This is a genomic window from Pseudoalteromonas sp. APC 3893 (genome assembly GCF_030408095.1).
In the GTDB taxonomy this organism is placed as follows: Bacteria; Pseudomonadota; Gammaproteobacteria; order Enterobacterales; family Alteromonadaceae; genus Pseudoalteromonas.
In genome coordinates this window covers 57,672-115,342 of record NZ_JASDCD010000014.1, presented here as the reverse complement: position 1 = coordinate 115,342, position 57,671 = coordinate 57,672, and the positions used below count along the sequence as shown (strand labels likewise).

General features: G+C 40.6%; 38 protein-coding genes and 2 pseudogenes (2 of these 40 cut by a window edge). 11 read left to right on the top strand and 29 right to left on the bottom strand.

Annotated elements, in window-relative coordinates; all coding sequences use genetic code 11:
• The 9 genes from QMA12_RS15440 to QMA12_RS15400 all read right to left on the bottom strand — a co-directional run.
• Positions 1-1,671 carry the 5' portion of a tetratricopeptide repeat protein gene (locus tag QMA12_RS15440; RefSeq protein ID WP_290210504.1) on the bottom strand. 585 nt of this gene lie to the left of the window's left edge, so the window shows 1,671 of its 2,256 coding nt (coding positions 1-1,671); the start codon lies at positions 1,669-1,671; its stop codon lies beyond the left edge, outside the window.
• A 244-nt stretch (positions 1,672-1,915) separates the two neighbouring features.
• Entirely contained in the window at positions 1,916-2,704 is a 789-nt protein-coding gene (locus QMA12_RS15435; RefSeq protein WP_087533445.1) for a sterol desaturase family protein, read from the bottom strand.
• Positions 2,697-3,329, bottom strand: coding sequence for a CDP-alcohol phosphatidyltransferase family protein (locus tag QMA12_RS15430; protein ID WP_087533444.1), 633 nt, complete (start codon positions 3,327-3,329; stop codon positions 2,697-2,699). The genes QMA12_RS15435 and QMA12_RS15430 overlap by 8 nt, the downstream gene beginning before the upstream one ends.
• The gene (locus tag QMA12_RS15425; RefSeq protein ID WP_290210505.1) at positions 3,322-3,972 is read right to left on the bottom strand and encodes an ATP-binding cassette domain-containing protein; all 651 of its coding nucleotides are present in this window, start codon (positions 3,970-3,972) and stop codon (positions 3,322-3,324) included. The genes QMA12_RS15430 and QMA12_RS15425 overlap by 8 nt, the downstream gene beginning before the upstream one ends.
• A 1-nt stretch (position 3,973) precedes the next feature.
• Positions 3,974-5,686, bottom strand: a complete 1,713-nt coding sequence (locus tag QMA12_RS15420) for an ABC transporter permease subunit (RefSeq protein ID WP_290210506.1) — start codon at positions 5,684-5,686, stop codon at positions 3,974-3,976.
• A complete protein-coding gene (locus QMA12_RS15415; RefSeq protein WP_290210507.1) occupies positions 5,686-6,885 on the bottom strand; it encodes an ABC transporter substrate-binding protein in 1,200 nt (399 codons plus the stop codon). Before QMA12_RS15415 ends, QMA12_RS15420 begins: the two co-directional genes overlap by 1 nt.
• 49 nt (positions 6,886-6,934) lie before the next feature.
• Complete coding sequence (locus QMA12_RS15410; protein WP_290210555.1) at positions 6,935-7,720, bottom strand: DUF547 domain-containing protein; 786 nt, start codon at positions 7,718-7,720, stop codon at positions 6,935-6,937.
• A gap of 31 nt (positions 7,721-7,751) precedes the next feature.
• Complete coding sequence (locus tag QMA12_RS15405) at positions 7,752-9,905, bottom strand: FAD-dependent oxidoreductase (RefSeq protein ID WP_087533439.1); 2,154 nt, start codon at positions 9,903-9,905, stop codon at positions 7,752-7,754.
• Between the two features lie 12 nt (positions 9,906-9,917).
• Positions 9,918-12,248 (bottom strand): TonB-dependent receptor, encoded by a 2,331-nt coding sequence (locus QMA12_RS15400; protein ID WP_290210508.1) that lies wholly within the window; start codon positions 12,246-12,248, stop codon positions 9,918-9,920.
• 163 nt (positions 12,249-12,411) lie between these two features.
• Here QMA12_RS15400 and QMA12_RS15395 point away from each other — a divergent pair, with 163 nt between their 5' ends.
• The gene (locus tag QMA12_RS15395; protein WP_290210509.1) at positions 12,412-12,825 is read left to right on the top strand and encodes a hypothetical protein; all 414 of its coding nucleotides are present in this window, start codon (positions 12,412-12,414) and stop codon (positions 12,823-12,825) included.
• Positions 12,826-12,871: 46 nt separating this feature from the next.
• Here the strand turns inward: QMA12_RS15395 and QMA12_RS15390 are convergent, their stop codons facing one another.
• The 3 genes from QMA12_RS15390 to QMA12_RS15380 form a co-directional block, all read right to left on the bottom strand.
• Positions 12,872-13,297 (bottom strand): hemerythrin domain-containing protein, encoded by a 426-nt coding sequence (locus QMA12_RS15390; RefSeq protein WP_290210510.1) that lies wholly within the window; start codon positions 13,295-13,297, stop codon positions 12,872-12,874.
• Positions 13,298-13,486: 189 nt separating this feature from the next.
• Positions 13,487-15,535: a S9 family peptidase gene (locus QMA12_RS15385; RefSeq protein ID WP_290210511.1), complete on the bottom strand. Its 2,049-nt coding sequence runs from the start codon at positions 15,533-15,535 to the stop codon at positions 13,487-13,489.
• A 94-nt stretch (positions 15,536-15,629) separates the two neighbouring features.
• Positions 15,630-18,251, bottom strand: coding sequence for a TonB-dependent receptor (locus tag QMA12_RS15380; RefSeq protein ID WP_290210512.1), 2,622 nt, complete (start codon positions 18,249-18,251; stop codon positions 15,630-15,632).
• 157 nt (positions 18,252-18,408) lie between these two features.
• Here QMA12_RS15380 and QMA12_RS15375 point away from each other — a divergent pair, with 157 nt between their 5' ends.
• Positions 18,409-20,544: a winged helix-turn-helix domain-containing protein gene (locus tag QMA12_RS15375; RefSeq protein ID WP_290210513.1), complete on the top strand. Its 2,136-nt coding sequence runs from the start codon at positions 18,409-18,411 to the stop codon at positions 20,542-20,544.
• Here the strand turns inward: QMA12_RS15375 and QMA12_RS15370 are convergent.
• From QMA12_RS15370 to QMA12_RS15350, 5 genes are all read right to left on the bottom strand, one after another.
• A complete protein-coding gene (locus QMA12_RS15370; RefSeq protein ID WP_290210514.1) occupies positions 20,525-21,862 on the bottom strand; it encodes a TonB family protein in 1,338 nt (445 codons plus the stop codon). The genes QMA12_RS15375 and QMA12_RS15370 overlap by 20 nt on opposite strands.
• Positions 21,863-22,151: 289 nt before the next feature.
• Complete coding sequence (locus QMA12_RS15365) at positions 22,152-24,710, bottom strand: TonB-dependent receptor (RefSeq protein ID WP_290210515.1); 2,559 nt, start codon at positions 24,708-24,710, stop codon at positions 22,152-22,154.
• Between the two features lie 538 nt (positions 24,711-25,248).
• Positions 25,249-26,481: a threonine/serine exporter family protein gene (locus tag QMA12_RS15360; protein WP_087533431.1), complete on the bottom strand. Its 1,233-nt coding sequence runs from the start codon at positions 26,479-26,481 to the stop codon at positions 25,249-25,251.
• A gap of 116 nt (positions 26,482-26,597) precedes the next feature.
• Positions 26,598-27,818, bottom strand: a complete 1,221-nt coding sequence (locus QMA12_RS15355) for a glycosyltransferase family 4 protein (RefSeq protein ID WP_087533430.1) — start codon at positions 27,816-27,818, stop codon at positions 26,598-26,600.
• Positions 27,815-28,819: a LacI family DNA-binding transcriptional regulator gene (locus QMA12_RS15350; protein WP_256827785.1), complete on the bottom strand. Its 1,005-nt coding sequence runs from the start codon at positions 28,817-28,819 to the stop codon at positions 27,815-27,817. The genes QMA12_RS15355 and QMA12_RS15350 overlap by 4 nt, the downstream gene beginning before the upstream one ends.
• A gap of 176 nt (positions 28,820-28,995) precedes the next feature.
• On the opposite strand from QMA12_RS15350, the gene QMA12_RS15345 reads away from it, so the two are divergent.
• A complete protein-coding gene (locus QMA12_RS15345) occupies positions 28,996-31,440 on the top strand; it encodes a prolyl oligopeptidase family serine peptidase (protein WP_290210556.1) in 2,445 nt (814 codons plus the stop codon).
• A 188-nt stretch (positions 31,441-31,628) separates the two neighbouring features.
• Complete coding sequence (locus QMA12_RS15340) at positions 31,629-34,352, top strand: choice-of-anchor I family protein (RefSeq protein WP_290210516.1); 2,724 nt, start codon at positions 31,629-31,631, stop codon at positions 34,350-34,352.
• On the opposite strand, the gene QMA12_RS15335 is transcribed toward QMA12_RS15340, so the two are convergent.
• Complete coding sequence (locus tag QMA12_RS15335; protein ID WP_087533426.1) at positions 34,349-35,257, bottom strand: LysR family transcriptional regulator; 909 nt, start codon at positions 35,255-35,257, stop codon at positions 34,349-34,351. The two genes, QMA12_RS15340 and QMA12_RS15335, sit on opposite strands and share 4 nt — an antisense overlap.
• Positions 35,258-35,378: 121 nt before the next feature.
• On the opposite strand from QMA12_RS15335, the gene QMA12_RS15330 reads away from it, so the two are divergent.
• The gene (locus QMA12_RS15330) at positions 35,379-37,358 is read left to right on the top strand and encodes a ligand-gated channel protein (protein ID WP_087533425.1); all 1,980 of its coding nucleotides are present in this window, start codon (positions 35,379-35,381) and stop codon (positions 37,356-37,358) included.
• A gap of 55 nt (positions 37,359-37,413) precedes the next feature.
• Here the strand turns inward: QMA12_RS15330 and QMA12_RS15325 are convergent.
• The 8 genes and pseudogenes from QMA12_RS15325 to QMA12_RS15290 all read right to left on the bottom strand — a co-directional run.
• Positions 37,414-37,863, bottom strand: a pseudogene (locus tag QMA12_RS15325) (efflux RND transporter permease subunit); the annotation flags it as partial.
• Between the two features lie 121 nt (positions 37,864-37,984).
• Entirely contained in the window at positions 37,985-38,674 is a 690-nt protein-coding gene (locus QMA12_RS15320) for a VC0807 family protein (protein ID WP_087533424.1), read from the bottom strand.
• A gap of 78 nt (positions 38,675-38,752) precedes the next feature.
• Positions 38,753-39,649: pseudogene (locus tag QMA12_RS15315) on the bottom strand (LysR family transcriptional regulator).
• A gap of 184 nt (positions 39,650-39,833) precedes the next feature.
• The gene (locus QMA12_RS15310) at positions 39,834-41,858 is read right to left on the bottom strand and encodes a TonB-dependent siderophore receptor (protein WP_290210557.1); all 2,025 of its coding nucleotides are present in this window, start codon (positions 41,856-41,858) and stop codon (positions 39,834-39,836) included.
• Between the two features lie 244 nt (positions 41,859-42,102).
• Entirely contained in the window at positions 42,103-42,333 is a 231-nt protein-coding gene (locus QMA12_RS15305; RefSeq protein WP_087533421.1) for a hypothetical protein, read from the bottom strand.
• The gene (locus QMA12_RS15300; RefSeq protein WP_290210517.1) at positions 42,330-43,940 is read right to left on the bottom strand and encodes a PepSY-associated TM helix domain-containing protein; all 1,611 of its coding nucleotides are present in this window, start codon (positions 43,938-43,940) and stop codon (positions 42,330-42,332) included. Before QMA12_RS15300 ends, QMA12_RS15305 begins: the two co-directional genes overlap by 4 nt.
• Positions 43,937-44,224: a hypothetical protein gene (locus QMA12_RS15295; RefSeq protein ID WP_087533419.1), complete on the bottom strand. Its 288-nt coding sequence runs from the start codon at positions 44,222-44,224 to the stop codon at positions 43,937-43,939. The genes QMA12_RS15300 and QMA12_RS15295 overlap by 4 nt, the downstream gene beginning before the upstream one ends.
• 54 nt (positions 44,225-44,278) lie before the next feature.
• A complete protein-coding gene (locus QMA12_RS15290) occupies positions 44,279-46,579 on the bottom strand; it encodes a TonB-dependent receptor (protein WP_290210518.1) in 2,301 nt (766 codons plus the stop codon).
• A 272-nt stretch (positions 46,580-46,851) separates the two neighbouring features.
• Here QMA12_RS15290 and QMA12_RS15285 point away from each other — a divergent pair, with 272 nt between their 5' ends.
• The 3 genes from QMA12_RS15285 (at position 46,852) to QMA12_RS15275 (ending at position 50,070) form a co-directional block, all read left to right on the top strand.
• Positions 46,852-48,873 carry an ATP-binding protein gene (locus tag QMA12_RS15285; RefSeq protein ID WP_290210519.1) on the top strand — a complete coding sequence of 674 codons (2,022 nt, stop codon included), beginning with the start codon at positions 46,852-46,854 and terminating at the stop codon, positions 48,871-48,873.
• 32 nt (positions 48,874-48,905) lie between these two features.
• On the top strand, positions 48,906-49,775 hold the full coding sequence (locus QMA12_RS15280; RefSeq protein ID WP_290210520.1) for a sensor domain-containing diguanylate cyclase: 870 nt from the start codon (positions 48,906-48,908) through the stop codon (positions 49,773-49,775).
• A 166-nt stretch (positions 49,776-49,941) separates the two neighbouring features.
• A complete protein-coding gene (locus tag QMA12_RS15275) occupies positions 49,942-50,070 on the top strand; it encodes a hypothetical protein (protein ID WP_254911224.1) in 129 nt (42 codons plus the stop codon).
• A gap of 67 nt (positions 50,071-50,137) precedes the next feature.
• Here QMA12_RS15275 and QMA12_RS15270 read toward each other — a convergent pair whose 3' ends face one another.
• Positions 50,138-51,001 (bottom strand): DMT family transporter, encoded by an 864-nt coding sequence (locus QMA12_RS15270; RefSeq protein WP_087533452.1) that lies wholly within the window; start codon positions 50,999-51,001, stop codon positions 50,138-50,140.
• Between the two features lie 173 nt (positions 51,002-51,174).
• Positions 51,175-51,474 carry a hypothetical protein gene (locus QMA12_RS15265; protein WP_290210521.1) on the bottom strand — a complete coding sequence of 100 codons (300 nt, stop codon included), beginning with the start codon at positions 51,472-51,474 and terminating at the stop codon, positions 51,175-51,177.
• A gap of 222 nt (positions 51,475-51,696) precedes the next feature.
• Here QMA12_RS15265 and QMA12_RS15260 point away from each other — a divergent pair, with 222 nt between their 5' ends.
• Positions 51,697-52,884, top strand: coding sequence for an iron-containing alcohol dehydrogenase (locus QMA12_RS15260; protein WP_290210522.1), 1,188 nt, complete (start codon positions 51,697-51,699; stop codon positions 52,882-52,884).
• Positions 52,885-53,053: 169 nt separating this feature from the next.
• Here the strand turns inward: QMA12_RS15260 and QMA12_RS15255 are convergent, their stop codons facing one another.
• Positions 53,054-53,794 (bottom strand): FadR/GntR family transcriptional regulator, encoded by a 741-nt coding sequence (locus QMA12_RS15255; RefSeq protein WP_087533414.1) that lies wholly within the window; start codon positions 53,792-53,794, stop codon positions 53,054-53,056.
• A 488-nt stretch (positions 53,795-54,282) separates the two neighbouring features.
• Between QMA12_RS15255 and QMA12_RS15250 the strand changes: the two genes are divergently transcribed.
• Positions 54,283-56,553, top strand: a complete 2,271-nt coding sequence (locus QMA12_RS15250) for a polysaccharide lyase 6 family protein (RefSeq protein ID WP_290210523.1) — start codon at positions 54,283-54,285, stop codon at positions 56,551-56,553.
• Positions 56,554-56,555: 2 nt separating this feature from the next.
• Positions 56,556-57,671: the 5' portion of an alginate lyase family protein gene (locus QMA12_RS15245; protein WP_290210524.1), read on the top strand. The gene runs 1,077 nt beyond the window's last position; 1,116 of the gene's 2,193 nt are visible here — the first part of the coding sequence; its start codon is at positions 56,556-56,558; its stop codon lies off the right edge, out of view.

The following is a 57,671-nucleotide window of genomic DNA, read 5'->3' as shown; positions in this document are numbered from 1 at the left end:
CTGAGCTTGCTTGTATTCGTTTAATGCATTTGTGAGTCGTTTAGTATCAGTTTCATTCAAGCCACCAGGGAATGGTTCAATCAGCATCGCAGCAAGTGCACGGGCGGCTGCACTGCGTATTGGTAAACGCGAGTCATCTAATAAGCTGTTTAGCATGCGCCAGCGCTGTGATATTTCATACGGCATCGCAGCGACTATAGCGGCTTGGCGTTTCAATGGTTCATCTTCTTTTATCGCTCTAGTAATTGCCATAACGGCATTGTTATCGGGTGTATTTGCCATACGAGTGAGTGCCGATGCACGAATAATATCAGGGAAGTCTTTATTTTGAGCAACCTTTGTTAGCATGGATGAACTATTAGGTAACTGGTTATCAGCTGCGTGAAAGGCCTGTGAAAAATGATCACTTCCCATGTGTTTTGAACTTGGGTGCCACAGCTTAATATTTTTCACCGCCCACTGAGGCGTTTTGTCTTCATGGCAACTATTACATGCATTAGGTGCTTGGGTTTTCAATGTTAAATCCGGACGCGGTACTCTAAAGCTGTGATCGCGTCTAGCATCTACTTGCATGTAGGTTGTCGCAGGCATATGGCAATTAACGCATTGACTGCCCGCATTATAGATCTTATGACCATGATGATCCGGTGTATCAAATACCTCACTTGTGTGGCATTGAGTACAGGTTTGGTTACCTGGCAGCTTTAACTTACCAGAATGAGGGTTATGGCAATTGCTACACGTGACACCTGCTGCAAACATTTTACTTTGCTCAAACGAACCCCATACATAATCTTCATCCCATACTTGGCCATCGACATGGTATAGCTCAGGAGTGATGAGTGATGGTTGAAACTGTTTTAAAAACTCATGAGGCTCCACTCTGTCGGTAGTTTGGCTGCGCCTAGAATGACACGTTGCACAAACCGGTATTTGCGCTGAGCTTTTTAGCGGCTGAACACTTTTCATACCGCCATCAGCTTGGCGAGTAAACAATGGTGTTTTTTTACTAATATTGACCGAGAAGCCTTTGTCTTTAATATCAGTATCACCATTGGCCCAGATGAGGTGTTGCTGAGTATCACCATGACAGGCTTGGCAGCCAACATTTATTTGCGTAAACGTAGACTTAAAGCTGTTACTTTGTAGGTCAAATTGTTTTTTAAAATCTGTAGAGTGGCAATCTGCACACATGTGGTTCCAATTTTGTCCCATTTGCGACCAGTGAAATATATCATGTTTTTTTTGCTCAGGATGCAGCACAAACCAGCGTTGCCCACCTTGCTCTTTCGTGCGAGAGTCCCATGCAAAAGGAAATAATTGGATTTTCCCTTGCCCCATATCAAACATATATTGCTGTAAGGGTTGATAGCCAAAGGTAAAAAGTACGGGGTAATTCGTTAATGTACCTTCGAGATCTGGCATGCTAATAACTAGCTTTTCATTCTCAGTGAAAAAACGAGCTTGCTGTCCTTGGTAGTCGAGTGTTTGGTTATCAAAGTTACCCAATACGGTCTTTAATGTAGCTGGCTCCATGGCATGAAAGTGGTCTGAGCGTTGCCAATCAAGTACTTCGGCTTTGTGGCAAGAAATACACGTTTGCTCGTTTGCTTGAGCATCGTGAAAAAAAGACAAGGAACTCATCCAAGCCACAAAGTATAGAAATCGCATTTACAAATATCCTTGTGCGAACAGCATTATTAAGTAACTTAATCCACTTCTATCAGCACAGCAATGCCAGAGTGAAGTTTATAACTAATTAGATTATAACAATATTGTAATTAAGAAAATAATACCAGCTTGTATCTCTTCAATCTTAAAATTGACACGGCATATGATAAACATCCATTGCAATAAGCTTGGCATGGTATAACGATAAATTAGGGTGTGTTGACCTTTCAGGCTTAAAATTTGTTCAAACTTTAAAAGGCATTAGTAATAAGGTTATTATTGATGCATTTTTTTTGTTCGCAGGGTACTGCCTTAAACCAATTTTCAAGTTTGTATCATCTTCAGTTGCGCAGGTTTTATAACTTCCAAACAACTTGTCCCACCAGATCACACTAAAGCCATAATTACTGTTGGTTTCATCTGGTCGCTGACTGTGATGAATACGGTGTAGCTGCTGAGTGATAACTATAAACCGCAAAACTTGTTCTAGCTTTTTGGGTAACCGAATATTAGCATGATTAAACAAAGCAAAACCATTCAGTGCAATTTCGAATATGAGTATAGCGATAGCTGGTGCGCCTAACGCTGTAACGGCAATAAGTTTGATTAAAATACTGAGTACAATTTCAAGTGGGTGAAAGCGTAGCCCTGTACTTGCATCTATGTGGTTGTCAGCATGATGTACTTTGTGCAAACGCCAGAGTAATGGTACTCGATGGAATAGCCTGTGTTGCCAATATATAAGCATATCGAGTATTAATACACTCAGCAGAATAGTTAACCAAAGTGGTAGTTGGATCAAGTTAAAAAGACCAAAACCTTGCTCGGTATTGTAAATTGCTAATGCAGTTAACCCGATGGGCACAGTTAAACGAGCAGTCACGGATGATATAAACACTAAGCTAAAGTTTGCAAACCAACGGTGTTTAGCCGCAACAAGGGATTTACGAGCAGGTTTTAACCTCTCAAGCAACATCATGATTGCTAAGATACTGATGAAAAAGCCGAGTCGCCAATAAAGCTCATTATTCATGTAGAGCAGACTCTTGTTGTTTAAGCGTGAGGTAGCCGCCATAAATACGAGTAACAATAGTAATCGCACATGCAAACGCAAATATACAGGCCAGAATGGCAAAGTGCTGAGGCCAAATACAAAAAGCAATAAACAGGGCAATGGTTTCTGTGCCTTCAGTCAGCCCATTTAAATAATAAAAGCTTTTATATTTAAACTGTGGTTTTTCAAGCTTAAATTTTTCAGCGGCAATAGCAAAGGCTAAAAAGCTTGAGCCAGTGCCAATAAAAGTGGCTAATAAAATGGCCCCTGCAATGGCATTTTGCTCAGGGTTCGCCAATATAAAACCAAGGGGGATCGCAGCATAAAATAAAAAGTCTAAGGTGATATCTAAAAAGCCCCCCGCACTTGAGCTTTGTTGACTGTAACGAGCTAGTGCGCCATCAAGGCCATCAAAAATACGGTTAATAGCGATGGCGATAAGCGCACCGTACCATAATTCAAATGCTAATAATGGCACTGCGAGTAGACCAATAATAAAGCCAATCACTGTCAATTGATCTGGTGTTATTTTTTGTTTGTCTAGAAACATAACCACAGGCAGTAACAGTGGTTTGATTACTGGGGTGATATATTTATCAAGCATAGGTGTTTTCCTGTGAGCTTAAATTAATAACTTTACCATTGGCGGCATCAGTATCACTCTGATCGTGGGTTACCATTATTGCGGGCAATTGGTGCTCTCGTATTTGATTAAACACCAGTTGGCGCGTTTCTTGGCGTAGTTGACTGTCGAGCTTACTAAAGGGCTCATCCAGTAAGATAGCTTTAGGCTCACTTAATAAAACACGCAATAATGCTACTCGAGCTTGTTGCCCGCCAGATAAATTGGCTGGGTTACGCTGCTCTAGGCCACCTAAACCAACTTGCTCAAGGGCGTGAGATATTTTATCAGTACGGTGTTTTTTAACACCATTTGGCATTGCAAAAGCAATATTGCCAGCAACCGATAAATGCGGAAATAACAAAGGGTCTTGGTATAACAAGCCAATATGGCGTTGGTGGCTTGGGATCTGAGTGATGTCTTGTTGATTTAAAAACAAGCTACCTTGAGCGCGAAACTGATGAGGCAACATGCCAGTAAGCCAATTCAATAGCGTTGATTTTCCACTGCCTGACGGGCCCATAATGCTGAGAATTTCTCCTCCTTGTATAGACTCATCAATACTGATCAGTTGGGTTTGCTGACGCCAGATAGTAAGTTGCTTAATAGCTAATAAAGAGTTCATCTTACGCCTTATGTTGATATTTATTTAGGAGTTTAGGGATAAACCAGGCCAGTGCAAAAGCAAGTGCAGGCAACAGCATTTGCATTAATGCATAAACTGAACTGACTCGTCTGCTGGCACCGCTTGCCAATGTAACTGCTTCAGTAGTAATGGTGTCTATTCGCCCGCCGCCATTCAATAAAGTGGGTAAATATTGACTAAAACTAATGGCCAATCCAAGAGCAAAAGCAATACAAATTGGGCTCATCAGCATCGGTAGTTTTACTCGCCAAAATACATTAGCTGGGGTGGCGCCTAAACTTGCTGCCAAATTAGCAAAGCGTGGGTCTAGTCGTCGATAGCTACTGGCTAGTGATAAAAAAACATAGGGAACAACGAATAACAAATGACTAAAAATAACATTGAATAATGCATGCTGACTATTAACTTGTTCTTGTAACCACACTAAGCCAAATAAAAACGCAATGCTTGGAATAAGCATCGGCAAATAAATAACTAAGCTTGCAAAGCGAGACAAACTTTGTGCCCGTTGTTGTTCTGCTTCTAGGGTGAATAAAGCAAATATAATTGCAATAAATGTGGCTGCAAAGCCTATTAAAAGAGTATTTATTAATGATGTGTGCATTTGCATTAGTGCATTATGCCAATGCATAGTCACAAATTGGTCTGGCAAACTTGCTGGAAAACGCCAATACCCTGCAAAAGACCAAAGTACAAGGCCAGCTAACGAAAGTACAACACAGCTGATCAAAATGAACGTTGTCGCATGAGTAAAACGCATAACAAGATGGCCTGCGTAATCACGTTTGCCATTGATTATGCTTGTTTGGCTGACACGCTTGGTTAACTTTTCAAGTAACCACCAAGAAACTAATAAAATAACGGTCAATACCAGTTGAATTATAGCGCCTGCAGAGGCTTTGATTCGTAACGTTAAATCTACATCGTTAAACCAGTGCATTATTGCCACTGCGAGAGTAGGAGGCGCATTAGGCCCTAAGATGAGTGGTATCTCAACATTGGCACTGGCATAAGCCAGAACAGCGAGTAAGGGTAACCGTAAAAAAGGATACAAGTTAGGTAGTACAACTTTAAAAAAAGCCGTCATTGGGCAATAACCTAAGCTCAGGGCTATTTTATGCTGGGCACGTAATTTAGCGCCTAAATCAGCTTGTGATAACGCACCAAGTGCCATCAATAATAAAAAAGGTAACTCTTTTAATGTCAGGCCTAAAATCATACTAATCCCCCATGAGTCATGCGGCAATAGCCAATCTGGTGGGGTTTGCCAAGCAGTGAGCCAAGGTGAAAATAGCCGTGATATCATTCCTGAGGGAGTGATTAAAAAACTAATAGCAATAGCTGCTGCTGCATGTGGTATGACTAAAATAGGCCCTAATAAGCGCTGAATTCGATAAAGCCAAGGGCTATTAAAATAACAAGCAAGTATCAATGTAGTGATTACAAAGGCAAGTAAGGTACTAGCCAGTGCACTAGATATGCTCAGCAGCACCATCTGACAAAACCCGGGGGTGTTAAAAAGTGCAGTAAAGCCTTCTAGTGAAAAGCTCATTTTATTGAGTGCTGGGATATAACCGAACGCGGGTAATAACACGCCAACAAGGCCACCTAAAACAGGTAGAATCAGTAAAGCCATGAGTAATTTTGGAGATAGCAGTACAGCTTGAGTAAAAAAATCACGGGATTTGATCATTAATTTACCTTCTGCATGTTACTTTTTGCCCCATATCGCATCAACCATTGTTGGTTTATTAATGCCACCCAACTTGGATGAGGCTCGGCTAGAGAAGGGCTTTTAGAGCTTACTGTTAAGCTGCTTGGGTGTGCGGTTGTTTGATTGAATAGCGCCGCTTGTTCCGTACTGAGTGTGGAAAGGTCAAGTACGGTTTGATCACCCCATACAGAGGGTTGTTGCTTTTTAGCTTGCGCCGGTACACTTAACATAAAGTTAGCCACAATCTGTGCGCTATTACTCTGAGTCGCATTATAGGGGATAGCCACAAAGTGAATATTACTGAGGCTACCGTCGTGCATGGCATAGCTGCGAATACTCGTGGGTAAATCGTAACGTTCAACGGCTGCTGGTACTTCTGCTGCAGAAAACGTTAATGCTAAGCTTAACTCAGTGTCACCCATTAAGCGCCGAAGTGCTGTGCTATTAGAGACAAAAAAGTGGCCTTTGCGCCATAGGTTTGGGTGTAAAGCATCTAAATAGTGCCATAGTTTGGGCAATATTATAGCGGCTGTTTCTTTAGTGGCTGCTTGATAGAGTAAGTGCTGTTTATCTTTCGGCGTTAAGCTAATCAAGGCATATTTTAGAAAACTCACCCCGATAAAATCAGGCGGTTTTGGATAAGTAAAGCGGCCGCTGTTTTTTGCGCTCCAAGAAAGTAAATCTTGTAATGTATACGGAGGACTTTGAGTAGCTTGGCTATCATAATAAAATGTCAGGGCCGCTTGCCCCCATGGAGATTCCATACCATGAGTAGGTACGCCAAAGTCTAAGGTAACGGCTGGGTTTTTTATTGGGTTTGTTAACGCAAAGTTTGGTAGCTGCTCTGCCCAGTTCGGTGTTAATAAACCATGTTGAGCCATGGCAGCAAAATTAGCCCCATTGATCCAAATAAGATCTACTTTACCGTTATGATGATTTCCCGCAGATTTTTCTGCAAGTACACGACTGACTGCTTCGCTGGTGTCAGTGAGTTTTATGTGGTGTAAGTCAATGTTGTGTTTTTGCTTTACTTGATCAGCCAGCCACTCAATGTATTTATTAATTTGTGGGTCGCCACCCCAAGCATGAAAATACACAGTGCTATTTTCACCTTTTTTAACAACTTCTTGCCAGTCTGAAGCTGATCCAGTCGGTATCCATGAAATGGCTAATAGCATTAAAATAATAGCCCGAAAACAACTCTTTTGACAGTTAAAGGGGTAACATTTACTGAATATCATTCAGTGCCCAATCGTAATCTAAAAACTCTATTTTCATGGCATTACTTTTTAATAGCTGTTGTTGCTCTGCATTTAAGTTTATCGCATCTGAATATAATAAAATAAAGCTGGCTAAAGAATGTGAATCAGCAAAGCCTTTTTCAAAGTCATCTTGATACCATTTAAAGATTGATGAAAGATACAAAGTATCCCCATCAGCGTAGTTGCGTGTTTTATCAGCCAAAAAGAGCGTTGTTTGTTGCTCAAGTTGTTTGTTTAACTCAGGCGCAATATAAGCTTGGGCTCGCAAAGCAGGGCAACCGATGCTTGCACAGTTAACTGCAAAGTGAATACGCGGTTCGTTATACTTATTCTCACCTCTGATCAAAGTATGTTCAATATTATCTAAGCTGTGAACCTCACCTAATAACGGTATAAACTCTTTGCTCCAAGGTGAACTAAAAAAGCTGCCCAGCTCTTTAATAGAGTCTATATTTGGGTATTCACTTAGTATAAATTCAATGGTCCAAGCATTGTATGCATTAATCAAAAAGGCTAATTGGGTCGCATTACTCCAACTGTCAAAGTCGCTCTTTTCTACCTGAGATAATGTCTTTAAGTAGGCCTGCAATTTTGCTTGCTCAGTTTTAAACCCGGTATAATCAGCTTGAGTACCTACGCCTTCATTAATGATTTTGACGTGTTTGTTGAGCAATTCATTCCAAGGTTGATGAATTGCATTTGATTTTTGCTCAGCTTGCACTGTGGTGCTGGCTATAAAAGCCAACACCATAACTAACAACAAGTGGTAAGCTAATTTCATATCAGCCTCTGCGCCAAGTGTGGTATTTTTCAAGCCAATTAAGCACGGTTTGTGGCGCATGCGCACGTTTCCATTCACCTGCTGCGTACTTGTTACCCTCAGCCCATGTTGGGTAGCTATGAATAGTGCCAAGTATTTTGTTAAGGCCTAAGCCGTGTTTCATTGCTAACACAAATTCAGCTATTAGGTCGCCAGCATGCTCCGAAACCACAGTAACACCGAGTATTTTATCTTTTCCTTTAGGGGTAATCACCTTGATGAAACCTTGGGTTGCACTTTCAGTGATTGCTCGGTCAAGTTCTTCAAATTCAAAACGGGTTATTTCGTAATCTATACCTTGATCAATCGCATCTTGTTCATTTAGACCGACTCGTGCAACTTCTGGGTCAATAAATGTCGTCCATGGGATCACACGGTAATCAACTTTGAATTTTTTCAGGTTGCCAAATAAACCGTTAACAGCAGCGTACCAGCCTTGATGTGCTGCAACATGAGTAAACTGGTAAGGCCCTACAATGTCACCTGCGGCAAAAATGTTCGGGTAAAGGGTTTCTAAGTATTCGTTAGTAACAATGGTACGGTTAGTTTCTATCCCTAACTCTTCAAGCCCATAGCCTTTTAAGCGAGCACTACGACCTACGGCGCATAGCAGTTCGTCGTATTCAATTTCAAGCTCTTGATCTTGGTGTTTAACAACAATGTACTTTTTACCATCACGAGCTTCACAACGCAGCGCTTGATGATTAGTTAATACATTTACGCCACTGGCTTTGAGTGCACGAGTAGCAAATTCAGAGACCTCTAGATCTTCTTTAATCATAATACGATCGGCCATTTCGATTTGTGTAACCGATGAGCCTAATCTAGAAAAACTTTGCGCAAGCTCTGAGCCAATTGGGCCACCGCCCAGTACGACTAATTTTTTAGGAGCGTGATCTAGTTCAGCAAATTTGCTCCACAATGTATCGCTAGTGACATAGCCAGTTTCTTCTATACCAGGAAGTGGTGGTACGAATGGACGTGCACCGGTTGCAATGACAAGGGTTTTAGCAGTAAGCGTTTGGCTGCTACCGTCGTTTAATTTAATTTCCACTGTCCATGGATCAACTATTTTGGCGTAGCCTTTAAGTACTTCAACACCTAATTTTGTATAGCGCTCAACACTGTCGTGCGGGGCGATATCAGCAATTACCTGATGTACACGGGCCATCACTTTTTTAAATGAAAACTCTGCAGTGTTACTTTCTAAGCCATACTTGTCTGCATGTTTAAATTGTTCAGCGACTTTAGCGCTTTTAATAATCGCTTTACTTGGCACACAACCATAGTTTAAACAGTCACCACCCATTTCACCGGCTTCAATTAAGGTAACCTTTGCTTTAACGGCTGCGGCAATGTAACTGGTCACTAAGCCACCCGCACCTCCGCCGATGACTATCATGTTGCGGTCGAACTGTTTTGGCTTATTATAGTTTTTATAAACTTTACGTTTTTTTAGAGAGTTAATAATTGCTTTAGCGATAAATGGAAAGATACCCAATAATGCAAAAGATAAAATAAGATTCAGAGACAAAATGCCCGACAAGCTGTCTATCTGGGCTAGTTGTGTACCCGCATTAACATATACAAAAGTACCTGCCAACATGCCTAGTTGGCTTACCCAGTAGAATGTCCATGCTTTGATGGCTGTAACACCCATTAATAAATTGATTAAAAAGAATGGGAATACCGGAACTAAACGCAAAGTAAATAAGTAAAAGCCACCTTCTCTTTCAACGCCTTTATCAATGGCATCTAGACGCTCAGGGAAGCGTTTTTTTACTGTGTCTCGTAATAAGTAACGAGAAACTAAAAAGGCTAATGTAGCCCCTAATGTTGAAGCAAATGAAGCAACGAGTAGGCCTTCAACTAAGCCAAATAAAGCGCCCGCAGCTAAAGTTAAAATTGCAGCGCCTGGTAACGATAGGGCAGTGACCGCGACATATAACAAGAAAAATCCGCCGATAACGAGCAAAGGAGATTGCTCTCGCCATTGACTAAATTGCTCCATTGAACCTTTTAGACCATCTAAGGTAAGTAATTGGTGTAAATCAAAATGAAAAAATAACCCTACAGTAAGCAAGGCTATAATAAGTAGTAATAATTTCTTTAACATGTGCACTCGCTTTTAAAAGTTATGTTGAAATGTAAGTTTTGCATGAATAGGTAACTCGGGATAAACCAAGGTTGAACCAAAATAACCGCCTTCAAATACCGGACGCCAATTATCTTGATTGGTTACATTAGAAATATCTAAACGTAATGATGTTTGCTCATTAAATGAATAACGGCTGTTTACGTTTAATGTATATTGATCGCGTATATAAACTGTTGCTAAATAATCCAATGGGTAGCTCTTTGTGTATATGCCTCCAAGGCCGATATCCCAATCATCGGTAATCGAAACCCCACCATTAAAACTCACAGACTGCTCTGGAATGCCCTGTACGCGCTGTGTTGAAGGCGCAAAAGATGCAAAGTTAGGCGCACCTACTGATGTACCATTTATAATATCAGGGCGCGAATTATCAAATGCATCGGCCACTTGGCTAGAATCTTGGCTACTGGCTGAATTATCGTAACGTGCATCAATATAACTATAGCCTATGCTAAACCAATAAGCAGCTGTATCGTAAAAAGCTTGTGCTTCAAACCCTTGAGTCCGAATACCGGTATTACTACCGTCACGGTTTCGTAAGCTACGGCGTTGATTAAATAGTGCGCCATCAATATACCAAGCGCTATCATTAGGAGAGTACTTTAAACCGACTTCAGCAAGGGTGTTGTCGGTGGCAAAATTTTGTTCACTAATTTTGTTATCGCTGCCAAGTACCGTGCCTCCAGCCATACTATTAGAGGTAGCTTGGTTATAGCTTGCTGTAATATAACTGGTCAGTTCTGGGGTAAGCTTATAATTAATACTTGCTTGAGCAGAATGTAAAATTTCATCAATCGTGTCGCTTGCGGCTATTTGCCCTTTTGGTGCAATGGGGTCACTTGCTTTAACATCATAATAATCAAGACGGTAACCTATACTGGTGCTTAGAGTGTTAGTCCATCGGCTATCATGCTGTATGGCAATGCCTGTTTGCCAGCTGGTGGAGTTTGTTGTATCTGATAATGAAAAGTCACCACTGCCATCGTTATTTAAATCATACTGACCGCCCGGGGAGACAAACACACCTGGTCGAAGCTCAACTAAACGCGCTTGTTGTTCCTCAGTTAAAGGGATACGACGGTTTTCAATTGGGCCTGTTAAATCAATGGGTAAGTCTGCCTCGGTGGTAAATTGACTATAGCCTTTGACTTTGTTGTAGCGAACATCAAATGCAAAAATAGTGTTTTGATCTTGATCCCACTGATAATTTAACTCGGTCCTGCTCTGCGCCGTGTCTGCACCATCTATAATTTCGACAAAACTGTTTTGCGCAATACCTTCTCTTTGCAGATGCTGAAAATAAGTTATGTTTTTAATAGCCGTTTTACCATTTAACTGATGCTTATAAATGCTGTGTAATAAATAAGTGGTGGCATTGTTTATGTTTTCAGGGTCGGTTAGCACTTGGCTTCGTGGGATCACCACTTGCCCCGTTGGCGATACAATAGCGCCAGCACCAGGCACTGTACTGCCGTTTGCTTGTTCGCCTTGTCCGGTAATGTACAGGCCGTCATCGATGAGTGCTTGAGTTGGGCGGTTTATTCCTGCGTTATCGGTATAATCAACTTGGTAAAGCTCAAAATTCATATCCCAACTGGTTTTATCATCAGGTAAAAAGCGTAAAGCAGCAAATAAGCTGTCACTTTCATACCCAGCATAATCATAGAAGCTGTTATTATCTATGTGCTCAGCGCTGACTCTAAAGCCACTTTCACCTTCTATAATCGGGGCTGAATAATCAAGCTGGGCACTGTAATTATCCCATCGTCCTGCTGAGAGTACTATTTTACCTTGAGAGGCATGAGTACTCGCAGTCTTTGAATGTAAATTAACAAACCCACCATTACGCTGACTGCTACCGAGCAAAACCGGTGGCGCACCTTTGACTACATCGATTTGCTCAATGGCATTAAACGAAACCGGGATACCAAAGCCATTATTACCAGCTTGGCGACGCATACCATCTTGATATAACTCACCTAATTGACCCCGCAAAGTGGGTAAACTGGAGGCACCAAAGCCACTAGCCGCATAACTATTAGGAGTAACAGCGAGAATATCTTGCAGTGTAGTGATATTAAGCTGTTCAATCATATCACTTGAAATAGGTGTGATGGCACGGGCTATATCTGTAAGTGCCAAGTCGTCACCAAACGAACCGCTGATTGTTGCATCTTTAGGCGATAATTGCTGTGCTGATAGTTTATCTGCCAATACATGTATGACTTCAATATCTTTGTTTGCATTTGCTAACGATGTAAAGCTGGCGCAAATGCTTAGGGCTAAAAATGCATATTTCAAAATGATCTCACTACTGTTTCTTATATGTACGTTTAATGAGACCTTTATGGGGTAAAAATACTTTCACAAATTTTTCAATTATTTATATTTAAATTTTTTTGTAATAAATTAATAGTTAGTCGGTCTTGTTGTTTTTAGTAGTAAAAACCCGAAAGGAAAACCAATGACTCAGACAATAACAGCTGATACCCAAAACCGCCTGCAATGGTCGCTATTTTCATTACGTTTAGGTGTATTTATAGTAATGCTTATGTGGACCTTAGATAAGTTTGTAAATCCTGGGCACAGCGCCCGTATTTTTGAACACTTTTATGGCATCAGTGGCTCAACAGATATCGTTGCGTATGTTTTAGGTGCGCTACAATTAATATTGGTTTTAGCATTTATGGCTGGCGTTAAAAAACGCGTTACGTATGGCTTAATCTTTTTAATGCATGGTGCGTCGACACTTTCATCATACGCACAATATATTGATGGCTTTAATAACTTGTTATTCTTTACCGCATGGCCGATGTGGGCAGCGTGTTTTGCATTGTATCTATTACGTGATCAAGATGTGAAATTCACAGTAAAATAAAAACAGCAAAAGCCGCGTTATACGCGGCTTTGTTTAAAAAGGTTAACTAATGCATAGCATTATTGTATTTTTCAGCCAACACTTGTTTCTGGTGTTGCGTTAACGCCTTACCTGCCAATTGAAATACTTCTTGCTCTTCTTCATCAAGATGATGATGCACAATATGATGCAATTTTTTAGCGGTTACTAGCCAGCCAGGAGAGCTCATTTCAGTTTGTTCAAGCTCTTCAACCAATTCATCAATATCATGATGCTCAGCTACACTGTGACGTGCTTTGTCTTGTGTTAAGTCATCACACATCAGCGGATTATAGAAAAACCGTTCTTCAAATTTAGCGTGCTCTTCTAACTCGGTTTTTAAATCGTTCATTAACTTTTGACGTTTTGCTGAGTCACCATGTGTTTCAATTAGTGCATCGACAAGTGAACGTTGCTTATCGTGATCGTGACGTAATGCTTCAAAAATATTCATGATGTTTCCTTGCTTTGCTCATTTGTAGGTTTAAATTGCAAGGCTCAAGCCAAATTATAAAGTCATGTTTTTAATAAGGTTTAATTGTTTTATGTGTTGGGTAGGGCAAAACAGTGTAAAAGTTACCGATTAAAATGAAAAAGGCCAACACTGTGGTTGGCCTGATAATCTAAGCTTTGTCGCTAAGAATTACTTATTTGCGTCTTTAACCGTTTTAAGTTTAGCTGCATGATCAATTTCAAATGCAGGCATGTCTTTATTGCCGTCGATTAAGTAGTTATCCATCCAGCGCATTAAACGTAAGCTGTAATCGTATTGCGCAGCGACTTTACGGTTGCCATGCCCTTCGCCAGGGTAATATACAAGGCGTACATCTTTACCTTGCACTTTCATGTAACGGTACATTTCCATTGATTGCGCAGGGTGAACACGTGGGTCATCTTTACCATGCATAATTAATAACGGGGTTTCAGATTGACCCGCCCAGTATATTGGGCTGCGCTCTAAGTACCATTGCCATTTATCCCATGGATATGAACGCGCATGTACTAGGTTCATTTCATTTGAAATATCAGTAGTACCAAATTTAGATAACTGATTTGTAACGCCTACAAACATTACACTTGCAGCGAAATGTTTAGTCAGTTTAGTCGCTGCCCACGCAGATGCATAACCGCCATAAGAGCCACCAGTGATACCTACACGTTTAGTATCTACTAAGCCCATGTCAACAAGGTGGTTTTTAAAATCAACCAAGTCATCAAACTCTTTACCAGCATAGTCGTTTTGACCAAGCTTAGAGTATTCAACCCCTTTACCGGTTGAACCACGGTAGTTAGGATAAAATACTGCATAACCACGTGCTGCCCCCATTTGACCTGGGCGCGAGTAATTCGTTATCCAACCATTCTTATCATGACTTTCAGGACCACCATGAACAGACATAATTAACGGGTAGCGAGTGCCTTCACTGTAATCAAGTGGGTATACAAGTACACCATCAATCTCAACGCCATCACGGGCTTTTAATGAAATGGTTTCTTGCTTAGCAAAACGTTTGTTGTTTAACCATTGGTTGGAATTAGTTAAGCGCTCAGCTTTTTTACCGCGAACAATAAAGACTTCATTAGGGTGCTTAGCTGTATTACCACGAAGTGCAATGGTTTTATCTGAATCAGAAATACTCAGATTAGATGCAATAAACTTACCTTCTTTAACCAGCTTTTTATATTTATTTGAACCGGTTTTTATACTTGCAACGAAGCTTTCGGTGCCTACGTTGGCGATAAAGTTAAGGGTGTTACGTTTATTCGACCATTCAATATCAGCAACATGACCCATAAAATTAGGTAACCACTCAGTAATTTTGGCTGTTTTAGTATCGGCAATATATAAACGCCCAGTTGCCGGGTCGTGTTTATCCTCGGCACCTAAAATGGCAATGTATTTACCATCATGTGAGAGTTCTGCATCGCCGAGTTTACCTTCTGTTTTAAACGATAGAGTCACTTGGTTACTGGCAATATCAAATAAATGCCACATTGATTTTGTGTATTTATCATCAATTAAAGCAGTCGGTTGTGTTTTAACTAAGAGCTTTTCACCATTTGCAGCCCAGTTAACATCACTCACGTAGTTCTCTACGTTAAGTGCAGTTGGGGTGAGTGGTTTGTCGGCTTTTGCCAAATCAACAATAAAAAGCTGCTTGTTTTTTAAACCAAGCTCATAGACTTCAGCTTTAAAGCCCAGTTTTTTTAGTTCTTTATCAGACTTATTGGCAGCAGGCATAGCTAAAATGGCTAACTGATTATTGTCAGGGCTGAGCTGATAGCTTGAAATAGACGTGCCTTTTAATGACAACACTTTTTGTGCTTGTCCACCATCAACCGGAATTTGGTAAAGAGCAGTGAACTTATCGCCTTTTAATTTAGCTAAAAAATAGATGGTTTTGCTGTCGTTTGACCATTGAATGCTTTTAATGCTGACAGAGCCTGTAATGAAAGGGCGCTCAACACCTTCATCATCGACAACATAAAGTTCACTGTAATTACTGCCATTTTCATCAACATAAAGCTCACGAGGTACAGAACGAGTAAATGCAACGCTGTCGCCATCAGGACTAACGCTTGTTTGTATTACTGATTGAATCTTTGGAATGTCTTCAACTGTAAGAGGCGTTGCTGCAATCGCAAGAGAGCTTGAAAGCCCAATTGCCAATGCTAAACTAGTTTTTAACATGAAAATTTCCTTCGCTTGTTTTTAATTATCAATGCAGTATATCAGGATGTACCTGTAAAACTAAAATATGCGTTTAATAGGCAATCTGAAAAGATTAATGGCTATATCGTATGCCAAAGTAGAAGCGTCGGCCATTTTCGTAAATACCCGTTGGCGCGTATTGGTTACGTTCATAAACATAGGTGATTGAGTTAGTTAAGTTGATTGCTTCAAGTACAACATCGAGGCTATTTGTCACTTTAAATGTGAGATTACCGTCAAGCTGACCAAAATCGTCCATCATAGCTTCACCTACACCGGTGGCAAACTGAGTCCGATAGTTATAGGCAAGGCGAGCACTGAGCCAATCATTATCGTAGTAACTGGTTAAGTTTATGGTGTGTTTTGAGGTGCCAGGTACATAGTTTTTTCGTCCTGTTAAGCTATCAGTACGATCGCCGTCGACAAAGGTATAATTGGCAATTAAGCCTACACCATAAAATAATTCCTGCTGATAACTGAGCTCTAAACCTCGAATTGTACCACCACTACCATTTATCGGCCGATCAATGGCCATGTCGATGCCCTCATGTTGTTCAATAGCTCGCTTAAATTCGACAAAGGATTCAACGTCTTTATTAAATAACGCCATTGAAAGTAAAGCAGCATCATCAAAATACCATTCAAGGCTAAAATCAAACTGATTAGCGCGATAGGGGTCTAAATCAGGGTTACCGCCTTGGCCTTGTGCTTGCGTGACATTGTAGTTTGTAGAGGGCATTAAATGATTGTATTGTGGTCGTGACATGACTCTAGCAGCACTAATACGGGTGATTAAATTTTCAGAAAGGTCTATGTTGATATTTACGCTGGGTAAAATATCAAGGTAATTTTTATCGTGCTGTTGCCAGATAAACTGCTCTTGTTGTGGTGTGGTTGCAATACGCTTGTATGCGCCTGAGTTTTGTTGTGTATTAACCACTCTTATTCCGAGGTTGGCGCGGTAGTCTTGGCCTTCGAGCATTAATTTAACATAACCTGATAAAGTACGTTCTTGAATATCAAAACGGCTGGCTTTTTCTTCTTGTTGCTCAAAATTAATGTTATTGAAGTCGTCCGATAATCTGCTGATATCTACATAGCTATACTTTTTCAGCGTGTCTGGACTGCCAATATTTGTCAAAAAGCCGCTAGGGAAAGTGCCTTGATAATCAGCTAAAGTCCAATCTAGTTGTTTTACTAACCCATCATAAGCGCCATTTACTGAGCGATATCTGATAAAGTCACGCTGATGATCACGGTATTTAGTACCGAACTTAACGGCACTAATAATTGAATGGTCAACAGCTCGTTCAAAATCGCCTTGTAAATAAAACTCTTGATCGTTTGAATCCTGACTGTCGTTGCGCGCCTCTGTGAGCTGCCATTGTGTGGCATCTAGTGGAGAGGTGTCGTATTTAGCTATAATATTTTTATTTTCGCGGGTATCTACAGTAAAGGCTGTATTTGCTGAAAACTGCGACGTATAGTCTTGTTTTGAGCCACCACCGCCTTTGGTAAAGCCGATTTGATACTGATTTTGCCACAGATTTGCTTGTTGAGTAGCAATTAGATGCACGTTGCTGGTATCAATTTGCGAATCACGCCAAATAGCTTCCATCGCGGTACTAAAGGGTAAACTTTGTGTGTTTTGCTCTGGCACCTGTGAATAGCGTGCGTATGCTAACGTGTTATCAATAATTCCGTGCTCGCTAATATGGCCGCCACGAGCAAAAATGCTGCTGGGTTGCCACAAGAAGTTTTGGTTACTATTATCGGCATCAAGTACTGAATACAAAGTATTAAGCTGTATATTCCAATCAAGGTTTGGCTGGTATTCAATACTTGCCGTAGCGCTGGTTAATTCTCGTCGCTGTTGAAAGATGGCTGAACCACCCCCTCCTGGTGTCCAAATATTTTTAACATCAGCATATTCGCTATGGGTTGGAGTAAGAGTGCCATCGTCGCTTTGATCATAATTTTGTTCGTGCCAACCCCATGACTCTAAGCCATCGCGGCGTAATGAGCGCTGATTACGAGTAACAGTAATCAGCACACCTAGATCTTTTGCGGTGTTTTTCCAATTATAAAAAGCACTAAATTGTGGATCGAATTCACCGGATAAATCGTTATATTGCATCTGAGCATTAACCACAAATTGATTAGTATCAATGTGCAGCGGACGTTGAGTTTTTATATTAACCGTGCCCCCTAAAGAGCCTTCGTTATGATCAGCTTGGGGTGTTTTATAAACGTCTAATGAGGCAACAAGTTCAGCAGGTAATAGCGTGTAATTAAAGCCTCGATTAGGTTGAGTTGAAATCCACCAGTCTGCAGACGCGATAGATTGACCATTTAGATAGGTGCGATTCTGTTCTGGTGTTGTACCACGTACACCCACTCGTTCCCCTTCACCTTGGGCTCTTGATAAAGAAATTCCGGTCACCCTTTGGAGTGCCTCTGCAACATTTTTATCGGGAAACTTCCCGATATCTTGTGCACTGATAGTATCTATAATAGATTGACTGTCACGTTTATCTAGTAAAGACTTGACAGCGCTGTCATGATAACCCCTAATTTGTATTGTTTCTAACTGGTTTAGCTCGGTTTGTGGGGTATTATTAGCCGCTCCATGTAGCGCATAAAATGCACTATAAATCAGTATTATGTTAACAAATTTTGTAATATTTATTGTCATAGATGACCCAACGCCAACAACATGAGAAAAATGAGCAGTGATAACTACTTATAAAATAAGAACACAGGAAACGGCTGTGCTAATATGTACCGCATTTTTATATAATACGCTTTATTCGCATATTTAACCATAGATTAACTTGTGTAAAAACCAAACGATGTCCGAAGCTAAGCCAAAACAGTTACTACTCAATGATGTGCTTATTGATTTTTCCGCGTTAAAAATCAAGGTGGCGGGTAAGTGGTGCGTTATTGAAGCTAAACAGTTAATGTTGCTCAAGCTATTAGTAAGTCATCAAGGCCAAGCCGTTACACGAGATACTATTATGGATACTGTGTGGCCTGATGTGGTTGTGAGTGATAATTCGGTTAGTCAGCTCGTAACGCAATTACGTAAAAGTTTGCATGATGATCAGAAAACCGCCTATTTTATTCGCACAGTTCCCAGAGTTGGCTATCAGTTAATTGCTAAAGTTAGTGAAGCCCCAACTATTTTAGAAAAAGTGATTCCAGCAAGTCCGCGTACTTCTGCACTATTCATTGTGATTGGTTTATTTATAGGTTGCTTAGTTACTTTATTTAGCCAATATTTACTTATGCCCAGCAAGCCCACATTAGCGTATGAATATCAATCACGTATTACTTCAGCACCAGGGGCTGAGGTGTTCTTACGTTATTCCCCAAATGGCCGATATTTAGCTTTTAGTCAATCTAATCATCAACAAAGCCAATTTGATTTAGCCGTTTTTGATCACCAAAGTAAAACCGTACACAGTATTAAAAGCTCTGGTTATTCTGAAGAGGCACCGGTTTGGTCGCCAGATGGCAAATGGTTGGCGTATTTTAGATACGACCCAATTAGTTGTGATATCAGGGTGATGTCTGTGGCTAATGCAATTGAAACGTGGCGTCTGAGTCCTGAGTTTAGGTTAGCAAAGTGCCAGCAGCGTCACGGGCCAACAAAATTACATTGGGTAGATGCGCAAACAATTTACACTACTCACTGGCAAGATGAGCAACCACGGCTAATTAAATACACTCTTTCATTGGCACCAAGCCCGAAAATCATTGAGCAGCAAGTGGTTGGTGATTTTAAACCGCTCGCATTTGATATTAATAGCCGCAATAGAATGCTTATTTTAGAAAAACAAGCTGGGTGGTTTAATCTCAGTGAAGTTGATTTAAATAAAGGGGTTATGCGTGAAAATGTAACGCAAAGTCGCCACTTTCGTGCACCACTATTAATGGACAGCGACCCCGGTTTTTATTGGCTAGGAGATGATGCCCTAAGGCGCTATGCTTACGATGGGGCTGAGCAGATGATCCACCAACCATTAGGCTTTATCGCTGATTTAGCGATTAATCCTCACACTGGCGATATTGCTCATGCCGAAGGCCAAGCACGGATAAATTTATATCAGATTGAGTTAGCGCTTACTAAAGATCAACCTATCGTCAGTTCAAGCCAATTATCTTCGTCATCACGTATGGATATACTCCCGGCAGTGTCGATGGATGGTCAGCAAAGTGCGTTTATTTCATTGCAGCGCCGTGGGATCACTGGGTTTACAAATATAGAAGTGTGGCTAAAGCATAAGCAGCGAAAAAGTGCTAATTTAATTGCTACATTGCCCAGTGATATTACTCCTAAATACTTGTTGTTTTCTCCTAATGGAGACAATATTTTATTGGCAGATCAATTGCATAATATATATTTGATCAATACCTTTTCTCGGCGGTTAGTGCCTATCATATCTGGGTTTGAGCAACTTAACGCCGTTCATTGGTCTAAAGATAGCCATAGTATTTATTATCAAGCCAAAAACAGTCAAGGGCGGTGGCAAGATTGGCGATATGATATTCAGCTAATGAGTAACGCGCTTGTAAGTGATAATGTGACGCTAGAAAGTTTAGATTTAGAGCACCCGCTTTGGCAACTCAATAGTTCTTATCTTGAATATGAGGAACATGTTGCTCGGTATTTAGCTGGTGAGCTTGAACAGCAATTACCGCTGTCACAATTATTACCATCTCTTGCCTTATTTAAACCTGCAGTGTTTAAAGAGGGGATTTATTATGTATTACGCCAAGGGCACCAATTGTTGTTGTATTGTTATTTGACGCAACAAAAGCGCAATGTATTTATTAAAGAGCTGGGTATGTATGGTTTTGATTTAGATATAAATTTAAATATCAGTAGCTCTTTAGATGGTAAACAAGTGGTGTTTAGCCAAGTTGATGGCATAGAAACGGATATTCTTTTACATCGGGCTACTAAAGTTGAGCAGCAATAAACCGAGTAATATGGCCTACGTACCAGTTACGGCTTTTTGCCTCATTGAGTGCGTGCTGGGCAATCTTTATTGCTGTAGCACTGTTATTTTTAGCAGCGATTTTCGCTTTGAGCAATAACAGCTGAGGATGATTAGGATCATCTTTTAGCGCGCTATTTAGTGCTTGAGTTACTGTTGCGGTATCCACCTTGTGCAATGAATATAATAGTTTCGCTAAATCACGTTTTGCGACAAAAAGATCTTGCTCAGCAGCTGTCTGCAGCCATTTAACAGCTTTATTTGGTGCATAGTTTAAGTGCTTTTTATCAAGTAACTCACGGCCTAATCGGTATTGCGCTTGGGCAAAACCATTTTGTGCTGCAAGTAAGATCCAGTTAAGGCCTTTTTCTCGTTCGATTTTCCCATATGCCCCGCGCAGTAGATTAGCACCGATGCGATATTGTGCATTGGCATAGCCATTACTCGCCGCTTGTAATAAAAGCTCGTCAGAGGCATTACTCTGTTGCCAGTGGTATTTTAGTAATCGTGTAGCGTTATATTCGTCAGAGCTGAGCCAGTTAGCAATGTAGTATTGTACTAAGCCATTGCCTTGTTCTGCAGCGTCAATCAGTTCTGTAATTTCTTCATTATACTGGCGCTGTTGGCTCTGAAAGCTTTGCGCATATTGCTTACCTTTAAAAGTAGTGAAATGGTAAAGCAAAGAGCGATTATAGTAGGGCAACTGATCTTTATCGGCTTGATACTGCCAGCGTTTAACAGCATTTACAATTGCTTTATCGAAGGTTTTCTCGGGGTTTGAGTCGATCAGTGTGATGTCGGTGACAGCACCACTTTCATCAATATCAAATTCTAGCCACACCCAACCTTCAATACCATTTTTATAAGCGTGCTCTGGGTATTTAGGCTCTACGGTATAACCGCGAGTTAAGCTGGTGTCATTGTTAGGTTGATTGTTTAGTTCGGGGCGTAATTGCTCGTTATACCATTGAAAACTCAGATGCTTTAACAGCGCATTATAGGCATCATCAAGGGGTTGTTTATTTTTCGTTTGTTGCGCAATCAGCATAGCTGTATCGCGTGCATCAGCTAAGCCAAAATCTGCAGCTAAACTAAACCAAGCATACGCCTGCGCATTATTTTTATCCATGCCCTGACCATGTAGATGCATCACTGCGATATTATAAATAGCATCCGGATTGCCCAACTGAGCAAGCTGGGTAAATTCTTGTTTAGCTTTGGCAAAATTACCTTGGTGGTAGTGTAGTGTTGCACTGAGCAAATCTGCTTTTGCAAAAGGTAAAAATAGTAACGCAGACACAACTAGACTTACTTTTAAGATTAAAAGCTTGGCTTTGAATTTGTGTAGATACTTAAATAAATGTGTTGGCACGAATTTAAACTTTAGCTACTGCTAACATTAACCTAGTGGCGTTTTTAACTACTGATTGTACTTGTTTTGTTTATTATTACTAGCGCGAACTTGCCCGCTCGTTAATAAAAAAGCAGGTAACCAAAAGGTTACCTGCTTTAAACCCCTGGGCATAGGGGCAGCCTTCCTTGGCAAAAGTCGAATACCTGTGTTAGTTAAGTAAGTCGACTAAACCTGTTTAAAAGTTAAAGCGTATCCCCGCTACAAAACGACGACCATCAGCATAAACGCCTGTTAGCGCTTGTTCTACACCTTCTTCTTGGTAGCTGAATGTGTGCTCGTCTGTTAAGTTAATTGCTTCAAACACTAACGACACATTCTCATTTACGTTATAAGTAAAATTGGCGTCTACTTGAGCGTAGTCATCAACATAGCCATGGCCTTGACCTGAGTTGTAACCCGTTCGGAAGTTATAAGAGATACGGGTACTAAATGTGTCTGTTTCATAGTAAGTACTTAAGTTAACCGTATGCTCAGAGTTACCAGGGATTATTGTATCATTACCATCTTTATCTTTTGCTTCACCATCAACGAAGGTGTAGTTTGCATTTAAACCAAAGCCTTCTAAGATTTCTTGCTGATAACCAAGCTCTAAACCTTGAATACGACCAGAGCGACCATTGGTAGGGCGGTTTACCAGTATTTCGACACCTTCGTGCATTTCAAGTGTAGGTGTTACATCTAAGAAAGATTGAATATCTTTATAAAATACCACCGCAGAGAATAAACCAGCTTCGCTAAAGTACCATTCAATACCTGTATCAAACTGTGTTGCACGGTATGGGTCAATTTCAGGGTTACCACCACTGCCAGTTTGTGTTTCAAGGTTATATGAGGTTGATGGTGTCATTGCGGCATAGTCTGGGCGCGACATTACCCGTGCTGCACTAAAGCGTAGTAATAAGTCTTCTTCTAAATCAATGGCAAGGTTAATGCTTGGCAGAATATCAAAGTAATCACGGTCATCATTGGTCCACACTTCAGAGCCACTTTCACCCACATAGGCAGCGGAGGATTGCTGAGTTTGTACTAAACGAACCCCTAAATTACCGCGCATACCTTCAACATCAATATCCGCCTTTACGTAACCTGCAGTGATTTTTTCTTCAACCTCAAAGGTGCTGGCTTTGAGTACGCGGTAGTTCCAATCAAGTGCATCACCATCTTGGCGAATTTTACTTGAATCAGTGATTGCGTAATCCCTTAATGTGCCGTCTGAGCCTAGACCTGACAAGTAATCAGATGGCATAGAGAGTGAATAATCGGCTAAGCTCCAACCTAAATCTGTGCGGTTATCGGTGGTGTGTTTAGTATTAAAGCGAGAGTGGTCGCGGTATTTCAAACCAAACTTAACGTTATTAAAGACAGCGATGTCAATTGGGCGCGAAAAATCCACTTGTAGGTAAGTTTCGTCATCTTTGGCATCGTTACTGTCGTAACGTAAAAAACCTAAATCCCAGTTTTTACCATCAGCAGGATCTGCGCCGTAGCTGGTACGTACGTCCTCAACACTTGAAGTATCAAAGCTATGTACATAATTACCTTCCCAACCCACACTTCTATCAGCTTGCGAACCACCACTGCCTTCAGTATAACCAACATGCACACTAGTCAGCCATAAGTCGCCTTGATAATCGGCTTTTAAATCGTACGATTTGGTTTTGATTTCAGAGTTTCGTACTTTAGTTTCATCTAAAATGTTATTTGCGGTGGTTGATAAACCTAATGTGCCGCCAACTAGCATGGTGCCTACTTGGTCGTTTTCGATTAGCGTGGCATCTGTGTATTGCGAGCCGCCATAGCCAGGTAACCATAAGAAATTTTGATTCTCGTTATTTGCTTCTAGGGTCGAATCAAGGGCATTAAAGGTTAAATCAAGTTGCTCGGTAGGGCGGTATTGCACAGCTAAATTAATACCCGTACGAATACGTTCTTGTAAAAACATGGCTGAGCCACCGCCACCAGGGCTGTACACGTCTTTATATTCGGTGCCATCAGTTAAAGTGATATCACGCTTTGCCCAGCTCCATGATTCAATACCATCGCGGCGTAGGTTACGCTGTTGGCGAACCAATGAAATAAGCGCACCGAAAGACTCATCTTCGGTCTTAAAGTTATACATAGCCGATAGCTGTGGATCGGTTTCACCCGATATTTCACTGTGTTGCGCAAGCACTGAGCCGGCAAACTTATTGGCTTCTAAATCAAGCGGTTTACGCGTTCTTACGATAACCGTGCCACCAATAGATCCTTCATCAATATCTGCTTCCGGTGATTTATACACCTCTAAGCCAGAAACAATTTCAGACGGTAGCATGGTATAGTTAAAACCACGACTTGCAGCTGAGTTAGTCCACCAGTCGGCAGAGCCCACAGCTTGACCATTTAACAGTGTACGGTTTTGGCTTTCGCTGGTACCACGAATACTTACACGTTCACCTTCACCAAAATTACGACTTATTGAAACACCGGTAATACGTTGTAGAGATTCAGCCACGTTTTGATCAGGGAACTTACCAATGTCTTCGGCGGTAACAGCATCAACAATTGAATTGGCATAGCGTTTTGTATTTAATGATTTTACAACACTGCCACGAATACCGCGCACTTGAATAACTTCAACTTCATCAGTACTTTGGGCTTGGGCACTTTGTGCCATCATAGGTAAGCTTAACGCTGATGTCACAAGTGATGCACTGACGGCTAAATGTAGCTTTTTCATCTTTATATTTATCATTCTCGATTCCCCTTGAATCAACACTTCGTTTTGTTGTTTAACAGTATGGTTTTGATGGCAAGTATTTTACTTATAAGCACAGCCATATTTTAAAACCAATATACGCCCCCAAGTTTAATAACCACCGTTATTAGTGTGGCAATAACATGTACTAAGTTGGGTTTGTGGTTCTATTAAACGCTTTTTGATTTACCGAGTCTTGAAACTAAGTGAATAGTTGTGAAATTGATAAAGTGACTTTTTATATATTTTATTTATTATTTTATTTATTATTAATCAGTGGCTTATTTGTTTTTTATTTTATTTTAACTTTAATAAGTTAAGTTTACTTATATCAGTAGAACCAAAAGTTAGTGCCAATTCACAAGTTGTGACATTTAAGAACAGTGTAAATTTAAATAATAAACGTACTAACGGTCGGAATTAGCCAGCGACTACTTAAGTCTAAAATTAAGTGGGAGTTTAAGATTGCCCGTATCGACCCAGCTTGTGAGGAGGTTTGCACAGCGCTTAACATAGGCTAAGCGCTGGTGGGGGGTTATAAGCTCTTTTTCGGCGGGAGCGCTACATTGGCAAATATTAACCCTGCCACGAGGGACATAAATATTAAGAAGGTTTGTTGACCGATATGATCTGCAGATACAAAATCTTGCCCTTCTATTAACGAGTTTAGTCCGATATAGGTTTTGCTACCAGGTACTAATACAATCAAGCCTTGCATGGCAACAATAGAAGCCGGTGCGTTCGCGACTCGATTAAATAAGTTACTAAACACTCCCACTGAAAATGCGCCTATAAATGTACCTAAGGTATAATCTAAGTCTAAATAAATGGCTGGGCCGATACTGGTGCCATAGGCAATAAAACCAGAGGCAATTGACCACGCTGCGTGCTTTAATTTTGTTCTAAAAATAACGATTAAGCTACTACATAAAAGCAAAATTGCTAACCAAGCAGTCCATTTAGGTAACGGCTCTGGCTGGATAAAGTCGGTTTGGCCAAACATGGCAAAGCCAATTGCAATACCAATAAATGCGCCAAAGTAGAGTTTAAATAAAAGCATAAACGAGTCCATCACCCGTGCGGTACCTGACACTAAATGCCGCGCAGCAAGCTCTGCTAAGCCAAGTGCCAGTGCAAGCCCGGGTATAAACACGATAATGGCAGAGAGTACAATAAGGCGAATATTAATTTGTGCATCTATGTAAACACTAATCGCACAGGCCAGAATTGCAGAAATAATTGCCACAAGCGGCTCAAGCATATGAGCAACCCGTTTCGAACGAGCCGACCAAAGTACAAATAAATATACAATAAATGTAAGTAAGCCGGACCAGATAACGTCATTCCAGCTGGTGCCCATGAGCATTGCAAATGCGCCGCCCGAAGTGGCAAAAGCAATACCTGTTAAAAGCTTATTATAGGGGTTTGGAGCTGCAAAAATAATATCCAGTTGATGATCAACCTCTTGCAAGGTTAATTCATCGTTCAGCATTTTATTTACTAGATCATCTGTATCGGCTAATGAGCCTAAGTCGTGATCGCCTGGATCAACCCGTGCTACATGAGTGTATTCATCTTCATGACCGTCAGTCCAAATCACAAAGGTGACAGATGTAGGCGACATAACAAACGATGATTTTAAGCCAAGGTAGGTTGCCACTTCCATTAAATGTGCTTCAAGGCGGTACGCAGGCGTACCGTATTTATGAAGCATTTTGCCAAGCTTTACGATAAATTTGCGTTTTTCAGTAAACGTTGCGGTTTTCAAATGAGTTTTGAACCAAAATTTAAATTATTCAGTTAAAAAATATAGACAATACAGCTTAAATTGCCCAGTTATTTGGCGGCGATTTTAAACACAAATTTGTTCCTGTCTAGCTTTTTTTACTTGTTTTTTGCTTCTATCCATTGTGCCATATATTGAGTACTGCGCATGGTATGGTGTTTAAGCATTTGGCCGGTAAAATTACTTTCTCTGTGTTGTATTAAGTTGCTTTCAATAGCCACAATTTTATTTATTAAATTAGCTGCTAGTTGTGCTTTATCATAATGAGCGCTTAGCAGTGAATGGGCATTTTTTTGTGCGTTTAAAAACTGGAGTGGATCTTGGTAAAGTGCCACTGCTGCAGCTGCAAAACGTTGAGGATCATTTTCAATTACACCTGGCCAAGGTAATTCGCCATGCATTCCTTCACTACCAACTGTTGTGGTGAGACTGGGCGTTTGCATGATCATCGCTTCTAATAATTTACCTTTAATACCGGCACCAAAGCGCAGTGGTGATAAACAAATTCGGGCATCTTCCATAACGGTATAGGCGTCCGCTGCCCAGCCCTTAATTAAAAAGCCTGTTTTAGGGTTATTGAGTGCGGTTGCTTTGGGTGGCGGGTAAGAACCATAAATGTGCAGCTCTGCTTTTGGTAGCTGTTTTCGTATCAGTGGCCAAATTTGCTGTAAATATAATACTGCATCCCAATTTGGCGCATGACGAAAGTTGCCAATAGTCATAAAGTGTTGGCGCTCTTCAAATGTCTTGGTTTTAGCTGGCAATGCAGATAAATCGACCATAAAGGGTAAATGATGTAATAGCTGATTGTCGACTTTAAATACATCTGCAAGCAGTTGCATTTCAAAACTAGAAATAATGAGGCTTAAATCACAGCGTAAAATGGCGGCAATTTCACGCTTAGCAATATCTGAATGTAAATCACTGTGGCTAAATTCGCGATTGCCTTTGTGAGCTTCGTGGCGCGCGTTACGTAGGCATTGTAAGTCTTCTGTATCGAGAATTTTAAGGGCATTAGGACAGTGCTTATCTACGCGCCAGCCAAATTGTTCTTCCATCATAAAGCGGTCAAACATTACGATATCTGGCGCATAAGCTGTCACGTATTCATCAAAGCTACTGCAATTGAGTGCTATCACCTGACTACTAATACCGTACTCTTCTAGGTTTTCCATGTGCTCAGTTTTTTGTGCTGGGCTGGCAAACTCTACTTGCCAATTTTGTGACTTAAATGCCTTAAGCAGCGACATCATATGGGTACCAGCAGCTGAGGAATTTGGCTCAGGCCAAACATAGCCAATAACTAATACTTTTTTCATTTACTTGAATCTCTAATTTGTAAGCTTACATCTACCAAGGTGCGTACGGGGGCCGCGGTATTATTTAACAGCTCCTGTAGGGTATGGCAGGTGCGTTTGCCAATCTCATGTGCATCAATAGCCACAGTGCTTAATGAAGGCGACATAAGTTTTGAATCAGCAAGGTCGTCAAATCCGACTACTTTTATGTCTTTGCCTACGCTGAGTCCGTGTTGTCCGATAGCTTCTATGACGCCGTAAGCAATGACATCATTGAAACAAATCACTGCTTTTATATGAGGGGCTAATTTATATAGTTGGTTAAAAGCATCTCTACCGCCTTGCCGATTGGTTACTGCTTTAATGACTGGTTGGGTGTTAATGTTAAATTTTTCTAGTGCAGACAAAAAACCATTTAGGCGCTCGTGGTAGTCAGAAATATCGTCGGTACCGCCTAAAAATGCGATGTCGGTGATCCCCTGCTCAAGAATATGCGTTGTCGCTAGGTGAGTGCCTTTTTTGTTGTCAGGTAAAATAGTTGGCGCACGACTATATGGTACTTCTCGCATAATATTGATAACAGGAAAGTTATGTTGAATTAGCTCATCTAGCCATACTTGCTCAGTCCCCGGTGCCGGGCACATTATAAATGCTGCTACGTTGTACTCTTTGAGGTTTTTAACAACTTGTTGTTGGCGTTGATAGCTCTCTGCTGTATTCACCAACATAGGCAACATACCCATAGCGTATAAATGCTCTTCAAGCCCGACAGCAAGCTGAGCTGCGAACGGGTTTGTTAGGTCGTTAATAATTACCGCGACTAAGTTTGAGCGCTTGCTTCGCAGTGCGGCAGCGTCACGATTATAGACATAACCTAGCTTATCAATTGCCTGTAGTACCTTTTCTTTGCGTTTATCGCTGACTTTGTCACTTTGCGTAAGCACTAATGAGACAGTCGATTTTGATACTTCAGCTTCTTTGGCTACATCAAAAATTGTGACTTTATTGGTTTTATTTTTCATTCATCATTATACAAGAGTCAACATAATAGCTAAGTTTAACGTAAACAGACTGATAAAGTCATTAAAGCTGTGTTTTAGCTGCTATACGAATGATTTATAGGCTAATCAAGGTAAAGCCTTTATGAATGTACCGAAACATGTTTTACTTATCTAATAACAATTAAAAAGGAAAAATGATGAAGGCTTTTTCGCTTTTTTTAGCCCTTGCCGTGACATTTGGGGCCACAACCCCAACCCATGCTGAGCAAGGCTATCAAACTCCCTCTAATGATTTAGCTGCGTTAGTTGATGCTAAGCTTGCGCCAAGCAGTTATTTATCTTCGGATGGTCAATGGCTTGCGCTATTTGATCGAAAACGCATAGAGTCACTTGATGATCTAGCCAAAGAAGAGTTTAAACTTGCGGGTGTAAAGCTCAACCCTGCTAATTTTTCACGCTCTCGCGAACGCACCAAGTTTACAAGCTTGTCTTTAAAGCATATTGAAACCGGTGCTGTGGTTACTGTTACTAATTTACCTGCGGGTGTGATCCGCTCGCCGAAGTGGTCATCTGACGGACAATACCTTGCTTTTATTGTCGAGCAGCCACAGAAGGCTAATTTATGGGTGTATAACACTCAAACAAAACTGGCCCGCCAGCTTGCAGATGTTGCTTTAAACTCGGTTTTAACCAGTAGCCCTTATACATGGTTACCCGATAGCACCGCAATTGTAGCTAACGCAGCGGTGAATATTGGTAAGCCAAGGCTAACTAACGACAGCCAAAATATCGTTCCGATCATTCAGCAAAGTAAGGGTGAAAAAGCGCCAGCACGTACTTATCAGAACTTGTTGACTAGTCCGTTTGATGAGCAACAATTTAAATTTTATGGGCAAGGGCAACTAACTTATATTCCACTTAGTGGTGTAGCGCGAGCAATTGGCAAGCCGGCTTTATTTAAGTCGTTCTCTGTTTCACCTGACTCGACGAATCTACTGGTAGCCAGTATAGATGAGCCCTTTTCTTATCAAGTACCGTACAGTCGGTTTGCAACCACTTGGCAAATTCGGGGAATGCGAGGTTATACGCTAATGGAGCTGGTTAAACAGCCCCTTGCAGATAATATTCCGCAAGGTTATGACAGTGTACGAACAGGCCGTCGTGATTTTGAATGGCGAGCAGATCAAGGCGCAGAAGTCATTTGGGCCGAGGCGCAAGATGGCGGTGATATGAAAACCGATGTGCCGCATCATGATTATATTTATTCTTTACGTGCGCCTTTTAAACGAGAGCCAAAACTGTTTGCTAAAGTTGAGCGACGTTTTGCTGGCATTGAGTGGGCTAATCAAAATGTGGCTATGTTAAGAGATTGGCGCTTTAGTGATCGCCAAGTACGCACTTTTGTAATTCAACCGCGTAACGCTGATAGAAACAGAGTGTTGTTTTCACAGCGAAGCTATAATGATGCCTATAAAAATCCAGGCAGTGCAATCTATGAACGTAATGATTTAGGCAGCAGCGTCATTAAAGTGGTTGGTGGTCGTTATATTTTCTTACGCGGCAATGGTGCATCTGAGCAAGGGAATGTGCCGTTTTTAGACCAATACGATATTAAAACGAATACGACAAAACGTTTATGGCAATCTAAAGCTCCTTATTATGAACGTGTGCGTGCCATGCTTGATGATGAAGGTGAGCGATTAATCACTATCCGTGAGTCAAAAACAGAGCAGCCAAACTTTTTTATTCGTGATTTAGATGACGATACACTGACTCAGCTAACAACTTTTGAGCACCCATACCCAGCATTTAAAGGAGTTACAAAAGAGCTTGTGCGTTATAAACGTGACGATGGTGTTGAATTAACAGGCACGCTTTATTTACCCTCTGGTTATGATAAAACCCAAGGTACTTTACCTGTGCTAATGTGGGCTTACCCGCTTGAATATAAAGATAAAGCAGTTGCCTCTCAAGTACGTGAATCACCTTATGCGTTTACCTATGTTGGTTATTGGGGACCCATGCCATATCTTGCTAAAGGTATTGCGGTGTTTGATGATCCGAAAATGCCCATCGTAGGCGTAGAGGGTAAAGAGCCAAATGACCTATTTAGAAAGCAGCTAGTATCAAGTGCGCAAGCTGCTGTGAATGTTCTAGTTGAAAAAGGCATTGCCGATAAAGACAAAATTGCTATTGCAGGGCACTCGTATGGTGCATTTATGGTAGCAAATTTGTTAGCACACAGTGATTTATTTAAAACCGGTATTGCCCGAAGTGGTGCTTATAACCGTACCCTGACACCCTTTGGTTTTCAAGGTGAAGAGCGTGATTTTTGGCAAGCACAAGATGTGTATGCAGCGATGTCGCCATTTTTTCATGCTGAAAAAATTAACGAACCAATGTTAATGATCCATGGGCAAGAAGATCCAAATTCGGGTACATTCCCAATGCAAAGTGAACGTATGTACGCAGCACTTAAAGGCTTAGGTAAAGAGGCTCGCTTGGTTATGCTACCTTATGAGGCGCATGGTTATAAAGCGCGTAAGAGCTTATTGCATGTACTTTGGGAGCAAGAGCAATGGCTTGAAAAGTACTTATTAAGTGATGGAGGTACAGCTGAGTCAGCTACACCTGGTGAGTGATTTAGTCTAATTTCAATTAAAAAACGCGGTTCAATATCGCGTTTTTTGTCCCTCTTTGTAAAGTATCTTTCATAATAATGTAACTAACCTGTTACCTAGGCGCCATGTAAATGGCATCTAACTGTCAAAATTCTTCCTTATTGTAGCTGCTCTTAAAATAATAATTTTGTACTTACCAAGGAAATAAGATGAAATTAAAACCACTTGTGGGCAGTCTACTAATGCTCGGCGCTTTATCTGGCTGTGATCTCGATAATAATAATGATATGGACCCAGCACGATATCAGTTAATGCTCGAAATTACGCCGCAAAGTGCGGGTAATGTTGTGATTTCACCTGAGCGTGAAGATTACGAAGAAAATGCGATTGTTATGTTAACGGCTCAGGCTGCAGAGGGTTATGAGTTTGTATCATGGACGGGTGATATTGGCAGCGCTGATTATGACACCCCGTCGCTTACATTAACGATGGATAGTCATAAAGATATTACAGCGACATTTAGCGCTGTTGTGATGCCTGAAGAGGGTGATATTGTTATCAATGAGTTGCGCTCAACAGGTGGTGGCTATGATTATATTGAGCTTTACAATACGTCAGATGAAGCATTTACCTTTGATGCTAACTGGGCAGTAAACGATATTAAAGGTTTTTCAGAAGATAAAGAACCTGGAGTTAAAATCCCGCAAGGCACAGTCATTGAAGCCGGTGGCTTTTTAGTGATTGCAGTGGATCAAACAAGTGTACCGTTTGATGCGCCTGCGGGCACGATTGCCGCCAGTGAAGGTGACACCGATTTTGGTTTAGGTAAAGGTGATACCGCGTTACTTGTTCATAATAATGAGATTGTACAAAGCATAAACTACAATGATGGTAGCCATGTTGAAACTTGGGGCCGCTTACCAGATGGTGGTGCTTGGCATAGCCAAGATGAAGCACTAGAAGCCACTCCAGGTTCAGCCAATAAACTTCCTGATGTGGTCGAGGGAGCAACGGCTGCAGATATCGTAATTAACGAAGTGGTGTCAAAAGGCCGTGATGACGCCGATTTCGATTACGTCGAACTTTACAACAAATCATCAGAACCATTTGTATTTAGTGAAAATGAGTGGGAATTAGTTGATTTAGACCGTGAGGCCAATAACGAAGCGGGCATGACCATTCCTGCCGGTACTGAAATCCCTGGGCATGGTTTTATTGTGCTAATACCGGACATGGTCGAAGGGGCTGCGCTACCAAATGGTGCGCCTGCAAATGCAATATTTAACAATAATGAAGACTTTGGGTTAGGTAAAGGCGAAACAATTAAGCTTAAATACCAAGGTGAAGTACATGAGCAGGTAAGCTACGGCGATTTCCATGTAAACAGTTATGGTCGCTTCCCTGATGGTATGGACTTTATTGATTTAGATGAAGGTAATGCACCACAGCTTTATGCCAGCCCAGGTCGTAAAAATTTTGCCACACCAGCCACTGTTGCTACGGCAACGACTCTTAACTTTACCGCGTTTAATAACCAAGAAGTTGAGCTGGAAAGCAAAGGGTTCCGTGTGTTTGGTAAAGATGCTGATTTAGCCACCGACGTGGAGCCTGAGTACATTGCAGTATCAGCAGATTCAGCAACAGCTTGGGTGTCATTACAAGAAAATAATGGCCTTGCGAAAGTTGATTTAGTGGGCATGAGCATTACTGATATCTTTGCGCTAGGTCTTAAAGATTACGGTGTAGTTGGCAACGAAATTGATGCCAGTGATAAAGATGATGTAATTAACTTACAAACACGTGCAAATGTGGTTGGTATGTATCAACCAGACGGTATCGCAACGTTTGCACAAGACGGCACTCACTACGTATTGACCGCAAATGAAGGGGACGTGCGCGATTGGTTCACTAACTTTGAAGAAGGTGAGAAAGTTGCTGACGTGATACTCGACGGTTCAGTTTTCACCGATGCCTCTATGCTACAAACCGATGCTGAATTGGGTCGTTTATTAGTTTCGCAATATGTTGATTCTGATAGTGCAGCTTCAAGTCATAATAAATTACATAGTTTTGGTGCTCGTTCATTCTCTATTTACAATGGTGATACCGGTGAGCAAGTCTTTGATAGTGGATCATCATTAGCGATTGAAGCGCAAAAAGCGGGTGTGTATCCAGATGACCGCAGTGATGCGAAAGGCACTGAGCCAGAAAGTATAACAACGGGGATGGTCGGTGATAAGCGTTATGCCTTTATTGCGCTTGAGCGTGCTGATGCGGTTGCTGTTTATGATATTACAGACGTGAATGCGGTATCATTTGTACAAATGCTGGTAACACAAGATGATGATGCACCAGAGGGGGTTCTATTTATAGCGGCTGCGCAAAGCCCTACAGGTAACTCGCAACTTGTGGTATCAAACGAAGACAGCGGCAATATTACTGTTTATTCTGAAAACAGCGAAGGTAAGTTTGATTTTACATCACGTTTATTACTGGAAGGTGGTGAAGGTGCTGCAGAAATTACAGCTTATGATGAACTAACTAAACGCTTATTTGTAGTTAATAACGGCAGTTTACTTAGTGCACCGCGTATTGAAGTGGTTGATTTTGCTAATCCGGCCACCATTGCTACTTTAGCTACCATCGATATCAGCTACTATGGTGCGGGTGTAAATTCAGTGGCAGTATCAAGCGGAAAACTTGCCGCTGCGATCGAGTCAGGCGTGAAAACGGATACTGGCGTTGTTGCTATGTTTAACACCAGTAGTTATGAGCTTGAAATGATAGCTGCAGTCGGAGCGCTGCCAGACATGGTAACGTTCAGTCCAGATGGTAAATTAATCATCACCGCCGATGAAGGCGAACCGAGTGAAGATTACAAGATTGATCCTCTTGGTTCCGTATCGATAATTGAGTTAAAACCAGTAAATTAATTTTTACTGGCTTTTACTAACGAAAGAGCCGCAAAACTTGCTTTTAATAAGGCAATTGCGGCTTTCGTTTTCGCAGCTAAAATATCCCGCGCAGGCGTGACTGCAAACACACTGTAATGGGGGAGTTGCCAATCGGTACACAAAGGTTTTAATTCACCTGAATGTAATAAACTACGCACTTCCGGCTCGGGTAAAATGGCGTAGCCAACACCATCACATACTAGTTGAATGATGCTTTGCATATTGTTTACGGTGATCCGTGCTGCGGGCAATGTAACGCTTTGTTTAGTTGCTTTATGTGTCAGCGCATATTCAGCGCTTATGTGTGCAATGCGTGGCATTTTTGTTAATTGCTCAATATCGTTACTGATCTCATTGGCTAACAGGTGGCTGTGGTGCACACATAACACTAAAGGCCAGTCAACTAAGTGCCTTGCGATTAAGTTCGAGTCTTGCAAAGGGCCAATCGCAATGGCTAAATCAGCGCCGGCTTTTATCATATCAATAGGTTCGTCAGACAAGCTGAGTTGAATATCAATATCCTCGTATTGGCTGATTAATTGCTGTAGTGGTGCACTTAACAGCCCGCCGCCAAAGCCCACCGGTGCCACTAACTTTAATCGGCCACTGGGGTTATTTTGTAAGTGCTGTAACTGCTGCGACGCAGATTCACTCAGGGCCAGCATCTTGATACAGCTTTGATAATACAGCTCGCCTGCTTCGGTGAGTGTGAGCACCCGCGGACTGCGATTGAACAAGCTTAAACCTAACTCATGCTCAAGTTGCTTTATTTGTTGGCTTACAGCAGAGGTGGTCATCATTAACTCTTGTGCTGCACTACTCATATTCCCTGTTTCCACTGTGCGTGCGAACACATTGAGCGCCTTTAGTAATTTCCCATTCATAACTTTAAGTCCTGCTTAACATAGCTTTAAGAATTCACACGTTGAGAACGAGGGAACTTCTGATTAATATCGCAAACGCTAATTATTATCATTTATAAGACAGAAGTCACGGAGAATCATCATGAATACGGTAAGCCGTAAATTTATACCGTTAACTGCAGCAATTTTAAGCGCTTTGAGTGTGTCAGCCCATGCGGATGATGCAAAGCAAGATATGGAAGTGATTGTGGTATCAGCATCTGGCAGTGAACAAATGCTCAAAGAGGCACCAGCCAGTATTAGCGTGATAGACAGAGTACAGCTCGAGAAACGTTTTTATCGAGATTTAACCGATGCATTAACCGACGTGCCCGGTGTTGTTGTCACTGGCGGCGGCGATAGAAAAGACATTAGTCTGCGCGGCATGGCGAGTCAATATACCTTAATTCTAATTGATGGGCAGCGGCAGACATCTCGCGAAACTCGCCCAAACAGTGATGGACCGGGTGTCGAAGGTGCATGGACACCCCCGATCTCCGCAATTGAACGCATTGAGGTTATTCGCGGTCCGATGTCATCGCTTTATGGCTCTGATGCTATTGGTGGGGTGATCAATATTATTACCCGTAAAACACCAGAGCAATGGTATGGCGAAGTACGCCTTGATAGCACAATTCAAGAGCGTAATGAGTCGGGTAATATTAATCAAGGTAGCTTTTTTACTGCGGGCGGCTTAATTCCTGAGTTACTCGGTGTGCAGTTCTCTGGGCAATTTTCCAAACGAGATGAAGATGATTTTCCGACAGGTTATAGAGGCAAAGAGCAAAGCAACCTTAAGGCTAAATTTATTTTAACCCCTACAGATAACCATGAAATTATGCTTGAGCTGGGCACTGGGAATCAAACCATTGATGCTACTTTAGGTAAAACGATAGAGCCACTCGCTCCTGGTGAATCTTGTGGGCGCCGTGGTTGTCCAGAATCATCAACGAGCGAATATGAACAACAAACATTTTCACTCAGTCATAATGGCTTTTACGATTTTGGCTCTTCTCGTAGCTACTTAAAATACGATAAGTTCGACAACACCTCCCGTGAAATGTTTGTTGAAAACACCGACGTGCAAACTAGCTGGACCTTGCCAGTTATTAGCGATCATAATGCTACGGTAGGCGCGGCGTATTTAAAAGAACTACTGGATGATTACACCAGCAATAAAATTAGTGACTTAACACACATTGAGAATGAACAGTGGTCTATCTTTGCAGAAGATGAATGGAGTGCTACTAAAACATTTAAGTTAACGACAGGACTTAGATACGATCACGATGGTAACTTCGCTGGCCATTGGAGTCCTCGCTTATATGGCGTTTATTCAGCAACTAATGATTTCACAATTAAAGGTGGTATCTCAACAGGCTACAGAGCGCCAAATATTCGTCAATCAACGCCAGATTGGGGGCAAGTAAGTCGAGGTGGTAATATTTATGGTAATGCGGATTTAAGCCCAGAAAAGTCCGTTAACTATGAAATGGGGGTTTACTATGATGTTAGCCGCGATCTCAATGTCTCAAGTACCGTGTTTTATAATCAGTTTGATGACAAAATTACCCGTATTGCTTGCCCGTTAACACAATGCACCGATGGTCCAAATCAGTTTGGCTCAATGCCAACGACATATATAAATGTTGATGAAGCGGTTACGCAAGGCTTTGAATTTACGCTGTCGTATGACATCAGCAGTGATATCGACGTCAGGGCAAATTACACTTACACCGATTCCGAGCAAAAATCGGGTAAGTACAAAGGCAGCCCGTTAAATCAGTTACCTAAACATATATTGCAAACGTCCTTAAATTGGCAACCGAGCGATACATTTGGCAGCTGGTTACGTGTGCATTATCGCGGTGAAGAAAGCCAACCAACAACCGGGCCATCGCAAAGTAGCCTTATTGCACCGGATTATACTTTGGCGGATATCGGTGGTAACTATAGCTTAACCAACAGGGTAAAGCTTGGCTTTGGTGTGTATAACATTTTCGATAAAGCCATCACTGAGGATGAGTACGGTTATGTTGAAGACGGCCGCCGTTATTGGGCGTCACTGAGCTGGGAGTTTTAAGTAATTTAACATAAACAAGGCCTCAATTGAGGCCTTGTTTAGTTCGAGTGAATGCTTATTTACAGTGCAACTTTCGTTTTGATAGTAAATAATAAGCGATAGGTACAAAATAAAATGACAGCATAGTAGTTAGCACTGTACCGCCAGCAATCGCGATTGCAAACGGTGGCCAAAAGCCTCCACCGGCTAAAATCAGCGGTAAAAAGCCACCCACCGTAGTAATAGTTGTTGAACTGATATGGCGAGAGCAAGTCATGACCGCGGCAATGATCTTGTTTTTATCGGTTAAAGCACTGGTTGCGTTAAGTTCGGATAAAATAACGATCGCAGCGTTAATTGCCAGCCCCATTAAACCTAATAAGCCGATGATCACGGTAAAACCGAAAGGGTAGTCTGCAATGTATACACTTAATAAGCCAAGCATCGCCGCTTGCAAGGCGTTGACTAAAATTAATGCTGTGGTAGTAAACGAATTAAATGACATCACCAGTACGGTGATCAATAGATTGGAAACTATGCCACGCACTTGGCCATGCAAAAGCCGACGACCTTCCGCCGGCAGAATACGTTGCAGATTGCGTAATGCGATTTATTAAAATGTATCGCTAAGACTTTTGACCAACCACTTACTGCAAAATAAAGTCATCTATAGGCTGCTTAGTGAGTTTACCTATTTGCATAAAGGTAAAAATAATCGCGCCTACGAGTAACACCATCGTTGGTGCAACAATGACCGGATAACTTAACCATGTCATACGACCCAGCTCTTCGGCATAGGCGGTAGTTCCCGGCATACTGACTACAATGGCTTTTGCTAAAAAGTAATTTAAGGTTGCTGATAAAAAGAATGCACTGGCGACAATAAACCCAGCTAAACGCATTTTTGCATCAAATACGGCGGTGTTGTTTTGTTGCGCTAGTGACTGAGTTAGTTTTTCTATGTCTAACAACTCAGGGTTAATTAATAACTTGCGGATGAGCGGGTAGGGAGTGTACTGGCTGATCAACACAATAATGCCAATAATTCCAGGCACCATAGCTTCTTTTATCGCAATGTACTGTGGGTCAAGCTCAAATAAACTAATACCGCCAGTAAGTAGTACACTGATAATTCCCAAAATAGAGAAAAAGTTAACTTTGCCGGATTGCTTTAGCTCCCATAAACCAAATAATAGTGGAAAAGCCAAGGCTACAACAACAGCCCAAACGGGACCTAGTGTGTCAGGAGTACTAAAACGGCTTAAAATTACCGCAGGTAAAATAATATTAAAAATAAGATTACTGAAAAAATTACTTTTCTTTTTAGGTGCTGTCATTGCTTACATTTAATTAGAATAATATTGCGTAAGTATATACTTAAGCAGACCTAAGATACACACCGCTTGCTGTGTCAGTTATAAGGCCGCAGAAATTTCATCAAAATGCTGTTTTAAAATATCAATCGCGATAGTTGTCTTAGCGGCTAAGATATCCCGCTTTGGTGTCATTGCGAGTACGTCGTATTTGGGCAACTGCCATTGTGGGCTCACTTCAATTAATTCACCATTGTCTAATAAAGTTTTCACTTCCGGTTTGGGCAAAATAGCGTAGCCTACACCATCACACACTAGCTGAATGATACTGTGCATGTTATTCACTTTAATACGGGGTTTGGGTAACTGAACGGTTTGTTAATCTTGCTTGTGGCTAAGTGGAAACTCTGCTGAACTATGGGCAATACGGGTGTAATTAGTTAGCTGCCAGGGCGCAAGTAAAGAATTAGTGGCTAATTCGTGGTTTTTAGATACACATAACGTGAGTGGCCAACTAGCAAGAAGCCGAGCGACAAGGTTTGTTTCATCTAACGGGCCAATGGCAATGGCTAAATCAGCCCCTGACTTTATCATATCTACAGCTTCATCTGATAAACTCAGTTGCACATCGAAATCTGGATATTGATCCGTTAATTGTTTTAATGGCTTACTTAAAATCCCACCACCGAAACCTACCGGAGCAACAAGCTTTAATTGGCCACTTGGCCTATTTTGTAATAGCTGTAGTTTTTCACTCGTTTGTTGTGCTGCACTGAGGATGGCTAAACAGCTTTGATAATGGAGTTCACCAGCTTCTGTTAGAGTTAAATCACGAGGACTACGGTTAAATAAGCTTAAATTTATTTCACGCTCAATTTGTTTAATTTGTTGACTGACTGCTGACGTGGTCATAGCAAGTTCTTGAGCTGCTTTACTCATACTGCCAGTTTCAACAATTCTGACAAAGATACTCAATGAGCGAAATAGTTTAGGATTCATCTAGCGTCGTCTTATTAAGTGTTAAAAAGTTACAAGTAAGGGGGAGGGTATATAGCATCAAACAGTTATAGTAATTATTACATTAAATAACGGCATGTCACACAGATAATGAAGAAAAAGAGATATTAGCCTAATGAGGCCTCATGGTGAGGCCTCATGGTGAGGCCTCAAAAGTTTTCAGAAGTTAAAACTGATATGTAAGTGATAAACTTGCGTTAGCAGGTGCACCATAAAAGCCAACAGTTTGTAGGCTGTTTATGTACTTTTCATCAGTGATATTATTCACATTTGCTTGCACGGCTAGTTGTTCCGTAATGCCCCAACGAGCAAACGCGTTAAGTAACAAATAGCTGCTTTGTTTTACGTTGTAATCCGTACTTTCGATTTTTGACTGCCAGCGGCCACCAAAACCTACGTTTAAGTTATTTAATAGAGCATAATTTACAGAAAAGCCAAATACATCACGTGGTGCCCATTTGTTGGTGTCGTTACCATCTTTATCAGTAACATCAAGTTTAGTATAGGAAGCAACAATGTTTAATTGGTCTGTAATATTACCAACGGCTTCAAACTCATAACCTTTAGATTCAACTGACACACCTTCGTAATAATAGATACCAGCTGATGTGGTCCCGGCATATTGGGCAAAGTTTTCTTGCTCAGCTGTAAATATCGCAAACGACGTCATGAGTGAATTATCAAGCCACTGCACTTTTACACCGGTCTCAAAGTTTTTACCCTTTGTTGGGTCCAAGTATTGGCCATCAAAATCAGTTTGCTCTTGTGGTTGATAAATATCAGAGTAACTAGCGTATAAGTTAATGTCATCATGTACTTTATACGTTAAACCAACATATGGGCTAGTTTCGCTTTCTTCGTTTAAAATATCTGCGCCGGCATTATTTCCTGAACGTTTAAATTTGATGGAGTTAAAACCTGCAACAGCAAATAATGAATCAGTTAAGTTAATTTTTGCAGAGCCAAAGTAACGAGTTAATTTTTGATCAATATCTGAGTACTCTGCTTTTGGCAACCAGTCAGGTTCAGGGATGGCATCTAGCTCATATGGAAATGCAGGAGTCGGGCCATACGCTTGAGTATTAGCAAAATCAAAACCATATTGATACATTAGATCATTACTTTTAGCTACGCTTACACCAAAATTTGCTTCATGCTCGCGGTCGAATAATTCAAATGCACCAAATGCTTTGATTTCATATATATCAGAGTCAACTTCACTGTCGTATCTACCAGGCCAACCAGATAAACCTAAGTTTGTGTCTTTATCAATTGCGCCACTGGCGTAAAAGAGTTTGTCTTGCTCTTCAAAAGAGCGATAGTTATAGCTTGCTTGAACCTGCCATGAGTTAGCAAAAATATAATTGTACTCAATAAATGCTGAGCTATTAACAGTATCCCACATCGTCCAGTCTTGAGTTGTGGTGTCACTTACATCCCACTCTGCCTGCGTTCCATCAGTGTAATTATAAACTAGGCCGCCCCAAGTATTGCCATCGGTGTCGGCATCCTGGTATGAGTAACCGAGTGTTATCGTTGCGTTATCTGTTAATTGCCCGTCAACAATGGCAGAGAAAAACTCACGACTATTTTCAAGTCCATCTAAATAAGACGCTTTATCTTCAGCGGCAGCGACAAATCTCGCAGCCCAACTGCCAGACTCTGTCAATAATACAGAGTAATCTGCTTGGACACGTTTAAAGTCCCATGAGCCGATTGCAACGCCTACTTCACCACCATTTTCATTTTTTGGTCTTTTACGAACATAATTAAGTGTTGCAGATGCATTACCAACACCGGTTAATAAACCGTTTGCACCACGGATGACTTCAATGTTTTCGTAACCATATGCTTCCATTGCACCCGTTACTATGCCCCAATCATTAGGTAAGCCTACGCCATCAACTTGTGTACTTTTAATTTCGAAACCACGAGCTGTATAGTTGGTACGATTTGTTTCCCACTCTTCAACATTTATACCTGGTGCGAGTCGTAAGGCATCATTGATGCTAAAAGCAGCGTAATCTTTTAATTGTTCAGCTGAAATAATACTGATCGATTGTGGCGTTTCATCAATCTCAAGCGCTAAACCCGTCGCACCTTCAGAAATTCGATTTTGGCGCACACCGACAATTTCTAGTGTTTCAATGCTTGTGTCCTCGGCTGTTGGCTCTTCCTGTGCAATACTCATATGTGGGGCTAGCGCATAAATAACTGCTGCAGCAACGGGAAAGTGGCTAAATTTCATTCGGTTCTCCAAGTAATAGAGTAGATTGTATATTGTTGTGATTTTTGCATAATTAAACTGCCGACACATTAACACAATTGATATGAGTTATCATTACGATTATTGGTTTTTGTGAGATACATTTTCTAAATTACGGGGGAAATGAAGGCCCTCATACAACAATTTGAAGGCCTTAGTAGGTAAAATACTAGTTGTTTTTAGGTTTACCCAATATAAAGGCTGTAAGCAAACCAAAAAGTAGCCCTGAGGTAATTGTAACAAAAACGCCTGCAATATTGCCGTAAATGGTGATAAAGCAAATCAGCGCAAGCACAAATGTAGCTAGACTTAGCAGACGTTGAGCTTTAGTTGCATTTCTAAGCAATAAGCTAGTTGCAACTAATAGTAGACAGCCAAGAGTTAAGTAAAAATATGTCATACAGTTACTCCCTGTGCGTTAGCGTATTCGGTTAATTTAAATTGCTTAGCGTTAATGCGTTGAGCAGCAAATATAATCAAGACGCCGATGGTTAAAAAACTGATATCGACCACTGTTACTAAAAGGTTATTGAGTATAAAAGCATGACTTGATGAGAATATAAGGTTAAGAGGTAATACCGCTATGCAGGCGATACCAGTTAAGGTCATTGTGACGTTTAAATAGCGATGATAATTAAATGGCAAAATAGCCAGTAAACTCCAAGCAAGCCAAGAATAGAAGAATAATGGGCCAAAGTAATCGTTATGCATTTGCACTGGTACAAAGTTGTTAAGTAGTACTTGTGCTGGAAATAAAAGAGCAGTTGCTAAAACAAGGCCGCCGCAGCTGCCAATAATAACTCTATTCCAGCGTTGATAAGCAACCTGAGTTAATGTTGGATTGCTGCCCCGGCTGCGTTTGGCAAGCCACATCATCATGCCTGAAAGCGGTAATAATGCCGTTGTTAAGCCTAATAAAGCCCAAATCAGTTTGACAAAGATGCCTGCAAAGTTACCAAAATGCAGTGGGAAAAGCAGCTCTAACACTTTAATTGCAGGGCCTGGGATATCACCAAAGCTACTCATTGACTTACTAAATTCGCCATTGCCATGGTATTGCAGCAATTGAGATGCAACAGCTTCACCACCAATCAAACGTAGGTACACTTCAGCACTGGCGTCGTTATGCGCCATTATGGTTAAGTCGATGACTTTTGCTTTTGGAAAACGGCTTTGCGCATCAGTTAGAATTGTGGTGATATCGGTCGCCTGATATTGATTGGTTACGATAGGTTCGGGCATTGCGGTAAACTTTTCTACCAATTTATCTTGATCGCCACCAAAGCTGACAAAAGCTGCTGCGGGAAGTAAAATGATGGTTGCTAAACCTAAAAATGCACCGGTAAAGCCAATAACACCATGAAATAAACTGCCCCAAATCCCCATGATTTTATGGGCGTCATTAACGACTACATCAAGCTCTTTTTTACGTCTAAAGGTAAAGAGTTCTTTAATCAATTGGCGATGAATAAATAACCCTGTGATTGTCGATACCAGTAAGGTTAAACCTAAAAAGCCAGTAAGTATTAATCCAATAGGGCGGCCTAAATGTAAGTCAGCATGAAAATGACCAATAAAAGAAGGAGCATCGGTTTTACGGTGCTCGTAAAAATAGCCCGCTGCACCATAGTACTCGTTTACTAATTCAAAGTTACGCGGATCGAATTGATAGGCGTATGCTGCTTCTTCATCGTAGTTTTCATCACCGTCATGAGATTCAAATAAAATAGTCAGAAGGTGAGTATTATGGCCGGTGGGTAAATAAACGTGAATGTTCTCGCCAAACTCTTGAGGGACTTGTTGATGATAGCGATTAATTAACTCAGTGACCTTTTCACTGGGTACGGAGTTTAATTGATGTAATTCAGGGTTGGCCCAAATTTTTAGCTCCGGGCGGCTAAGTACAGCCAGGGCGCCTGTAAAGCACACCACAAAAAGTAAAATACCGGTAACTATTCCTACCCAACTATGCAGTAAAAATAATTTTTTTAATGAGATTGATTTCATCCTTGTGCCCCTGATAACGCCATGAAGCTTAATCCAGCATGGCTTAAAATTATTAACAGCATCACCACACATGGCTGCCATGCTTTTTCAGCCATATAGGCATAGATAAATAATCCAGCCCAAATAAAAGGGAATAACATGATGGGTATTAGTATTTGTTCTTCCATGGCAAACGGTAAGTAAGTTGTCATGCCAGGGATCATGACAACAGCTGTAACTAATGCCAATAAACAAGCCATTAAATGGCGCCGTTTAGTGGCTGTGAAAGTATTTTTTTTATTCATTATAACTTGCCCCAATAGGTGACAGCCTCATGGCTATCACCTAATTAATTGCTTTTAGAAATTAACCTCAAAACGTACGCTTGCTGTACGTGGAGAGCTAAGTGTTTGATTACCAAAACCAGCCGGTGCAAGCGCGATATATTCCTCATCAAGTAGATTATCTATCAAGGCATAAACCCCGTAGTTGCTCCACTGATAACCAACACGCGAGTTAACTAACCAATATGCATCATTACGGGGTTCAAGAGCAGTTGCTAAGCGTTGTGAACTACCTGTATAGCTAGCATTAATATTAGCGATGAAACCATCAGCATTAGCGTAATCTAAGCCAATCAAAGCGGTCCACTCTGGGGCGCCTTCAAATGAGTAGCCACTGTAATCCTGTTCTTCACCATTAAAGCTTGCACTAAATTCATCAAACTTAGTTTTAGAATAACCAATACCACCATATAAATTAGTTGAAGGGGTTAGCTCGTAGCTAATTTCAGTTTCAAAACCTTGAACGTGTGACTCACCAACATTGCGGGTTTCACGGTCATATTGATTCCCTGATAAGTAGACGGATACCTGTTGATCAGTCCAATCAAGATAGAACATGTTGGCATTGATAACGAGTTTTTGGTCTAGCCAAACAGAGCGAAAAGCGAGTTCGTAATTCCAAGTGTATTCAGGGTCGAAAGTAAAAGGTGTCGCTTGTGCTATGTTGGTACCAACTCCCCCTGAACGATAGCCTTTTTGAATGGTGAAGCTCGTTGATACGTCCTGGTTGAAGCGATAGGTTGTGCCAACTTTAGGTAACCATGCATCAAATTTTGCATCTTCAACAGGTTCGTCACCTGATGCACCATCCGCCATAGCGTATAATTGCATGTTAATCCCAGCAATTAGTTGTGCAAGCATAGGATCAGCAGCAAAGCTTTCAGGCTGTGGTAGGGCGTTTTGTGTCTGCTCCGTGATGTAAATATCGGCATTAGTACCGTTCGCTTGCTCTTCTTTATCGTAGCGCAGGCCTGCAAAAATATCCCAAGCGTCGTTTATTTCATAGGTAAAATCTGCAAACAAGGCTTTAGTCTTTACCTTTTGCGTAAAATCAGAGCTTTGCCCAATATAAACAGGATCTGCGCCAGTGTAGAACTGTAAAACTTGATCCGCTAAAGCGCCAGATAAGCCTAAACCACCGTATTGCGCAGGTGCCGTTAATAATGAACGTACACCCAGTTGTTCAAATGTGATCCCGCGCTCACCGCCGCTGCTATCAAATACATCTAAATCTGAATAATAAACGCCAATAAGGCCTGAGAGTTTTTCGCCCTCATAGGTAAAACGCACCTCTTGGGTAGTGGTTTTATCAGTACGCGTATCTGTCAGAATAGATTTAGGTTCTTGCATGCTTGCATCGCCATCCCACTCATAGCCATATACAGCGTCTGAATAAGTTGAGATTGAAGAGAATGACCACTCATCAGAGATATCATAATCAAGGTTTAGTATGTATAAATCAGCCTCTGTGGATTCAAAGGTAGGGGAATCTAAATAGACAAAACGATCATCATAAATATTATTGATTGGGTAATTTTCATGGCCGCTTTGTTCCATTACCCAATCAACGCCTTTTTCGTTTTCACTGTGCATAAAGCTTAGTTGGGCTTCAAATTCTGGTAGAGCTGAAGGGGTATAGCGTAATTTTGCGCGATAAAATTCATTGTTATCAAAGTCAGACTCTTCACCGCTAGCCACATTTGTGTTGTAGCCGTCAAAGTCACGTTGCTCAGCACTTACCCGAAATGCGAGTTCGTCTTCAATTAACCCACCGCCAAATGCTACGGCCGCTTCTTTTGTGCCGTATTCACCCATGCCAACACGGCCTTTAAAATTATATTCTTGTACAGCATCACGGGTTTTCATTACCACAGCACCGGCAAGTGAGTTACGCCCTTGTAAAGTCGATTGTGGACCACGTAGTATTTCGACTTGGCTTATATCCCATGTTGAAAAAGCCCCTTGTTGCATAATACGATACGGCACTGGCGCACCATCTACATAAACACTAGCAAGCCCACCCGTTCCACCATCAGTTACACCAAATGCATCAATACCGCGAATATTAAAACCTGAACCATCAGTACCTGATGCATTTGGTGTGCGTGCTAGTACGTCGTAAAAGTCATTCAGGTTTTCTCGCTCAATCGTTTGGCTTGTAATAACCGCCACACTAGCGGGGGTTTCTTGTAATGTTCGGTCTATCTTTTGGCCTTTAACCATGATTTTTTCGATGGCTGAATCATCAGCAACAGCTAAATTGGCGAGAGAAGAGGCAATAGTCAGTGCAATAGTTGATTTGGTGAGCATACGCATTAGCGGCTGTAGTCCTTTTGGTAACTGTAAATGATAATAGTTGTTATTATATATTGATGTATTTTTATTAACAATCGTTAATAGAGTAATTGCTAAATAAATTATTTAACGGGTAAATTACAATGCACTGTTTTAATTTATTCTAACTACAAAGATAAAGACGGAATAAATTGCTTTATTAAATTGGCTACATTATTGTTTAGGTAGGATAAAAATATTACCTTTATCAGCTAAATATTGAGCTTATAATTTGAGCATTAAGGAACTACAATTTGAATTTTCTGAGAAGCTTTCATGACATCGTTTCAGATCAAACACAAAATTTTGATGGCAAAGTTGATAGGCTTCTTAAATTTGGACTTGATGTTTTTGACTTAGAGATTGCGATTGTAAGTAAGGTTATTGACGGTAGCTACCTTGTTAAGCACGTTATTACACCTGATGATTCATTACCTGTAGGTACTACCTTCGATTTAGAGGGCACTTATTGTATCCATACATTAGCAGCAGGTAGTGCTGTTGCTTTTAATCAAGCCTCAACTAGTAGTGTGGCGAGTCACCCTTGTTACTTAAATTTTAAATTAGAGTCTTATATTGGCGCTCCAATTAAAGTTGGTGAAGAAATATATGGAACTGTTAATTTCTCTGCAGCCAAAGCCTCGTCTCCATTTTCAAGTCAAGCTTACGACTATGTCGAACTTTTTGCACAATGGTTAGGTGTAGAAGAAGCCCGCAAGCGAGCTACAGAGCAATTAATAAAAAATAACAGTACTTTATTAAAACTAGAAAATGTAGCAAAAATTGGCACATGGGAAGTGGATTTACTGTTAGATAAAGTAACATGGAGCGAACAAACTCGGCGTATTTATCAAGTATCTTCGTCATATCAACCAGATTTAGAATCTGCGATTGAATTTTTTAGAGCAGGAAAAAGTCGTGACAGTATTACTAATGCTGTTCAGACCGCCATTGAGAGTGGGAACAAATGGGACCTAGAATTACAATTAATTACTGCAAATAATCAAAATATATGGGTTTCAACGTTTGGGGAAGCAGAATTCGTTGACGATAAATGTGTACGTTTATTTGGCACATTGCAAGATATTACCGAATCTGTTGAACTACGCGAAGAGCTAAAAAATAAAAAAGCGCTTGCAGAACGAATGCTTGAAGACAGAAGTATGTTACTTGCAAAAATTAGCCATGAGTTACGCACGCCGCTTAACGGCATTACAGGTATGTTAACCACATTACTGGATGAACAAAATGAAGAGCGCCGAGTTGAAAAATTAAAAGTCGCTTTAAGAAGTGCAGATATATTACTTAGCATTATTAACGAAGTGCTGGATTTCTCAAAAATCAATCATGGTGAGCTCAAACTAGAGCCCAATCACTTCTTGCTAAAAACAATCTTTGTGGATTTAGCGTCACTGTACTTACCCCTATTTAAAGACAAAAACGTTTATTTTCAATCATCTATAAATATTGACGATCACTGTTGGGCTTATTGTGATAATGCGCGATTGAGCCAAATTTTGTCTAATCTATTAAGTAATGCGCTTAAATTCACAGAGCGTGGTGGAGTACAATTCACTGTGAACTCTAGCGTCCAAGCGTCGAAAATAATGTTGGATATAGTGGTTTCGGATAGTGGCCGTGGCATGACTGAAGATTTTTTAGAGTCATTATTCTCACCTTTTACACAAGAAGTTGATGCAACGAAAAGCGTTGGTGGAACGGGGTTGGGGTTGGCAATAGTAAAAGAACTGGTCGATTATATGCATGGCACCATTGCTGTAGAGAGCACCTTAAATAAAGGGACTACTTTTAATATTCAACTACCTTTAGAAATAGGGACTGTTCAGGTTGAGTATTTTGAGCGAAATAAACTTGCTGTTAGTATTGATGACTTATCCGTGTTAGTGGTGGATGATAATCAAATTAATCGGTTAGTACTTGAGGCATCACTTGATAAACTCAATATAAAAGCAGATTTTGCTGTTGATGGCCAAGATGCCATCTTTAAATGTGAGCAAAAGAAATATAATCTCATCTTTATGGATTGTGTTATGCCTCAGCTGAATGGTTTAGAAGCGACTAAGATCCTACGAGATACAAAGTTAAGTCCAATTGGTGACACTTTAATAGTTGCATTAACTGCCAATACTTCAGCCACTGATAAAGTCGCATGTAAAGAAGCTGGCATGGATATGTTTATTTCAAAGCCGTTTAAACTACACTCTATTGAAGAAGCTGTAATTCGTGTTTCTGAACAGTTAGCAAGTAAAAGCTAACATACAAGTATTCCCCCTTAAAAGCAGGCTTTATGATTAAAAATGATTTAGTGAGTCTGACTGATGTTCTCGAACTGATGCTCGATGCTGTTTGTATTGTTGATAAGCAAGGACATTTTCTGTTTGTAAGCGCGGCATTTGAAACGATATTTGGTTATCCTGTGGCAGACGTTATTGGTCGATCCATGATTGATTTTGTGTACCATGAAGACAAAGATATCACCCTTGAGACTGTCGAGGTATTATTATCAGGTACTGCAAAACCACGTTTTGAGAATCGTTGGGTGCGAAAAGATGGTGGCATTGTACATATTCTATGGTCCGTATGTTGGTCAGAACAACATCAGGTACGAATAGCGGTTGCGCATGATATTACTGAGCGCAAAGAGATGGAAAAACAGCTGCATTATTTAGTTGGCCATGATCCACTCACTGAATTACCTAACCGAGTGTTGTTGTTAGACCGTTTACGCACTAGCTTATTTAAAGCTGAACGTGATCTCGCTTCGTTAGCAGTATTATTTATTGATATTGATGGCTTTAAAGATGTTAATGATAATTTTGGTCATATTATAGGCGATCAGTTGCTTGCAGCAATTGCACAACGTTTATTATTGACCGTTCGTAAGTCAGATACTGTCGGTCGACTCGGTGGTGATGAGTTTTTGGTTTTAATATATGGAATAAAACATCATAAAAAATGTCAGCAGTTAGCAGAAAAAATTCGCCTAGCCTGTAGTCAGCCCTTTGTGATTGCAGGTCATACTTTAAATATTTCAAGCAGTATAGGCATGGCAATTTATCCAGATAAACGCTGTAACGACCAGCAATTAATTCAATATGCAGATAATGCCATGTATAAAGCTAAAAAAGCGGGTGGCAACCAAGTAATAACCGCATAATTTGATGTTACTAAATAATTGATTTGGTCAATTTTAATGAGTAAATTGACCTAGCAACTACTGAAAACATTTTAATTTTTACTTCAACGACTTCCTTTGGTTTCGTATTAGCTGTACCGATCATTAACTTCGCGTACATTTACTTACTACATTACAAAAGTGAAATATGAACCGTATTCACTTAATGGTAGAGAAACTGACTTCTAGTGGTAATACCGTTCATGATGAGGTAGATGATATTGCCAAATTAAATAACCAGTTAACCGATATCGTAGGTAAGTTTAAGTTAAATTAGTTGGAATCTAAATTTAACAGCGATAGCTCCCCTAAGGGGAGCTAACCCCAATCATGGCTATGAGTTGTTAAGTGGTTTGTTTTGCCGCAGATGCAGAGCTACCAACTGATGCGATTATGACCAATGCAATTGCTAACCATTGCCAAAAGCTCAACAGCTCGCCCAAAATCATAAAACCAGCCATTGCTGCAATAGCTGGCTCTAAGCTCATCATTATACTAAAGCCTTGCGCAGGCATATTTCTTAGGGCCACCATCTCCAGAGTATATGGCAGAGCACTGGACATAACCGCCACTAAAAAACCTAATGGGATAACCTCCCAGCTCAATAAGGCCATACCTTGGTGCATGGCGCCATAGGGAACTAACACGATAGCAGCGACACTCATTCCCAGTGCGACAGTCATTCCACCAGAGCTCTGATTACCAGTTTTTTTACCAAATAAAATATAGCCAGCCCAACATGCACCCGCACCTAGTGCGAGTAACACCCCGATAATATCTAAGCTTTCTTCTCCCTGCATATCAGGTAGTAATAACACAATACCGGTGCTCGCACAGGCAACCCAGAATAGATCTCGTTTACGTCTTGACGATAATAATGCAACCGCAAGAGGCCCGGTAAATTCTAATGCAACCGCAATTCCCAATGGAATACGTTCAATCGCGTAATAAAATAAAATATTCATGCCGCCTAAGCTTAATCCATATATAAGCACAGGCATACGTTGTCCTAACGGTGGAAATGCTTTCCACGGCTGAAATACCAAACACAATATTGCAGCTGAAAAGCCGAGCCTTAAGGCGGTGGTACCCTCAGGGCCAATTAATGGGAAGAGCTGTTTAGCAACAGAGGCACCTGATTGTATGGTGACCATAGCCATGAGTACGCAGACTAGTGCAATAAAAAAAGGCGGAATAACACGAGACATAGTTTTAAAAAGAATGAAAAAGATGACGATGGGCAGAGTGTACAGGCTAAAGTAAAAATTTAATATATTTGCGATAAGTGACACTGTAAAATGTTGTATCTAAAAGGCTCTGTTTTTAAACTGAGGCCACCTCACCGTGATGTTTTCATTTTGAGGTGGCCCTAGCTTTAAGACTAATTGATTAATTCTAACTTTTTCGTATCAACAATTACTTTATTTTTAGCTGGCTTATACTTCAAATATTTAGCCATTTTAGCAAATACAAATGCAAATAGTGTTGCGGTAATATCGACCATATAGCCTTCGTAGTATGGTAGTAGCGCAACGTTATTCATACCTTGAATAATGCTTGAGATAGGTAAACATGCTGTGAGCAAGGCCAAAGCTGTAAGAATGCTATAACTCGCTTTACTTGTGCCTTGTTTAAAGGTGTAAGCAAGAGCGATAAAAAATACCAAATAATAGCAAAACATATCAAAATCTAACCCACTACAATGGCATATTCATAATATTGGTAATAGCGTTATTAATTATTGGTTGACAATATTTAACTTAATTATTAATCTGTGTCTTACATCTTGGTTTACCAGTTGTCGTTAGCTGGTTTGTGACTGTTGCTCATTTTATAAATATAAAAAGTAGGTACCAATGCTGAATCATTGCCTGTTGCAGCTAAAATTATCGAGAAAATTCAAATGAATCCATTTGAGTGGCACTTTCCTACCAAGCTAGTATATGGCCCCGGTCGTGTGAGTGAGGTAGGCCAGCGATCAGCGCAATATGGTCATAAAGCAATGATTGTTACTTACCTTCGTGGTAATGGCCTTGATAGCACGCTTGTTACAATAGAAAAGTCACTAAAGGATGCAGGGGTTGAATCTATTATATTCGCTCATATTGAGTCTAACCCTCGTTCTAAAACCATTGATAAAGCCACTTCATTATTTGTCAGTAACCATTGCGATCTCGTTATCGCGTTGGGTGGTGGCAGTGTGATTGATGCTGCTAAATATATAGCTGCTACGGCTTTTTCAGGAGGAAAATGCTGGGACTATGTACTGAGTGCTAATAATACCTCGCAGCAGTACGGTGGTGCATATCCACTCATCGCGATACCCAGTATTGCAGCCGTTGGTTCAGAGGTTAATTGCAATAGCGTTGTGGTTAATTCTCACTCACAAGAAAAAGGGGTGACGTGCTCAGATGTGTTTTTCCCAAAAGTGGCAATTATTGACCCTGCTATTCAGGCTTCAGTACCACTGCGTTTAACTCAAGACAGCTGTATAAGTATATTTTCGAGTTTATTAGAGCATTACTTAGCAAGCTCCAATGAATCTGAACTTGCTGACAGGTTCACTGAAAGCATGATCTTGTGTTTGAAAGATAGCACCGAAAAAATTATATATGACATTGATAATAATGAAGTACGTGGCCAATTGGCGTTATGCTCCATTTTTGCATGGTCTGGCGTGCAAGCTTTAGGCAGGTTAAGTAAAGTGCCATTGCAGTACCTTGAAATGCCGCTAAGCGCACGTTATGACCTGCCTTATGGTAGAGGTATGGTGGTGATCATCGTAGCTTATTTAGCGTTTTTTGCAGATGTTTTACCTGAGCGCTGGGCTAAATTAGCCAGACGTTGCTTTGGCGTAACAGAGCAAGATGACATTAAAGCCGCAGCCATGTTATCCGGTGAAGTTGCAAAGTGGTTTAAAAGTACACACTCTTATTTAACGCTAGGGGATGTGGGTATTCCAGATGAAAAATTTGAATTGATGGCTGAGGATGTCATGCGTTTACATGCAAACTCTGATGAGCGTGCTGAATTAGGTGCTCGCAGCATTACAAAACAAGATGTTATTGATATTTATCATTTATGTAAGTAGTTAACAAAATTCTTGCACATACTATAGTTTGTTTTAAGGGTTCCTCTCACATTAAACCCTTTTACAATACTGATAGTACGAGGAAACCAAACCCCCGCTAGGGGGTTTTTTCTATTTGGGGTTTAGAGTGCAGGAGTTAGGCTAGCTTTGCGAGAGAGTATTAACACGCTTACAGACTTGTTTTAACTAGACCATCTAGCGAGTAAAGGCCTCGTTTCTCACTGTTCTTACGTTTTATCTCTTCTAGTGCACGCGCTTCAACTGCGTCAAATAGTGCATTGATCAAACGGTTGAAGTGCTGGTGCATAGCTGAACGTGCAGCATTGGCATCATGATTAAGTAGCGCTTGGTATATAGCCGTATGTTCATCCATAACGCATGCATCATTATTACTGCACACACTTTTATAATCGGCGACAATTTGCGGGTTCGTTAAGCGTAATTCCCATAAATTTGCTACAGCGTATTCAAGTGCTTTATTACGCGTGGCACGCGATATAATTTCATGAAACTCTTGATCTGCTTTTTCAACGTAACGGCCTTCAGCCATATCTTCTAGCGTTTTTTTGAGTTGCTGTAGCTCTTCCTCAGTGATGCTTTGCGCTGCCAACGCCGCAATTTCACCTTCAATTAAGGCGCGTGCTTGAGTCAACTCAAAAGCGCTAATATCTTGTGATTTAAACGCAGGTTCTGGCGTATCAACAACGTAAACACCAGAACCGGTTTTAACTTCAACTTTACCACGCACCTCAAGGGCTATAATGGCTTCTCTAATAGTCGGACGGCTCACATCAAACATTTCTGCAAGTTCACGTTCCGGTGGTAAGCGGCTGCCAGCAGAGAATTCCCCTACATTGATCAAAGATTCAACTTTATCGACAATGCGCCAAAACAAGCGACGATTTCCCATATTTTACCTTTATTGCTCTAATTTTTAGTAGACCAAGCGTCAATACTCTAGATTACAGTAAATTCAGCCATTATGTCAAAATCCACGAGGATGTTATTACCAAAAATAGTACTTCTTTTTGGTAATTTCAAACTGTATTACCAATTTATTTTAAAATAAAGTAATTGGTAATCTTGATTGGTCAGTTTTCGTGTGTTAGTTTTGTGTTACTTCTTGTTATGATTATATGCATGAAGGTTTGCTAAATCATAGGATGTCGGCGAGGAATAATTCACTAGTTGCAAACAGTTGTGAATAAAAACTAAAACCATTTCGAGGACAGCATGAAAAAACACACAATTATATCAGCGTGCAAACGCTCGCTAAGAATTCATTTCAATTCAACGCATAGTGCTTATCACCACAGATCTTAAGCAAGAATATTTTTGAATCGTAAGCTTAAGGTTAACCGAGCTTGCGCTAAACCACACACACTAATAAGGATTTGTATGTCTATTTCTCCTAAACGCAATAGTGCTACGCGTAAATTTTTTATTACATCATTGGCATTAGCCAGTGCATTATCTAGTCATATATTGCTTGCTAAAACGTATCTTGTAAGTGACGCCGATGAATACAGTAAAGTAGCAAAAAGTTTAGCTGCCGGTGACGTTGTTCAATTAAAAGATGGCACATGGAATGATTTTGAAATTCTATTCAGTGGCCAAGGCAGTAAAAATAAACCAATTACTTTAGAGGCTCAAACAAGTGGTAAGGTGATTTTATCTGGTTTATCTAATTTACGTTTAGCGGGAGAACACTTAGTTGTTAAAGGGTTGGTTTTTAAAGATGGTTATACACCGACTGGCGCCGTTATATCATTTAGAAGAAACAAAAAAGAATATGCCAACAACTCACGTGTGACCGAAGTAGTAATAGATAACTATAGCAACCCTGACAAACAAGAATCAGATTATTGGGTTGCACTTTATGGAAAGAATAATCGGTTTGATCATAGTTATTTAGCCGGTAAACGTAATAAAGGCGTTACCATGGCTGTGCGCTTAGATTCAGAGCAAAGCCAACAAAACAATCATAGCATCGATCATAACTATTTTGGTCCACGCCCAGTGTTTGGCTCTAATGGTGGTGAAACATTACGTATTGGTACTAGCCATTACTCTTTAACAGATTCATTGACTGTTGTTGAAAATAATTATTTTGAGCGTTGTGATGGTGAAGTCGAAATAATTTCTGTGAAATCGGGTAAAAATAAGCTCAGAAACAACACTTTTTTTGAATCAAGAGGGACATTAACGCTACGCCATGGTAATGGCAATATTGTTGAAAATAATGTTTTCTTTGGTAACGGTGTTGATCACACTGGCGGTATTCGCGTAATTAATAAAGACCAAATTGTTCGCAATAACTATTTAGAAGGGTTAACAGGTTATCGTTTTGGTAGTGGTTTAACTGTGATGAATGGCGTTCCTAATTCAACTATTAACCGTTATCACCAAGTCGATAATGCAACAATAGAAAATAATACACTCGTCAATGTTAGTCATGTGCAATTAGCAGCAGGAAGTGATCAAGAGCGTTCAGCTGTACCCGTTAATAGTGTAATGCGTGATAACCTTATTTATAACGATAAGGCGACAGATGTGTTCACCGCGTTTGATGATATCAGCGGAATAAAGTTTAGTAATAACCTACTTAACAAGTCAGTAGAACCATTAACTGACTCTGGCTTCATTACAAAAAAAGTCACCATGCAACGGGCTAACAATGGCTTAATGTATCCACAGAGTTCAGCAAAAAAATATGGTATATCAGCTGACTTAGAACCAACGGTTAAGTCACAAACTGGCCCTAGTTGGTACGAGAAAAAGCCAACATTTACTGAGTTTGATAGCGGTGAAAGTAAATTAGTTAATAGTGCTGAAGGGGCATTGTTTTCAGCAATCAGCGACGCTAAAGATGGCGATATTTTAGTCTTGCAGCCAGGTAAATATAACCTGATGAAAATCGCAAATATTGATAAAACTTTAACCCTACGTGCGCAAAAAATGGGAAGTGTAGAGCTGTCATTTTCTCGTTCAACATTATTTGAAATTAATAATGGCGGTAGCTTAAAACTAGTGGGTATCACTATTTCAGGTAAAAATAGTCCCGATTCTACAGGTAATACCGCTATTCGTACTGCTAAGTGGGGAATGTATGTTAATTATCGCCTTATGTTAGACACGGTTAAGGTGACTGATTTAGATATTAACCATTCTTTTCACTTCTTTGATTCAGGTAAAGGCGCACTTGCAGAAAGCGTATCAATTAATAACAGTCAATTTAGTAATATAACCGGTGATATTTTACGGTTAGACAAAGAGTACGAAGACTTAGGTATATACAATGCTGAATATGTAACAGTTAAAAACAGCCAGTTCGCAGATGTAAAAGGAGCCGTTGCAAAAGTGTATCGCGGTGGCACAGACGAAAGTACATTTGGTCCACACGTTACTTTGACTAATAATAAATTTAACAATGTTGGCAAAGGCAAACGTAATAAACAAAATGCCTTAGCGTGGTTGCATGGAGTACAAGTAACCGATATTGAAGGCAATGAGTTTAAAGATACCGCGGGTATATTAGTTGAGCATACTGTAGGCGAGCCAAAAACAAACATTGAAAATAATGTTTATGATAATTCACAGCAGCCTAAAATTATTGAGCTGTTTGCTAAGCAGCTTGATGCTATCCAAACATATGTTGTGAAGAGGTAATTATGCAGTATATTCAATATTCTAAGCTTTCATTAAAGTCTTTATTACTTTCATCTAGCCTTTTGGCCTCTAGTGTGAGTTTGGCAAATGAGCATCCAAATTTGGTGTTAACACAGGCAGACGTTACTGATATGCGCCAAGCTGTGGATCAAACAGGTTCATTTTCAAAACGATTTAACACGGTTAAAAGTCAGCTTGATGCACAATTAAATTTGCCAATTACAGTTCCGTTACCAAAGGATGCTGGAGGCGGCTATACCCATGAGCGCCATAAAGAAAATTACAAATTAATGTACCAAGCAGGTGTGTTATATCAGTTATCCGGTGAACCAAAGTATGCGCAATATGTGCGTGATATGTTGCTGGAGTACGTTAACCTATACCCAAAAATTGGTTTACACCCCAAACGTAAAAACCAAAACCCAGGTAAGTTATTTTGGCAGATCTTAAATGAAGCTGTATGGTTAGTTCATACAATTCAAGCGTATGATGCAGTTGCAAGTGCATTGTCTGAAGATGAGCAACAACGCATTGAAAATGGTATTTTAAAGCCTGTTGCAGCCTTTTTATCAACAGAATCGCCAGGCACGTTCGATAAAGTGCATAACCACGGCACTTGGGCAACCGCAGCTGTTGGTATGACCGGTTATGTGATTGACGATCAAAAGCTTGTAGAGCAAGCGCTTTATGGGTTAGACAAATCAGGAAAAGCAGGCTTCTTACGCCAAGTTGATGAGTTGTTTTCACCGCAGGGTTATTACACAGAAGGCCCGTATTACCAACGTTACGCACTATTGCCTTTCATTACATTTGCTAAAGCGATTGCTAATAATGAGCCAAAACGTGATATTTTTGGTTATCGTGATGGCGTAATTTTAAAAGCAATTAAAGCAACCATTGATTTGAGCTATAACGGCCTATTTTTTGGTATTAATGATGCGATTAAAGATAAAGGTATCGACACTGTTGAGCTCGTTCAAGGTGTGACAATTGCTTATGGTTTAACTGGAGACCCGCAATTACTCGATATCGCAAAGCGTCAAGAGCAAATCATTTTAACCGGTGATGGTTTAAAAGTTGCCAATGCACTTGACGCACATAAAGAGCAGTCTTATCAA

What these genes read in the sequence shown, in the direction of transcription:
- QMA12_RS15365 (WP_290210515.1), bottom strand. Translation starts at nt 24,710, where the DNA reads ATGATAAATATAAAGATGAAAAAGCTACATTTAGCCGTCAGTGCATCA.
- QMA12_RS15415 (WP_290210507.1), bottom strand. Translation starts at nt 6,885, where the DNA reads ATGCTATTAGCCATTTCATGGATACCGACTGGATCAGCTTCAGACTGG.
- QMA12_RS15335 (WP_087533426.1), bottom strand. Translation starts at nt 35,257, where the DNA reads ATGAATGGGAAATTACTAAAGGCGCTCAATGTGTTCGCACGCACAGTG.
- QMA12_RS15385 (WP_290210511.1), bottom strand. Translation starts at nt 15,535, where the DNA reads ATGTTAAAAACTAGTTTAGCATTGGCAATTGGGCTTTCAAGCTCTCTT.
- QMA12_RS15395 (WP_290210509.1), top strand. Translation starts at nt 12,412, where the DNA reads ATGACTCAGACAATAACAGCTGATACCCAAAACCGCCTGCAATGGTCG.
- QMA12_RS15300 (WP_290210517.1), bottom strand. Translation starts at nt 43,940, where the DNA reads ATGAAATCAATCTCATTAAAAAAATTATTTTTACTGCATAGTTGGGTA.
- QMA12_RS15355 (WP_087533430.1), bottom strand. Translation starts at nt 27,818, where the DNA reads ATGAAAAAAGTATTAGTTATTGGCTATGTTTGGCCTGAGCCAAATTCC.
- QMA12_RS15405 (WP_087533439.1), bottom strand. Translation starts at nt 9,905, where the DNA reads ATGTTAAAGAAATTATTACTACTTATTATAGCCTTGCTTACTGTAGGG.
- QMA12_RS15270 (WP_087533452.1), bottom strand. Translation starts at nt 51,001, where the DNA reads ATGTCTCGTGTTATTCCGCCTTTTTTTATTGCACTAGTCTGCGTACTC.
- QMA12_RS15320 (WP_087533424.1), bottom strand. Translation starts at nt 38,674, where the DNA reads ATGACAGCACCTAAAAAGAAAAGTAATTTTTTCAGTAATCTTATTTTT.
- QMA12_RS15390 (WP_290210510.1), bottom strand. Translation starts at nt 13,297, where the DNA reads ATGAATATTTTTGAAGCATTACGTCACGATCACGATAAGCAACGTTCA.
- QMA12_RS15275 (WP_254911224.1), top strand. Translation starts at nt 49,942, where the DNA reads ATGAACCGTATTCACTTAATGGTAGAGAAACTGACTTCTAGTGGTAAT.
- QMA12_RS15420 (WP_290210506.1), bottom strand. Translation starts at nt 5,686, where the DNA reads ATGATCAAATCCCGTGATTTTTTTACTCAAGCTGTACTGCTATCTCCA.
- QMA12_RS15375 (WP_290210513.1), top strand. Translation starts at nt 18,409, where the DNA reads ATGTCCGAAGCTAAGCCAAAACAGTTACTACTCAATGATGTGCTTATT.
- QMA12_RS15410 (WP_290210555.1), bottom strand. Translation starts at nt 7,720, where the DNA reads ATGGTGTTGGCTTTTATAGCCAGCACCACAGTGCAAGCTGAGCAAAAA.
- QMA12_RS15290 (WP_290210518.1), bottom strand. Translation starts at nt 46,579, where the DNA reads ATGCGTATGCTCACCAAATCAACTATTGCACTGACTATTGCCTCTTCT.
- QMA12_RS15280 (WP_290210520.1), top strand. Translation starts at nt 48,906, where the DNA reads ATGATTAAAAATGATTTAGTGAGTCTGACTGATGTTCTCGAACTGATG.
- QMA12_RS15260 (WP_290210522.1), top strand. Translation starts at nt 51,697, where the DNA reads ATGAATCCATTTGAGTGGCACTTTCCTACCAAGCTAGTATATGGCCCC.
- QMA12_RS15250 (WP_290210523.1), top strand. Translation starts at nt 54,283, where the DNA reads ATGTCTATTTCTCCTAAACGCAATAGTGCTACGCGTAAATTTTTTATT.
- QMA12_RS15305 (WP_087533421.1), bottom strand. Translation starts at nt 42,333, where the DNA reads ATGACATATTTTTACTTAACTCTTGGCTGTCTACTATTAGTTGCAACT.
- QMA12_RS15330 (WP_087533425.1), top strand. Translation starts at nt 35,379, where the DNA reads ATGAATACGGTAAGCCGTAAATTTATACCGTTAACTGCAGCAATTTTA.
- QMA12_RS15340 (WP_290210516.1), top strand. Translation starts at nt 31,629, where the DNA reads ATGAAATTAAAACCACTTGTGGGCAGTCTACTAATGCTCGGCGCTTTA.
- QMA12_RS15310 (WP_290210557.1), bottom strand. Translation starts at nt 41,858, where the DNA reads ATGAGTATTGCACAGGAAGAGCCAACAGCCGAGGACACAAGCATTGAA.
- QMA12_RS15350 (WP_256827785.1), bottom strand. Translation starts at nt 28,819, where the DNA reads ATGAAAAATAAAACCAATAAAGTCACAATTTTTGATGTAGCCAAAGAA.
- QMA12_RS15265 (WP_290210521.1), bottom strand. Translation starts at nt 51,474, where the DNA reads ATGTTTTGCTATTATTTGGTATTTTTTATCGCTCTTGCTTACACCTTT.
- QMA12_RS15435 (WP_087533445.1), bottom strand. Translation starts at nt 2,704, where the DNA reads ATGAATAATGAGCTTTATTGGCGACTCGGCTTTTTCATCAGTATCTTA.
- QMA12_RS15345 (WP_290210556.1), top strand. Translation starts at nt 28,996, where the DNA reads ATGAAGGCTTTTTCGCTTTTTTTAGCCCTTGCCGTGACATTTGGGGCC.
- QMA12_RS15425 (WP_290210505.1), bottom strand. Translation starts at nt 3,972, where the DNA reads ATGAACTCTTTATTAGCTATTAAGCAACTTACTATCTGGCGTCAGCAA.
- QMA12_RS15255 (WP_087533414.1), bottom strand. Translation starts at nt 53,794, where the DNA reads ATGGGAAATCGTCGCTTGTTTTGGCGCATTGTCGATAAAGTTGAATCT.
- QMA12_RS15430 (WP_087533444.1), bottom strand. Translation starts at nt 3,329, where the DNA reads ATGCTTGATAAATATATCACCCCAGTAATCAAACCACTGTTACTGCCT.
- QMA12_RS15295 (WP_087533419.1), bottom strand. Translation starts at nt 44,224, where the DNA reads ATGAATAAAAAAAATACTTTCACAGCCACTAAACGGCGCCATTTAATG.
- QMA12_RS15380 (WP_290210512.1), bottom strand. Translation starts at nt 18,251, where the DNA reads ATGACAATAAATATTACAAAATTTGTTAACATAATACTGATTTATAGT.